At 61.2% G+C, this 57,671-nt stretch carries 47 protein-coding genes, 2 tRNA genes and 5 pseudogenes (1 of these 54 running past the window's edge); 19 read left to right on the top strand and 35 right to left on the bottom strand.

All coding sequences use genetic code 11. From position 1 onward, the window contains the following. From AB6809_RS32360 to AB6809_RS32350, 3 genes are all read left to right on the top strand, one after another. Positions 1 to 15: the 3' end of a quinone-dependent dihydroorotate dehydrogenase gene (locus AB6809_RS32360; RefSeq protein ID WP_371028056.1), read on the top strand. The gene continues 1,008 nt to the left of window position 1, outside the view; the window shows 15 of its 1,023 coding nt (coding positions 1,009–1,023); its start codon lies beyond the left edge, outside the window; it ends in the stop codon at positions 13 to 15. 167 nt (positions 16 to 182) lie between these two features. After that, a complete protein-coding gene (locus tag AB6809_RS32355) occupies positions 183 to 977 on the top strand; it encodes a cystine ABC transporter substrate-binding protein (protein ID WP_107707662.1) in 795 nt (264 codons plus the stop codon). 125 nt (positions 978 to 1,102) lie between these two features. Beyond that, on the top strand, positions 1,103 to 1,762 hold the full coding sequence (locus AB6809_RS32350; protein ID WP_006048772.1) for an amino acid ABC transporter permease: 660 nt from the start codon (positions 1,103 to 1,105) through the stop codon (positions 1,760 to 1,762). Positions 1,763 to 1,859: 97 nt separating this feature from the next. On the opposite strand, the gene AB6809_RS32345 is transcribed toward AB6809_RS32350, so the two are convergent. The 4 genes from AB6809_RS32345 to AB6809_RS32330 form a co-directional block, all read right to left on the bottom strand. Then, positions 1,860 to 2,918: a Gfo/Idh/MocA family protein gene (locus tag AB6809_RS32345; RefSeq protein WP_371028055.1), complete on the bottom strand. Its 1,059-nt coding sequence runs from the start codon at positions 2,916 to 2,918 to the stop codon at positions 1,860 to 1,862. A gap of 184 nt (positions 2,919 to 3,102) precedes the next feature. Further along, positions 3,103 to 3,831, bottom strand: a complete 729-nt coding sequence (locus tag AB6809_RS32340) for a FadR/GntR family transcriptional regulator (RefSeq protein ID WP_006048770.1) — start codon at positions 3,829 to 3,831, stop codon at positions 3,103 to 3,105. Positions 3,832 to 4,214: 383 nt separating this feature from the next. Then, on the bottom strand, positions 4,215 to 5,084 hold the full coding sequence (locus AB6809_RS32335) for a class I SAM-dependent methyltransferase (RefSeq protein WP_371028054.1): 870 nt from the start codon (positions 5,082 to 5,084) through the stop codon (positions 4,215 to 4,217). Between the two features lie 57 nt (positions 5,085 to 5,141). Continuing rightward, positions 5,142 to 5,675: a GNAT family N-acetyltransferase gene (locus tag AB6809_RS32330; protein ID WP_371028053.1), complete on the bottom strand. Its 534-nt coding sequence runs from the start codon at positions 5,673 to 5,675 to the stop codon at positions 5,142 to 5,144. A gap of 1,544 nt (positions 5,676 to 7,219) precedes the next feature. Here AB6809_RS32330 and AB6809_RS32325 point away from each other — a divergent pair. Genes AB6809_RS32325 through AB6809_RS32315 form a run of 3 tightly spaced genes read left to right on the top strand, consistent with a single transcriptional unit; the run spans position 7,220 to position 10,346 of the window. Continuing rightward, a complete protein-coding gene (locus AB6809_RS32325) occupies positions 7,220 to 7,954 on the top strand; it encodes a Crp/Fnr family transcriptional regulator (protein WP_006048767.1) in 735 nt (244 codons plus the stop codon). Between the two features lie 35 nt (positions 7,955 to 7,989). Next, positions 7,990 to 9,384 carry an undecaprenyl-phosphate glucose phosphotransferase gene (locus AB6809_RS32320; protein WP_029971331.1) on the top strand — a complete coding sequence of 465 codons (1,395 nt, stop codon included), beginning with the start codon at positions 7,990 to 7,992 and terminating at the stop codon, positions 9,382 to 9,384. Positions 9,385 to 9,386: 2 nt separating this feature from the next. Next, positions 9,387 to 10,346 carry a glycosyltransferase family 2 protein gene (locus AB6809_RS32315; protein WP_371028052.1) on the top strand — a complete coding sequence of 320 codons (960 nt, stop codon included), beginning with the start codon at positions 9,387 to 9,389 and terminating at the stop codon, positions 10,344 to 10,346. 84 nt (positions 10,347 to 10,430) lie between these two features. Here AB6809_RS32315 and AB6809_RS32310 read toward each other — a convergent pair whose 3' ends face one another. The 5 genes from AB6809_RS32310 to rnr all read right to left on the bottom strand — a co-directional run bounded on the left by AB6809_RS32310 (position 10,431) and on the right by rnr (position 16,939). Continuing rightward, entirely contained in the window at positions 10,431 to 10,853 is a 423-nt protein-coding gene (locus AB6809_RS32310) for a type II toxin-antitoxin system HigA family antitoxin (RefSeq protein ID WP_006048764.1), read from the bottom strand. A 300-nt stretch (positions 10,854 to 11,153) separates the two neighbouring features. Continuing rightward, a complete protein-coding gene (locus tag AB6809_RS32305) occupies positions 11,154 to 12,368 on the bottom strand; it encodes a glycosyltransferase family 4 protein (protein ID WP_371028051.1) in 1,215 nt (404 codons plus the stop codon). A 317-nt stretch (positions 12,369 to 12,685) separates the two neighbouring features. Continuing rightward, positions 12,686 to 13,381 carry a ribose-5-phosphate isomerase RpiA gene (gene rpiA, locus AB6809_RS32300; protein ID WP_371028050.1) on the bottom strand — a complete coding sequence of 232 codons (696 nt, stop codon included), beginning with the start codon at positions 13,379 to 13,381 and terminating at the stop codon, positions 12,686 to 12,688. Positions 13,382 to 13,445: 64 nt separating this feature from the next. After that, positions 13,446 to 14,189 carry a 23S rRNA (guanosine(2251)-2'-O)-methyltransferase RlmB gene (gene rlmB, locus AB6809_RS32295; protein WP_006048761.1) on the bottom strand — a complete coding sequence of 248 codons (744 nt, stop codon included), beginning with the start codon at positions 14,187 to 14,189 and terminating at the stop codon, positions 13,446 to 13,448. Between the two features lie 266 nt (positions 14,190 to 14,455). Beyond that, on the bottom strand, positions 14,456 to 16,939 hold the full coding sequence (gene rnr, locus AB6809_RS32290) for a ribonuclease R (protein WP_371028049.1): 2,484 nt from the start codon (positions 16,937 to 16,939) through the stop codon (positions 14,456 to 14,458). Positions 16,940 to 17,256: 317 nt separating this feature from the next. On the opposite strand from rnr, the gene AB6809_RS32285 reads away from it, so the two are divergent. The 3 genes from AB6809_RS32285 (at position 17,257) to AB6809_RS32275 (ending at position 18,968) form a co-directional block, all read left to right on the top strand. Next, positions 17,257 to 17,343, top strand: a tRNA-Leu gene (locus AB6809_RS32285). Positions 17,344 to 17,495: 152 nt separating this feature from the next. Next, positions 17,496 to 17,582, top strand: a tRNA-Leu gene (locus AB6809_RS32280). Between the two features lie 153 nt (positions 17,583 to 17,735). Then, complete coding sequence (locus AB6809_RS32275; protein WP_371028048.1) at positions 17,736 to 18,968, top strand: tyrosine-type recombinase/integrase; 1,233 nt, start codon at positions 17,736 to 17,738, stop codon at positions 18,966 to 18,968. A 443-nt stretch (positions 18,969 to 19,411) separates the two neighbouring features. On the opposite strand, the gene AB6809_RS32270 is transcribed toward AB6809_RS32275, so the two are convergent. From AB6809_RS32270 to AB6809_RS32230, 9 genes are all read right to left on the bottom strand, one after another. After that, entirely contained in the window at positions 19,412 to 22,618 is a 3,207-nt protein-coding gene (locus AB6809_RS32270) for a DEAD/DEAH box helicase (protein WP_371028047.1), read from the bottom strand. Between the two features lie 477 nt (positions 22,619 to 23,095). After that, complete coding sequence (locus tag AB6809_RS32265) at positions 23,096 to 23,296, bottom strand: hypothetical protein (protein WP_029971326.1); 201 nt, start codon at positions 23,294 to 23,296, stop codon at positions 23,096 to 23,098. Positions 23,297 to 23,445: 149 nt separating this feature from the next. Further along, positions 23,446 to 23,802: an immunity 8 family protein gene (locus tag AB6809_RS32260; protein ID WP_006048757.1), complete on the bottom strand. Its 357-nt coding sequence runs from the start codon at positions 23,800 to 23,802 to the stop codon at positions 23,446 to 23,448. Further along, on the bottom strand, positions 23,799 to 25,946 hold the full coding sequence (locus AB6809_RS32255) for a DUF637 domain-containing protein (protein WP_371028046.1): 2,148 nt from the start codon (positions 25,944 to 25,946) through the stop codon (positions 23,799 to 23,801). Before AB6809_RS32255 ends, AB6809_RS32260 begins: the two co-directional genes overlap by 4 nt. Positions 25,947 to 25,950: 4 nt before the next feature. Further along, positions 25,951 to 26,721 (bottom strand): hypothetical protein, encoded by a 771-nt coding sequence (locus tag AB6809_RS32250; protein ID WP_371028045.1) that lies wholly within the window; start codon positions 26,719 to 26,721, stop codon positions 25,951 to 25,953. Between the two features lie 292 nt (positions 26,722 to 27,013). Then, the gene (locus AB6809_RS32245) at positions 27,014 to 28,003 is read right to left on the bottom strand and encodes a nitrilase-related carbon-nitrogen hydrolase (protein ID WP_371028044.1); all 990 of its coding nucleotides are present in this window, start codon (positions 28,001 to 28,003) and stop codon (positions 27,014 to 27,016) included. A gap of 67 nt (positions 28,004 to 28,070) precedes the next feature. After that, positions 28,071 to 28,382: a multidrug efflux SMR transporter gene (locus tag AB6809_RS32240; RefSeq protein ID WP_006048754.1), complete on the bottom strand. Its 312-nt coding sequence runs from the start codon at positions 28,380 to 28,382 to the stop codon at positions 28,071 to 28,073. Between the two features lie 30 nt (positions 28,383 to 28,412). Next, a complete protein-coding gene (locus AB6809_RS32235) occupies positions 28,413 to 28,871 on the bottom strand; it encodes a carboxymuconolactone decarboxylase family protein (protein WP_371028043.1) in 459 nt (152 codons plus the stop codon). 117 nt (positions 28,872 to 28,988) lie between these two features. Continuing rightward, the gene (locus AB6809_RS32230; RefSeq protein ID WP_371028042.1) at positions 28,989 to 30,410 is read right to left on the bottom strand and encodes a PLP-dependent aminotransferase family protein; all 1,422 of its coding nucleotides are present in this window, start codon (positions 30,408 to 30,410) and stop codon (positions 28,989 to 28,991) included. 270 nt (positions 30,411 to 30,680) lie between these two features. Here AB6809_RS32230 and AB6809_RS32225 point away from each other — a divergent pair, with 270 nt between their 5' ends. From AB6809_RS32225 to AB6809_RS32215, 3 genes are all read left to right on the top strand, one after another. Next, a complete protein-coding gene (locus AB6809_RS32225; RefSeq protein ID WP_371028041.1) occupies positions 30,681 to 31,319 on the top strand; it encodes an FMN-dependent NADH-azoreductase in 639 nt (212 codons plus the stop codon). Further along, positions 31,297 to 31,929 (top strand): TIGR00730 family Rossman fold protein, encoded by a 633-nt coding sequence (locus AB6809_RS32220; RefSeq protein WP_371028040.1) that lies wholly within the window; start codon positions 31,297 to 31,299, stop codon positions 31,927 to 31,929. The genes AB6809_RS32225 and AB6809_RS32220 overlap by 23 nt, the downstream gene beginning before the upstream one ends. A 773-nt stretch (positions 31,930 to 32,702) precedes the next feature. After that, entirely contained in the window at positions 32,703 to 33,428 is a 726-nt protein-coding gene (locus AB6809_RS32215; RefSeq protein ID WP_371028039.1) for a hypothetical protein, read from the top strand. An 840-nt stretch (positions 33,429 to 34,268) separates the two neighbouring features. Here the strand turns inward: AB6809_RS32215 and AB6809_RS32210 are convergent. Then, positions 34,269 to 35,003: a GntR family transcriptional regulator gene (locus AB6809_RS32210; protein ID WP_006048748.1), complete on the bottom strand. Its 735-nt coding sequence runs from the start codon at positions 35,001 to 35,003 to the stop codon at positions 34,269 to 34,271. Between the two features lie 153 nt (positions 35,004 to 35,156). On the opposite strand from AB6809_RS32210, the gene pcaB reads away from it, so the two are divergent. The 3 genes from pcaB (at position 35,157) to AB6809_RS32195 (ending at position 39,449) form a co-directional block, all read left to right on the top strand. After that, positions 35,157 to 36,527, top strand: coding sequence for a 3-carboxy-cis,cis-muconate cycloisomerase (pcaB, locus tag AB6809_RS32205; protein WP_006048747.1), 1,371 nt, complete (start codon positions 35,157 to 35,159; stop codon positions 36,525 to 36,527). A gap of 27 nt (positions 36,528 to 36,554) precedes the next feature. Continuing rightward, positions 36,555 to 37,967, top strand: a complete 1,413-nt coding sequence (locus AB6809_RS32200) for a cation:dicarboxylate symporter family transporter (RefSeq protein WP_006048746.1) — start codon at positions 36,555 to 36,557, stop codon at positions 37,965 to 37,967. A gap of 75 nt (positions 37,968 to 38,042) precedes the next feature. Further along, a complete protein-coding gene (locus tag AB6809_RS32195; RefSeq protein ID WP_371028038.1) occupies positions 38,043 to 39,449 on the top strand; it encodes a class II fumarate hydratase in 1,407 nt (468 codons plus the stop codon). A 259-nt stretch (positions 39,450 to 39,708) separates the two neighbouring features. Here the strand turns inward: AB6809_RS32195 and AB6809_RS32190 are convergent. Both AB6809_RS32190 and AB6809_RS32185 read right to left on the bottom strand, forming a co-directional pair. Next, a pseudogene (locus tag AB6809_RS32190) lies at positions 39,709 to 40,353 on the bottom strand (hypothetical protein). A gap of 426 nt (positions 40,354 to 40,779) precedes the next feature. After that, complete coding sequence (locus AB6809_RS32185) at positions 40,780 to 41,052, bottom strand: hypothetical protein (protein ID WP_157140610.1); 273 nt, start codon at positions 41,050 to 41,052, stop codon at positions 40,780 to 40,782. 87 nt (positions 41,053 to 41,139) lie between these two features. Here AB6809_RS32185 and AB6809_RS32180 point away from each other — a divergent pair. Next, a pseudogene (locus tag AB6809_RS32180) lies at positions 41,140 to 42,247 on the top strand (cytosine permease); the annotation flags it as partial. Here the strand turns inward: AB6809_RS32180 and AB6809_RS32175 are convergent. After that, positions 42,232 to 42,384: pseudogene (locus AB6809_RS32175) on the bottom strand (carbonic anhydrase); the annotation flags it as partial. The pseudogenes AB6809_RS32180 and AB6809_RS32175 sit on opposite strands and share 16 nt — an antisense overlap. A 334-nt stretch (positions 42,385 to 42,718) precedes the next feature. Here AB6809_RS32175 and AB6809_RS32170 point away from each other — a divergent pair. Continuing rightward, entirely contained in the window at positions 42,719 to 43,636 is a 918-nt protein-coding gene (locus AB6809_RS32170; protein ID WP_371028037.1) for a LysR family transcriptional regulator, read from the top strand. On the opposite strand, the gene AB6809_RS32165 is transcribed toward AB6809_RS32170, so the two are convergent. The 11 genes from AB6809_RS32165 to AB6809_RS32115 form a co-directional block, all read right to left on the bottom strand. Then, a complete protein-coding gene (locus tag AB6809_RS32165; protein ID WP_371028036.1) occupies positions 43,627 to 44,550 on the bottom strand; it encodes an SMP-30/gluconolactonase/LRE family protein in 924 nt (307 codons plus the stop codon). The two genes, AB6809_RS32170 and AB6809_RS32165, sit on opposite strands and share 10 nt — an antisense overlap. Before the next feature lie 21 nt (positions 44,551 to 44,571). Then, entirely contained in the window at positions 44,572 to 45,603 is a 1,032-nt protein-coding gene (locus tag AB6809_RS32160; protein WP_081653066.1) for an ABC transporter substrate-binding protein, read from the bottom strand. Between the two features lie 54 nt (positions 45,604 to 45,657). Then, complete coding sequence (locus AB6809_RS32155) at positions 45,658 to 46,500, bottom strand: fumarylacetoacetate hydrolase family protein (RefSeq protein ID WP_006048735.1); 843 nt, start codon at positions 46,498 to 46,500, stop codon at positions 45,658 to 45,660. A 13-nt stretch (positions 46,501 to 46,513) separates the two neighbouring features. Next, positions 46,514 to 47,269: an SDR family NAD(P)-dependent oxidoreductase gene (locus tag AB6809_RS32150; RefSeq protein WP_006048734.1), complete on the bottom strand. Its 756-nt coding sequence runs from the start codon at positions 47,267 to 47,269 to the stop codon at positions 46,514 to 46,516. A gap of 39 nt (positions 47,270 to 47,308) precedes the next feature. Then, positions 47,309 to 48,115: an ABC transporter permease gene (locus tag AB6809_RS32145; RefSeq protein ID WP_006048733.1), complete on the bottom strand. Its 807-nt coding sequence runs from the start codon at positions 48,113 to 48,115 to the stop codon at positions 47,309 to 47,311. Further along, positions 48,096 to 48,950 carry an ABC transporter ATP-binding protein gene (locus AB6809_RS32140; protein WP_044020806.1) on the bottom strand — a complete coding sequence of 285 codons (855 nt, stop codon included), beginning with the start codon at positions 48,948 to 48,950 and terminating at the stop codon, positions 48,096 to 48,098. The genes AB6809_RS32145 and AB6809_RS32140 overlap by 20 nt, the downstream gene beginning before the upstream one ends. Next, on the bottom strand, positions 48,947 to 49,972 hold the full coding sequence (locus AB6809_RS32135; RefSeq protein ID WP_029970880.1) for an ABC transporter substrate-binding protein: 1,026 nt from the start codon (positions 49,970 to 49,972) through the stop codon (positions 48,947 to 48,949). The genes AB6809_RS32140 and AB6809_RS32135 overlap by 4 nt, the downstream gene beginning before the upstream one ends. 116 nt (positions 49,973 to 50,088) lie before the next feature. Next, positions 50,089 to 51,159 carry a 3-isopropylmalate dehydrogenase gene (leuB, locus tag AB6809_RS32130; RefSeq protein WP_371028035.1) on the bottom strand — a complete coding sequence of 357 codons (1,071 nt, stop codon included), beginning with the start codon at positions 51,157 to 51,159 and terminating at the stop codon, positions 50,089 to 50,091. 32 nt (positions 51,160 to 51,191) lie between these two features. Further along, complete coding sequence (gene leuD / locus AB6809_RS32125; protein WP_371028034.1) at positions 51,192 to 51,788, bottom strand: 3-isopropylmalate dehydratase small subunit; 597 nt, start codon at positions 51,786 to 51,788, stop codon at positions 51,192 to 51,194. 2 nt (positions 51,789 to 51,790) lie between these two features. Then, entirely contained in the window at positions 51,791 to 53,221 is a 1,431-nt protein-coding gene (gene leuC / locus AB6809_RS32120; RefSeq protein WP_371028066.1) for a 3-isopropylmalate dehydratase large subunit, read from the bottom strand. 267 nt (positions 53,222 to 53,488) lie between these two features. Then, entirely contained in the window at positions 53,489 to 53,716 is a 228-nt protein-coding gene (locus tag AB6809_RS32115) for an FCD domain-containing protein (protein ID WP_371028033.1), read from the bottom strand. Between the two features lie 29 nt (positions 53,717 to 53,745). On the opposite strand from AB6809_RS32115, the pseudogene AB6809_RS32110 reads away from it, so the two are divergent. After that, positions 53,746 to 54,472 (top strand): annotated as a pseudogene (locus AB6809_RS32110) (transposase); the annotation flags it as partial. Between the two features lie 47 nt (positions 54,473 to 54,519). On the opposite strand, the gene AB6809_RS32105 reads toward AB6809_RS32110, so the two are convergent. Further along, a complete protein-coding gene (locus AB6809_RS32105) occupies positions 54,520 to 55,842 on the bottom strand; it encodes an IS5 family transposase (RefSeq protein WP_371028032.1) in 1,323 nt (440 codons plus the stop codon). A gap of 123 nt (positions 55,843 to 55,965) precedes the next feature. On the opposite strand from AB6809_RS32105, the pseudogene AB6809_RS32100 reads away from it, so the two are divergent. Next, positions 55,966 to 56,609 (top strand): annotated as a pseudogene (locus AB6809_RS32100) (transposase); the annotation flags it as partial. A gap of 337 nt (positions 56,610 to 56,946) precedes the next feature. Here the strand turns inward: AB6809_RS32100 and AB6809_RS32095 are convergent. After that, positions 56,947 to 57,462, bottom strand: coding sequence for an LOG family protein (locus AB6809_RS32095; protein ID WP_371028065.1), 516 nt, complete (start codon positions 57,460 to 57,462; stop codon positions 56,947 to 56,949). Positions 57,463 to 57,671: the final 209 nt, after the last annotated feature.

The following is a 57,671-nucleotide window of genomic DNA, read 5'->3' as shown; positions in this document are numbered from 1 at the left end:
CAGGCGTTGCGCTAGGTATGCGGTCAGCGTGCGCGCTCTCACGCCGCGTTCATGGTCATGCTCACGCTCATGCACACGCCCGCCTCGTAATACAGACATGAGCAATGGGTATTTAGCGCCGGGCACTCTGCTTTGTTAAGCTCTCGTCCGCTATAACGCCATACGAACAAAAAAGGACCACGATGCAACTTCGCTTGTTGAAAAAACTTTTCGTCGCCGCGATGATCGGCGCTTCGTTCACCGCGATCCCGGCCCATGCCGACGATCTGCTGGATCAGGTCAAGCAGCGCGGCACGCTGCGCGTCGGCCTCGAAGGCACCTTCCCTCCGTTCAATTCCAAAGCGCCGTCGGGCGAACTGGTCGGCTATGACGTCGACATCGCGAAGGCTGTCGCGTCGAAGCTCGGCGTGAAGCCGGAGTTCGTCACGACCGAATGGAGCGGCATCATTGCGGGCCTGCAGGCCGGCAAGTTCGACGTGATCGTCAATCAGGTTGGCATTACGGACGCACGCAAGCAGTCGCTCGACTTTTCGCCCGCGTACACGTACTCGGCCGCGCAACTGATTCAGCGTAAGGACGACACGCGCCAGTTCAAGTCGCTCGACGACCTGAAGGGCAAGAAGCTCGGCGTCGGCCTCGGCACCAACTACATGGACATGGCGAAGTCGGTGCCGGGCATCGACGTGAAGACGTATCCGGGCGCGCCCGAATATCTGCGCGATCTCGCGGCCGGCCGTCTCGACGCGGCGCTCAACGACCGCCTGATGCTCGCGTATCTGCTGAAGAACTCGCAGTTGCCGCTGCGCACCGGCGCGAACGTCGGCGCGGGCAACCCGTCGGGCATTCCGTTCAAGAAGAACAACCCGAAGTTCGCCAAGGCAATCGACGACGCGATGACGCAGCTCGAAACCGACGGCACGTTCGCGAAGATCTCCGACAAGTGGTTCGGCATCGACGTGAGCAAGCCGATCAAATAAGCGGCTGAAATAAGCGGCTCGCGATGAAACGAAGGGCGGCATGCTCGGTATGCCGCCCTTCGCACTTGTGCGGCACGCGCTCCCATTGACGATATGCGCCTTGCGCGCCAACCCGAGCACTGCTCATGTCCACCACTTCCCTGCTCGTCGAATCGCTTCCTGCGCTCGCGCAGGGCGCCGTCCTGACGGTCAAGTTCGCCGTTCTGTCGATGTTCTTCGGCCTGATCGCCGGCGCCGTGCTCGCGCTGATGGGCGTGAGCCACAGCCGCACGCTGAACCGGCTCGCGCGCGTCTATGTGAGCGTGATGCGCGGCACGCCGCTGCTCGTGCAGATCTTCGTGATTTACTACGGCTTGCCGAGCTTCAATATTTCGCTCGATCCGACGCCGGCCGGCGTGATCGCATTGTCGGCGAACGTGGCCGCGTATCTGTCGGAGAGCATGCGCGGCGCGATCCTCGGCATTCATCAGGGACAATGGCTCGCCGCGTACAGCCTCGGACTCTCGCGGCGCCAGACGCTGCGTTACGTGATCGCGCCGCAGGCGTTGCGCATCGCCGTGCCGAGCCTGTCGAACAGCCTCATCAGCCTGATCAAGGACACCTCGCTCGTGTCGGTGATCACCGTCACGGAACTGCTGCGCAGCGCGCAGGAAGTCATCGCGTCGACGTATCAGCCCTTGCCGCTTTATCTCGCCGCAGCGGCTGTTTACTGGGTGTTGTGTCAGATACTGGAACTGCTGCAGCGCTGGTATGAGCGGCGTCTTGCGTTGCCTTCGCGGCATTGAGCGCGGCACGCGATGAACGCGTGGTCGGCTACGCTTTCATTGCGAGCCGGGTGAAACGCGATGCGTGTAAGTCGTGAGTCGTGACTCGCGGCGCCCTTCACTCTCCCGCAAACTTCAGCCCTAGCGCCGCGCGCGCCGCGTCGGCCATCTCGATCATCTGCAACGATTTACTGTGCGGCATCAGCGGACTTTCAAGCTGTCCCGCGCGAATCAGGTCGCAGAAATGGGCGGTCTCGTAGTTGAGGCCCCCGCCTTCGAACGGCTCGTCGATCTCGACCACGCGACCGTCGGTGTAGCGGATCGTCGCGCGCGACGGGTTCCACCACGGCTCGTGAATCGTCACGTGCCCGCCCTTCGCCATCAGCAGCGCGTCGCCCTTGCCGTGCAGATCGAGCCCGCAAAACAGTTGCGCGATGCCGCGCTCGTGCCGGCTATTCAGGCTCGCAAACGTATCGACGCCGGTCGAGCCGAGCCGGCCCAGCGTTTGCACTTCCAGCGGCGCGCCGAGCCAGTCGACGGCAAGAAAGATTTCGTAGATGCCGATGTCGAGCAGCGCGCCGCCCGCGTGCTCGAACGACAGCGACGGATGATCGTCGGGCACGCCCGGCACCGAGCAGCCGGCCCGCACAAGTCCCATGTCGCCGATCGGATCGTCCTTTAGATGCGCGCGCAACTTTCTGTAGAGCGGATAAAACGGCGGCTTCATCGCTTCCATGAAGAGCCGTTGCGCGCCGCGCGCGGCGTCGACCACACGCTCGAGTTGCGGCCTGTTGATCGTCGCTGGCTTTTCGCACAGCACATGCACGCCCGCTTGCAGCGCGGCGACGGCGTAGTCGGCGTGGCTGTCCTGAACCGTGGCGATGTAGAGCGCGTCGATGCCGCTCGCTAGCAACGCGTCGAAGCTCGCGCAAGCCTCGCCGCCGAACTCGTCGGCGAAAGTCTGAGCGGGCTCGGGCCGCCGTGACCACAGCGCGGCGAGACGCGCGTGCGGCACATAGGCGAGGCCTTGAGCGAACCGGCGCGCGATACGGCCGGTGCCGACGATGCCCCAACGGATCTCGCGGTCCGAAGCAGTGGTTTGGGTTGCGGGTGAGTTGGCGTTCGTCACGATCGGCTGGCATCCATGCGGATAAAGAGAGCCGCTATTGTCGCGCATGCGGCCCCGCACGTGTGCCGTCGCCGGCGAACGCCCTGCCTGTTTGTCTCTATCGAAGAACTAACGGCGACCGAACCATGAGCGAACACTCGCGCGCCGCTGCGCGAACGCGCGCAGCAGCAGCGCGCAACCGATGCGCCGCCCCGTGTTGCCCTGCGTCTTGCCCTGCGTCTTGCCCAGCGTGTCAGCCGCGTGAGGGCGGCACCGGCGGCGCGCCGGCGAAGGTGCCGGCGATTTCCTCGGTCGTGTGATCGATCATCGCCATCGCAGCGAGTTCGGCCTCTTTCGGGTCGCGCCGTTCGATCGCCTCGACCACGCGCCGATGCGAGTTCACTGCCGTTTCCCACGCGCCTTCGCGAGCGGTGACGATGGGATTACCGGTCGACAGCGCGCCGCGAATAATCGCCGCCATCTGCTTGAAGAACTGATTGCCGCTCGCGACGACGATGCGCGTATGGAACAGCTCGTCGGCTTCCTGATAACCGGGTTCGCCCGGACGGATCACCTTGAACGCCTCGAACGCGTCGCGCACCCCCGCGATGTCGGCCGCGCTGCCGCGCGACGCGGCCTGCGCCGAAGCACGCGGTTCGATCAGAATACGAAACTCGATGACGTCGCGCAGGAACACCGGATCGGGCTTCGCGCGAAAACGCCAGTTCACGACGTCCTCGTCGATCATGCGCCAGTCGCTCATCGGCCGGATGCGCGTGCCGATCTTCGGGCGCACGTCGAGCATGTCACGCGCGAGCAGCATCGAGAGCGCCTCGCGCATCACCGTGCGGCTAACGTCGAACTCTTTCGACAGCACGTCCTGCGGCGGCAGTATCGCGCCGTATTTCTCCTCGACGATCCCTGTGACGAGCCCATCCATGACCTTGCTCACCAGCGATCGATCCTTGTTTGCCTGTTCCATGACCCTCTCCCCGAAGCGGTGTTCGCCCCCGCGTAGCCTGTTGATAAACCGCCCTTTTGTGTGTTTTATCGTCGCGTGGTTACTCATCCACGATACGTTGCTAGCTTCACAACGGTTACGCCAGTTGGGACACTTCCTGACAGGGTTATCCCTCTGAAGAATTGTTTCTTCTGTGTAACGCGATCGGCCCCGAAGGACCATAAGCTTGCGTCTCAAGCATGCCTTTCACGCCGACTTTGCATCGTGCGAAGACGCACGTAGGACGGCAAATTGTCTGAACGGAGGCGGCGTGCAATCGATCATGGGTTGCCGCAAGCGGCGGAGCTGGTGCCTGTGTGGTTGCTGGTGCGACTGCCGTGAGTCTTCAGTACGCTCGCCGCTCTTCAATTCGACACACGTGAGCATGCATGGCCTCGCTCGTCATCAAGGCGATGCGCCGCAAGCGGCTTGTGCGCGATGAAGTGGAACCAGCACGCGCCGCTGTTCTCGACACCGTCGGAAATACGGTTGCCCGCGCAACTATCGAACACCGCATCGCATTGCAAGCCAATCTGTGCAAGTTGCCGGCGCTGTTCGGCAAGCGTCGTGTAGACGATCACAATGCCGAAGTTGTGAGCCGCCGCTGTCTTGACCGCGTAGCCGCCATAGTCGCGATTCAGCTTGACGTTGTGTATATAGTTGAGCGTGCCGAGCTGGAAGCGGCGCATCGAGCGCAGCGTACGCCAGCCGAGCGTCAGCGGATTGAGCGTGAAACGCGGCAGCAGATGCCAGATGCCCTCGCGGTAACCGGGGCCGCCGCGATTGTGCGACGAGAACAGCACATAGCCGCCTGGCCGCACCACGCGATACATTTCCTGAAGGATCTTCACGCGATCGTTGTAGTCGACGCAGTCGATACCGTTCCAGCTAAATGCAGCGAGCCCGTAATGATCGGACGGCAGTTCGGACATATCGCGTGCATCCATATTCCGCAAATCGCAGCCGGGATAGCGCGATCGCGCTGTCTCCAGCAGGTTCGGCGCGTAGTCGACGCCGGTGTATTCGTTCGAGATACTAAGCATCAGTGCAACGGTGCGCCCGGTGCCGATGCCGATATCGAGCAACGGCGTGCCCGAACAACGCGGCGCGAGCCATCTGAAGGCGGCCTCTTCGCCCGCGTCGGAGAAGCTCTTGTCGGTCGCGAAAACGCGGGCCGCGTCGCGCGAATTCCAAGCGAGGCGATTGATGCGGTCCAGCTCCGATTGACTATTCACGACACGTCTCCAGTGCGATGCAAGAGCGCGGCGACAGCGCGATCAGCAGCGGCTTCCTCACAGCATCTCAAACGTGTTGACGAGCGCGGCACGATCGCGCTCGCGGCGCCGCAATGCGGTGAGCGGTTGCGAGGCGCGCACCTGCCGCGTGAGACCGATGAACGGCACGCCATGCTCGAGATACGGACCTTCCGTCTTGCGAAAGCCGAACTGCTCGTAGAACTCGCGCAAACTGAGCGGCGCGCTCACGCGTGCGGCGTGTCCCGGCCAACGCTCGGCAATGGCCTGCAATACGCGCTCCATTAGCATTTCCGCGGTGCCGTCGCCGCGCCGCAGCGGACTCGTCAGCACCTTGTCGATCATGATGTCGGGATCTTCCGCATCGCCGGGCTGCACACGGGCGTACGCAAGAATCGGCATCGGCCGCGCCATGTCTTCGACGGCGAACACATGCAGCGAAGTTTGGTCGCGTCCATCGGCATCGAGGCACACATGCGATTGCTCGACGACGAACACTGCGCTGCGCGCCCGCAAGATCAGGTACAGCTCGCGTGCAGAAAGCTGCTCGAATTCCAGCGTTTTCCAGTTCATCACGTTCCCCAGCTGATTCTTTAATGTTCGGTGCGGCGAGCGCACCGGTTGCCCTCGCGGGCCTCGCACGGTCGGCGGGCCGGTTTTGACGCCTACACGGTACGGCCGCCATACGGCTGTTTCCGTTCGCCATCGCACTCACGCTGGAGGTTGCCGAATCTTCATACGAGGCACCGATAACGCGGCGCGAACGGAGACGCTGCACGTCGGATAGTGACGGCCTTAAAGTTGCTGAGTGATGCGCGCCACGCGATCAAGAACGTGGACATCGCAAGCAAAATAGACGGCGACAACGGCGTTGTTTCGCTGACGCTACATTTCGCTGATTCGCACGGTGCCGCGACAACGGCGCATAGACATGGCCGCGAGGCTCGCTCGGCTCTCGCGAAATCGGAGTCGAACGCGGCGCGCAAGGCACCGGATTTCGCGCTGCGTATCAACCACGTGCCGGTGTTCTGCCACGGCACCTGTCGGACGAATGCCGATCCCGTCAGCCTGAGAAGCAGCGAAGTGCAACCACAACACGCCTTCGAGCCGGCCCGCGACGCACGCATGAACATGCTGCGCGCGAGCAGGACAATGGCGTACGAATCGGACACGTTCTATGCGCTAGCCGACGAGCACGGCCGTGCTCATCTGGCCACACGTCGCATTGGCGAATTTCGACTATGCGAATGACGCGGCCCGGGCGCCCACTACAGACGTCTGGCCATTTTCAACTAATAAGGGCATCACTCATCACCACGGCGTGGCGCCCTGCCCGACGCGATCCCACTTTCGCACCCACATCGCAAAGCGCGGGCCGTTGCGTGCGCATCCATCATTCAGCTTTAAAGCGGATGCAACACTTGCGGCACGGGCCGCCGAACTCCGCGCGCCCGATGCCGCATCCGCCACTTCTACGGATAGCCGTACCATCTACCCGCCATTTGCCCGCGATGTCTTCGCGAAGCGCGTAAAACCTCGCGCTGCGCGAACCCATTGGTCGGGCTGCGCCCATCACTGTCGTTTTTTTTGCGACTCCTGACAGCCATAAATGATGAACCGTGCGGCAACCGACGCAAGCGGTTGAACACATCTGAATCAATTCCGGCACATCGCGGACACCGCGTCAAAAGGCGCTCACAAAGCGCGGAACAACCCTGGCGCTCCAACCGCAAAACCGCCGCCATGCGCAGCGAACTCAATTAGATCAAGCACTTGGCCCGTATAAAAAGACCATCGCGCGCAGGCTCGACGCAAACGTCGGATGTACAGAATTGAAACAAAAAGGCGCGCACAGGGGGTTTATTTCGCCCGCCCGTTGTCGCTGCGCCGCACCAGTCACGCTTTCCCCTATGGTTGGCACAGTCCTCGCTAATACAAGGACGCAACACCGCGGCGCCGTGAGGACGACCACAACGGCGGCGGCGCACCAACCAATACGGGGCCGACTCTGTTCACCCTGCGCTGACTGCAATGCAGAGCGCGCGTTATCAAAGGGTGCAGGAATCGGATCAAAAACAGGAAGACGCGAGACCCGCGGCTTCACGCGAGGACCGATCATGTTGACACTTCAATCAGATCTGCACGGAAACCATTTGCTTGGCGCATTGCCGTCTCACGAATGGCAAGCGCTGGCTCCGCACCTCGAACTGGTTCATCTTCGCACGGAACAGTTGCTCTGCGATTCCGGCCAACGCATTCATCACGTGTACTTCCCGACGACCGCGATCATTTCGATGCTGTCGACGATGGAAGACGGCAGCTCCGTCGAAATCGCCGCGGTCGGACGCGAAGGCATGACCGGCGTGCCCGTGCTCACGGGCGGCGAAACCATGCCGAACCGCGTGCAGGTGCAATGTGCGGGCTTCGCGTATCGCATGAGCGCGCAGGCCCTCAAGCAGCAATTCGCCCGCTCCGACTTCCTGCGCCGTCTGATGCTGCTCTACATGCACGCGCTTCTCACGCAAGTCGCGCAGACCGCGGCATGCAACCGCCATCACGCACTGAACAAGCAGTTGTGTCGGTGGCTGCTGATCGAAGTCGACCGTGTTGCGTCGAACGATCTGACGGTTACGCAGCAATTGATCGCCGACATGCTCGGCGTGCGCCGCGAGGGCATCACCGAGGCAGCCGGCAAGCTGCACGACGAAGGCCTGATTCACCACAGCCGCGGACACATCAAGGTGCTCGACCGCAAGGGGCTCGAAGCGCGCGCGTGCGAATGCTACGGCCTCGTCAAGCGCGAATTCGATCGCCTGCTGCCGCGCCTGCGCCAGGCCGAAACCGTCGAATAACACGCGGCGCGATTGCCGTCCTCGCAGAGTCGATAATGTTCAGGAATACTGCGCGATGCCTCGACGCATTCCTCGTGATTGCGGGAGGCCTGCTCGCCCACTGGATGCGCTTTGCCACGCTCGCCGCTTTGCCGGACACCGAACGCCTGCTGATCGCCTTCAACTGCGTGCTGGTGCTGTTGATGTTTCCCGGCTTCGGCGTGTATGAAACATGGCGCGGCAAGCCGTTGACGGCGATGCTCGCACGCGTGGCCGCGGCGTGGCTCGCGGTCGTCGCGGCGGCGTTGCTGCTCGCCTTCACGCTGCATCGCATGGATGCGGTGTCGCGGCTGTGGTTCGTCTACTCGACGCTGATCTCGGGCGCGTTGATCGTCGCGACGAAGTGTGCGGTGCATGTGGCGTTGCGCAGCGTTCGCCGGCGCGGCATGAATTTCCGCACGGTCGCGATTGTCGGCGCACCTGGCTTTGCGCGCACGCTGCTCGCGCATCTCGAGCATGCGCCGCAAGCGGGCTTCAAGCCGGTCTGCGTGTTCGACACGAGCGTGGACAGCAGCGTTGAACGGGCAGCGTATGGCGCGCGGCTCAATCGCCTGCCGGTGCTGACCGACCTGACTGCATTCGCCGCCAAAGTGCGCGACGAGCGCGTGAACGAAGTCTGGCTCGCGCTGCCGCTCTCGGAAGAACGCACGATCTATCGCTTTCAGCGCATGTTCAGGCATGACTTCGTGAACCTTCGTTTTATTCCTGACGTACGCAGCCTCTCGCTTTTCAACCACTCGCTCGTCGATGTGGTCGGTTTGCCCACGCTCAGTCTCGGCGCGCCGTCGCTCTCGCCGCCGCAGATGTGGCCGAAGCTGATCTTCGACCGGCTCTTCGCCGCAGGTGCGCTCGTCGCGCTCGCGCCGGTGTTCATCGTGCTCGCGACGGCGATCAAGCTCACGTCGCCGGGGCCCGTGTTCTTTCGCCAGACGCGCAAGGGCGCCGACGGCGAGCCGTTCTCGATCTACAAATTCCGTTCGATGACCGTGCATCATGAAGCGCAGGGTCAGGTCACGCAGGCCACGCGTCACGACGCGCGCGTGACGAAGCTGGGCGCGTTCATGCGCCGCACGAGCCTCGACGAGCTGCCGCAGTTTCTCAATGTGCTGCTCGGACAGATGTCGGTGGTCGGCCCGCGTCCGCATGCGCTCGAACACGACGATCTCTACAAGGACCAGGTGTACGGCTACATGCACCGCTACCGCATCAAACCCGGCATCACCGGATGGGCTCAGGTGAACGGCTATCGCGGCGCGACCGCCAAGGTCGAGAAGATGGAAGCGCGCGTGAAGTTCGACCTCTTCTATATCCACAACTGGTCCTTCTGGTTCGACATGAAGATCGTCTTCATCACGATTTTCAAGGGCTTTATCAGCCGCAACGCGTTCTGATCATGCCGCTACGGACGCCGCTCCTGAAAGTCTCCGTGATCGTGCCGACGTATCGGCGCACCGCCGATCTCGCGCGGTGCCTCGCGGCACTCGACGCACAGGAGCGCCGCGCCGACGAGGTAATCGTGGTCGCGCGTCACGACGATCACGCGACGCTCGACTGGCTGCGTACACGCGAAACCACGCGGCCCGATCCGCGCCGCTGCGTCGTGCTCGTGCATAAGCCGGGCGTCGTGGCCGCTTACAACCTCGGCATCGACAGCGCATGCGGCGACGTGCTCTGCTTCACCGACGACGACAACGCTCCGCATCCTGACTGGGTCGCGCGAATCGCCCGCGCATTTGGGGGCGATGCATGCCTCGGCGGTCTCGGCGGCCGCGACATCGTGCATGAACGCAACGGTATTTCGCAGGGGCGGAAACCGTGCGTCGGCATCGTGCGATGGTATGGCCGCACGATCGGCAACCATCACATCGGTCATGGCGAGGCACGTGAGGTGCACGTACTCAACGGAGTGAACATGGCGTTTCGCCGCGAGGCGATCGGCGCGCTGCGTTTCGACGCGCGGCTGCTCGGCAGCGGCGCGCAGGTTCATTGCGAAATGGCCTTCAGCCTCGACGTGCGCCGGCGCGGCTGGACGCTCGTCTACGATCCTGCGCTGCTCGTCGAGCACTTTCCCGCTCAACGCCGCGACGAGGACCCGCGCTTCGTCTTCAACGATACGGCGTTCTATAACGCGTCGTTCAATCTTCGACTCATCATGTGCGAACACCTGACGCCGCCAGGCCGATGGGCGTTCGTCGTTTACTCGACGCTGATCGGCGATCGCGCGGACCCGGGGTTCCTGCGCGCGTTGTCGTTGTCGTTGGCGTTCGAGCGCGGCGGAATGGCGCTTGCGTTTCGTAAATGGCGAGTGGGCTTACGCGCAATGCGCGGAGCGTGGCAGGAAGCGGCGCGCTAACGCCCGCAAGCCGAAGTAATTTGCGTTGCAATAGATAGCCGGTCAAGGGCTGCGCCGCATGAAGGCGCAGCCTTTTTTACGCCACTACAAAAACGCGCTGACGTCCGTCTGAAAGCGCTGCGCCAGCGCCTTCGCGACCTTCTTGCTGATCGCCCGGCGGCCCGCGAGGATATCGCTCACCACCGTCGGCGATGCGATGCCCATCAGATCTTTTTGCCGCAGCCCGTGCGTTTCGAGCAAATGCCGCAACACCTCGCGCGGCTCCGCTTTGGGCAGCGTCACGTTCTGCGCCTTCCAGCTCCGAACCAGGTCCGACACGATCGCGTGAAGATCGGTGAGCGGCTCGTTCTCCTTGCCGTTCAGATGATCGGCAAGGGCACTGGAGAGTTCGACCATCGTCTGATAGTCTTGTTCGTTGCGAATGGGAGTAATGGGCAATTGGGCCTGTAGCGCGGCCCAGCTTCGAGCGATGTCGGGAAAAGAGCCCGGAAGGCGATCGGCATTCATGAGTGTAGAGTCTTCCTCGTCCAAAGGTCGCGCATCGCATGCGTCATCGCGTGACGTACGGATTAACGACTGCCTGTTTTAGTAAATCGCAGCGACGATCCGTGATTGTTTGCGTTACCACGGCGGTTACGATTCGTCGCCTGCGTCGAATATCGCGTATTGAGGCGGCTTATGATCCACGCTGCCGCCTGCCCCCGATAGCCGCTCCGGTGGCATCGCCCGAACGGCTTGTTGATGGTGCTGCCCTGCTGAAACACGAGAGGATCGCCGAGCCGCGAAGCCGGCGAACGCCTCGGCTAATCATCCGCAACTGCTCTGCGCCGCCGGCTCGACCGGCCATCCGGCCGGTTCGGCGAGGCGCTCAGCGTCGATCCGCTGCACGGTTGCGGACTCGCCGCGTAAATGCTCGGAAGCGATCGTGCGCGTGACCTCGGCCATGAACGCGCGACGAAACACGGCCGTCGAAAATCGCTCGGCGTTCGCGCGGCACGCGGCCGGCGTGATCTGTTCATGCTGCCGCTCGAACCGGTCGATTGCGTCGAGCATCGACGCGACAGTTTGTGATCCGAAATAAATGCCGGTGGGATGCGCGTCGCCGACGGGCACCACGGTCTCGAGCGACCCGCCCTTGCCGAATGCGATCACCGGCGTGCCGCACGCCTGCGCTTCGAGCGTGACGATGCCGAAGTCCTCTTCGGCGGCGAATACGAAAGCTCGCGCACGCTGCAAGTAGCTCTTCAGCACGCCGATCGGCTGATAGCCGAGTATCGTCACATTCGGCCCGGCCTTCGCGCGAATCGCAGCCATCTCCGGTCCATCGCCGATCACGATCAGCTTGCGATGCGGCGTGGCGCTGAACGCCTCGACAATCAGATCGATGCGCTTGTATGGCACCATTCGCGAGGCCGTCAGATAGAAGTCTTCTTTATGCGTGCACAGTTCGAATTCGTCGACATTGACCGGAGGCGGAATCACGGCGGCGTCGCGCCGATAGGTTTTCATCATGCGCCGCGCGACGAATTGCGAATTCGCGATCAGGCGGTCGACGCCATTCGCCGAATGCGAATCCCAGCCGCGCAGATAATGCAGCAGCGCACGCATGAGCCAGGACTTCGGCCCGCGCGTCAAACCGGCTTCGCGCAGATACTCATGCTGTTGGTCCCACGCCTGACGCATCGGCGAATGCACGTAACTAATGTGCGTTTGATCGGGGCCGACGAGCACGCCTTTTGCGACCGTATGCGAACTCGTGATGATCAGATCGTAGTCCGCGAGATCGAACTGCTGCACCGCGAGCGGCATCAACGGCAGATAGGCGTCATAGCGGCGGCGCGCGAACGGCAGGCGTTGAATGAAGGAAGTGGTGACGGGTTTGCCGTGCAACAGTCGACGGTCTTCGAGAAAATCCACGAGGCTGAAAAGATCCGCGTCGGGAAAGCATTCGATAATCTGCTCGAGTACCTTCTCCGCGCCGCCAGGTGCGACCAGCCAGTCGTGCACGATCGCAACTCTCATGATCTCCCTATCCTCGTTAACGCCTCCTGGGCATAGCGACGAGTGTAGGTGGCGCGTGCTTTACTGTGCGTGCGCGTGACCACATTCGACGCACGACAGCACGGGAATAATTCATTCGCCGCCATTCGCTTCTTGCGAATGCACCGAGCAAATTAATTCGCTTTCCTATGCGCCACGCGTTCGATGTTTCGCTCGACACGGCAATGCAGCGGCCTGCCGGCGAGCTAATGCCCGGACGGGCCGCTGAAGCGTGATTTGAGTGAGCGGAAAAGGAAGGGCCGCAGGTGCCCGCGCGATGCGGGCGTCTGGGTTATTGCTCAGACCTTGCGGTACGCGATGGTCTGTACGCCGGTGTCCGTGCCGAGCAGGCACAGATTCGCGCCACGGCCCGCGAAAAGGCCCACTGTCACGACGCCCGGCCACGCGTTGATATGCGTCTCGAGCGTGCGCGGATCGCTAATGCGCAGACCTTTGACGTCGATGATTTCGTTGCCGTTATCGGTGATGAACGGCGTGCCCTCTTTCGTCACACGCACGACCGGCACACCGCCGAGCGCGGTCACACGGCGGCCGATCGCGGTGCGCGCCATCGGCACGACTTCGATCGGCAGCGGGAAGTTGCCGAGCGTGTCGACGAGCTTGCTGGCGTCCGCGATACAGACGAATACGTCCGACACCGACGCGACGATTTTCTCGCGCGTAAGCGCACCGCCGCCGCCCTTGATCATTGCGCCGCTGTGATCGATCTCGTCGGCGCCGTCGACATAAACCGGCAACGAGTCGATCTCGTTCAGATCGAGCACCTTGAAGCCGTGCGATTGCAGGCGCGCGGTGGTGGCGAGCGAGCTCGACACCGCGCCGCGATAGCGCGCCTTGTTGGCGGCCAGCGCGTCGATGAAACAGTTCGCGGTGGAGCCGGTGCCGACGCCGATCACCGAACCTTCCGGCACGTTCGCGTGGACATAATCGGCGGCGGCCTGACCGACCAGTTGCTTGAGTTCGTCTTGAGTCATGAGAATGCGGGCGAGCTGTAAAAGACGCTAGTTTACCGGAGTAAGCACTGGAAACCGGGCGAACTTACTTCTTCACCGCCCGCTGCCTGACGGCCTCGAACAGGCACACGCCGGAAGCTACGGAGACGTTCAGGCTCTCGACCGTGCCCGCCATCGGAATCTGCATGACGATGTCGCAGGTGTCGTGCGTGAGGCGGCGCATGCCCTCGCCTTCGGCGCCCATCACGATCGCAACGGGGCCGTCGAGCTCCGTCTCGTAGAGGCTCTTCTTGGCCTCGCCCGCCGTGCCGACGATCCACACGCCGGCCTCCTTCAGTTCACGCAGCGCGCGCGCGAGGTTCGTCACGGTGATGTACGGCACCGTGTCGGCCGCGCCGCTCGCGACTTTCGCGGCGGTCGCGTTCAGGCCGACCGCGCGGTCGCGCGGCGCGATCACCGCGTGGGCGCCGGCGGCATCGGCGACGCGCAGGCAGGCGCCGAGATTGTGCGGATCGGTCACGCCGTCGAGCACCAGAAGCAGCGGCGAGCCGTTGATGCCGTCGAGCAGTTCCGCGAGATTCTGCGCGAGCGGCATGTCGCCCGCGCGCGCCACCACGCCCTGGTGACGCTCGGTGTGCGCGAGCCCCCACAGACGCGTTTCGTCGGCGGCGATCAGGCGCACGCCCGCTTCCTTCGCCGTGTGCAGAAACTCCGTCATGCGGCGGTCCTTGCGCGTGGCGTCGTAATAAACATCTTCGACGGTGGACGCGTCGTGCCGGATGCGCGCGGTGACTGCATGAAAACCGTATAGAACCTTGTGACGTGCCATGACTGATACAACCTTTGATTGAGCGCAGCGGAGAAGCCGCGCTGCTGTGATGAATACGTGTGCCTGTCCGCGATCGGGCCGGCGCGTTAACTCATTAACTGCCTGATGAAGCGTGCCGAGGCAGTATGAAGCGCCGATCAAGCGCCGATCAAACTCGAACCAAGCGCGGACTAAACGCGGGCCAAGCGCGGACCAAACGAACACCGCGCGCAACCGGCACGTCTTCACGTACCCGCTGCGCGCGGTTCGAGCGCCGACGCGCGGCGTTAGCGCTTCTTGCGGGCGGTCTGCCTGGCCGACGCGCCGCCCTGCTTCTTCGCGGCGCCGCGCGCTTCCTTGACGGCCGCGCTTTGCACCGGCGCGGCCCGCTTGCGGCGCGCGCCCGGCGCTGCCGCGCCGCCTTCGGGCGACGACAACTCGCGCACGCGCGGGCCGCCGTTGTCCGCGGACGACTTGTCTGCCGACACGCTGCGAGCCGGATGCGGCTTGATCGGCGTATCGCGCACGAGGCGGAAGTCGATCTTGCGCGCGTCCAGATCGACGCGGCTCACCTGCACGCGCACGCGATCCGAGAGCCGGTAGCGAATGCCCGTGCGTTCGCCGCGCAGTTCGTTCTTGATTTCGTCGTACTGGAAGTAGTCCGAGCCCAGTTCGGTGACGTGCACGAGGCCTTCGATAAAGAGCGAATCGAGCTGCACGAAGATGCCGAACGACGTGACGCCGTTGACCATGCCGCCGTACTCTTCGCCGAGCTTGTCGCGCATGAAGTAGCACTTGAGCCAGGCTTCGACGTCGCGCGATGCTTCGTCGGCGCGGCGCTCGTTAGCCGAGCAATGCAGGCCGAGCTCTTCCCAGATCGCGACGTTGGTGCCGCGCGTGCGGCCGGTTTTTTCGTCGTCGGCCTGCTGCATGGCGCGAGCGCGCGGCGACAGCGCTGTGTTCAACACCACGCCTGCCGGCGGCTCCGGCTGATACTTGCGGCCTTGCAGAATCGCGTAGATGGCGCGGTGCGTGAGCAGGTCGGGATAACGGCGGATCGGACTCGTGAAGTGCGCATACGCCTCATACGCGAGACCGAAGTGGCCGATGTTGTCCGGGCTATAAACCGCCTGCTGCATCGAGCGCAGCAGCATGGTTTGCAGCATCTGCGCGTCGGGCCGGTCGCGGATTTGCGCCATCAGCGCGGCGTAGTCGCTGGCGTGCGGCTTGTCGTTGCCGCCGAGCGTGAGACCCATGCCGCGCAGGAAGGTGCGCAGATTCTCGAGCTTCTCCGCGGTCGGGCCGGCATGCACGCGGAACAGGCCCGGATGCTTGTTGCGCTTCAGCAGGTCGGCAGCGCACACGTTCGCGGCCAGCATGCATTCCTCGATCAGCTTGTGCGCCTCGTTGCGGGTGCGCGGCACGATCTGCTCAATCTTGCCCTGCGCGTTGCAGACGATGTACGTCTCGGTCGTATCGAAGTCGATCGCGCCGCGCTTCTGCCGCGCGGCGAACAGCGCCTTGTACACGCCGTAGAGGTTCTGCAATTGCGGCAGCAGCGCGGCGCGGCGCGCGGCTTCCGGACCCTTGGTGTTTTTCAGCACCGCCGCGACTTCCGTGTACGTCAGACGCGCGGCCGAATGCATCACACCAGGATAGAACTGATACGCCTTCACTTCGCCGCGCGCGGTGACGATCATGTCGCACACGAGCACGCAACGGTCGACGTTCGGATTCAGCGAGCACAAACCGTTCGACAGTTTCTCCGGCAGCATCGGAATCACGCGGCGCGGAAAATAGACCGACGTGCTGCGCTCGATCGCGTCGGCGTCGATCGCGCTCTTCGGATGCACGTAATGCGACACGTCGGCAATCGCGACGATCAGACGGAAGCCGTCGCCGCGGCCGACCTTGATCGGCTCGCAGTACACGGCGTCGTCGAAATCGCGCGCGTCTTCGCCGTCGATCGTGACGAGCGGCACGTCGCGCAGATCGATGCGATGACGCACGTCCGTGGGACGAACCTCGTCAGGAAGCTTCGCGGCTTCGGCAAGCGCGTCGGGGCTGAACTCGTGCGGCACGCCGTATTTGCGCACCGCGATTTCGATTTCCATGCCGGGGTCATCGATATCGCCCAGCACTTCCGCGACGCGGCCAAGCGGCTGCGAATGACGGCTCGGAAAATCGGTCAGCTCGACCACCACCACCTGGCCGACCTTGGCCTTCTTGGTGTTCTGCGTGATGAGGATGTCGTGGCCGATGCGCTTGTCTTCGGGCGCGACGATCAGCGCGCCGTTCTCGTTCAGCAGACGCCCGATCACGCGCTTGTTCGCGCGGTCCGTGACCTCGACGATGTGCCCTTCCGGCCGGCCGCGCCGGTCATAGCCGACGATGCGTGCAAGCACGCGGTCGTTGTGCATGACCTTCTGCATTTCGGCGGTGGGCAGGAACAGATCGTCCTGGCCGTCGTCGCGAATCAGGAAGCCGTAACCGTCGCGATGACCCTGAACGCGGCCTGCGACGAAGTTCGACGGATGAGTCAGCTGATAGAGATTGCGCTGATCGAGCCGGATCTGGCCGTCGCGCTCCATGGCGCCGAGGCGCTTGAAAAATCCTTCGCGCTCCTGGCGCTTGATGGACAGGGCTTCGGCGATCTCGTTGGCGGCGAGCGGCGTTTCGCTCGTACGCAGGACGCCGAGGATTTCCTCGCGGCTCGGAATCGGATACGGAAATTTGCTCAAGGGCTTGTCGATGATTTTTTCTCGTTGCATGGACGTCGGTCGGCGATCTGGCTCGGCTTAAGAAGCGTTTGCGTGGCGCCTGAATGGCACTTGCTGCTGCACTAAAAGACTCTCTCGGGTCCGGCTTGTTCAAGGCTGAGTCCGACGGGCTTGTGTACCGTGCCAACGAACTACTGCGAGGCATTCTAACACCCGTCTCGCACGCCACGCGGGCCGTCAATAGTCGCCAGGAAGCGTCGCCGGCAAGCCCGCGCGGGCTCGTTTGCGGCGTCTTTAAGCAGCTTTTGAGAAACGCTTGACAGCCTCGATGCTGTCGCTATAATGTCGGTCTTTGCTGTTCATCACCTGCCCAGGTGGCGAAATTGGTAGACGCACTAGGTTCAGGTCCTAGCGGTGGCAACACTGTGGAGGTTCGAGTCCTCTCTTGGGCACCAGGATTCAAAATTGAAGCCGCCTCGGTTCATCGGGCGGCTTCAATTTTTATGTAGAGCGGTAATGTTGTTTGTTTCGGTTCAAGGCGTGGGTTGGCGGCGGGGATTGACACGCTGCATCATCCCGCTAAAATAGCGGTCTAGCTTCAAGACGTGCCCAGGTGGCGGAATTGGTAGACGCACTAGGTTCAGGTCCTAGCGGTGGCAACACCGTGGAGGTTCGAGTCCTCTCCTGGGCACCAACAGCTGTTCCGGCGCAAGCCGAAGAAGTCCGAGAAACCCCGTAAGATCAACGTCTTACGGGGTTTTTTGTTCTCTACAGATCTCTTGCGTTCCACTGACATCGACAATTTTTGCGTATACTGTTGCGTATACCAGATTCGGGGGGCAAACCCATGCCCAGACGCGTCGAACCGAAGTCAGAGTTAGTGTTCCGTGCCGCCAAAGCGCGCGCCCGTTCCTACCTTCTCGCGGATGGAAACGGACTCGCCCTGAGGATCCAGCCGAACGGCGCCAAGACCTGGCTGTTCCGCTATCGACGACCGAGCACAGGCAAGGAGAACTTCCACAGCCTCGGCCCCTACCCCGATGTCACGCTCACTGATGCGCGACGGTCGGCCACTACCGCACGCAATCTCGTACGCGAAGGCATCGATCCGGTTGCATATCGTCAGGCCGAGTCCATCGCCCGCAAACGCGTGGCCGAAGGCGCCTTCCATCTGGTGGCCCAGCGCTGGCTCGACTTCAAACGGAAGGAATGGGCGGGCGAAACCTATCGGAAGGCCGAGTTTGTCGTGCGCGAATACCTGACTCCCGCACTCCGCAACAAGCCCATTTCGACACTTGCCACGCCAGAAGTCAAGCCCGTACTTGAAGCGATTGCAGCTCATGCGCCTAACCTCGCGACCAAGGCACGGCAGTATGTCGGTGGCATCGTGACGTACGCTGTCCAGAACGGGTTGCGCGAAGATGGCGCCGCCTTGACACTGCGCGGCGTTGTGCCTCGCCACAGGAAAGGCCACATACCAGCGATCACCAAGCCTGCGGACATCGCTCCACTCGTCCTTGCTATCGATGCCTACAAGTCGCCTATTACGCGCGCCGCCCTCAAGCTCACCATGCTGACCGGCCTTCGCCCAGGTGTGGTTGCCGCGGTGCCGTGGGAAGAGGTGAACCTCAAGACTGCTGAATGGCATGTTGCAGCCGAGCGGATGAAAATGCGGCACGATCACATCGTGCCATTGCCGAAGCAGGCCATCGCCGTCCTGAACGAGTTGCAGTCACTTACCGGTAAGGGGCACTATGTCTTCCCGTCCCCCGCCCGTCAAAAGACCCCTCATTTACATCGAGATGCATTGAGCAAAGCACTGCGAGAGATGGGCTTTCAAGGAAAACACGCGACGCACGGTTTCCGGGGCATGCTTCGCACGGTCGGGCGAGAACGACTTGGTATGGATATCGATGTACTAGAAGCGCAACTGGCACACGCCAAGCGTGGCGATGTACAAAAGGCCTACGATAGAACAACGTTTGACGACGATCGTCGCAGGGTCATGCAGGAGTGGGCCGACTATCTTGATCGGCTAAGCATGCCAACGACGGCAGCCGGATCAAGCAAGCGAACCTGAGCACCATACCCACTCGATTGTCAATCGGTGATCGGGGCCCTTGTGTAGACGGGGTTTCCGTCCGCTGCGATGGCGACGATACCGCCAGTGATACCGAGAAATCCTATCGGCAGTTGTTGGCTTTGAACAGACTGCATCGGAGTCTTCGAAGTGCGCTTCCGTTAAAACATCGCGAATATCGGGCATCCGAATATGACTTCTGCGGGGATGCCGTCATCGATACTGTCAGGCTCGTTCCAGAGCAGTCCAGGCGGAGCCTGCAGACGCCATGACCTAAACTCCGGGAGCGCCCTCATGCCAAGCAGTATGCAACAGGTGCTGCTACCCTCGTGGGAAGAATACAGGAGCCCGCTCAACACGCTTCCGGGGCAGAAAGAAGCCCCCGCCCCCGGGTTGATTGCAAACTGTTCGTCCCTGTTCCGCTGGATGACACCGGCCATCGTCTACCCCGCATAAATGTTCCCACTAGCCGGGAGGGGCACGCCAACCTGCCTGTGTGCATCAACAAGCATGGCAAGTGCCGTATCAAAATATTGGCGGGATCCCCAAAGATCACGATCGCCAATGATGTACAGGTAGCTTTTCGCGCGCGTAACCGCCACGTTGAGCAGGTTCGGAGCCGCTGCGGCCCAATCTATCGCTCCAGTCTGCTCCGCGTCACAACCCAGCACGAAGAAAACCACTTCGCCTTCCTTGCCCTGGAACGTGTGAACCGTACCAACCCGCTTCTTTACCCATTCACCTAGCTTGTCCGGCGTACGCCTTCCCGTTCCTGACAGCGCGGCACGCCACGCGTCATGATCACCCAGAAGTGCAATCAATCCCTGCTTGACCTGCCTGAACGGCGTGATGACGAAGGCGTCGGGTAGTTGCGGCCGCTCCGCATCCGTCAGATCCGGTGCTTCGATGTACAGTCTGACTAGCGCGTCGAATACGCACTGTCCCTGCGCAACGATGTACTTCGTTCCATCGCGGCTATCGCCGGCTACGTGCCACCATGCGCTATGACCGAGCACACTATGTACGGATGGCTTACCCTTCTTCGCGTGCTTCATTCGTCCATCATAGGCAATCGCGTTGGCGATCTCGAACATCGGGGTTGCGCAGCGCCGGTGCATGACGAGTGGAATACCAATGAACTGGTCGCGCTCGAGCGGATGTCGCACACCGTATGGATAGCATCGGTCGGCGAGCGTCTGGACGGAGTGTGCGTCCACCGCATAGCGTGGACGCCGTTCCTGCAGCCAGTACTCGCCAAGGCGCATCAACAGGCGGGTTGACTGCGTGACGACCGGTTCGATCTGAAGAGGATCTCCCACCACCACCACGCGCCGCGCGCGCATGATCGCGCCAACGGCCGCCTGCGGCACCGCCTGCCCAGCTTCATCGACAATCAGCCAGCCCAGATCCTCCGGCCCGATCCCGGCAAACTGCCTTCGGAAAGACGCGAAGGTACTCGACACCACCGGCACCAGCATGAAGAACCATTGCCAGAGGACCTTGCGCGCCTCGCCAACTGGAGGTCTCGAAAGCATCTTCGACAGCGCGAATACCAGGTCATTTGTCTGCGCCTCGTGAAAGAACGCCTCGTGCAACGCCATGGCCGTAGAAAAGAGCTCGTTGCGTAGACCGTTCAGCTTGTCGCTCTGCCAGAAAGCTCGGGCCTGACTAGCCTCCTCTGCAAGCTCAGTGCCCTGCCATACGGTCACACCCGTCTGCTCAAGCAATGACCTCACGGTCCGCAGCCTGTCGCACACAACGCCAAGAGAGAACGCAGCTTCCGCCGTCTCACACCATCGTCGATACAGATCGGGGCGGAACCATCTGGATAACCAACGGATAAAGGACGGCTCAAGACGTCGCTCAACCAGTTCCGTCTCCTTGTCCAACTCGCGCTTCAACCGGTCCAGGCGATCCAGCGTCGCGTCACCCGTATCCGGATGACGCAGATCGGGACAACGCTGTGTCACGTTCGCCCACTTTGCTCCCAGTTCGTTCAACGCCGCATCGAGCGCTTCGAGGCGTCCATGCTCCGCCTGCCAAGCCGCATGTGCCACTTTGAAACGCTCCTGCATCGCGCGAAACCCCGGGCGTGTGCCACGCGTTTTGTCACGGTACCGCCAGTAGGTCATCGCGCCTACTGCGTCCCAGCTCTTGAAATCGACCGCGCCTTTCGACAGAAACCGGTCCGGCCGATCGTCCGGTTTTGCGGCACGGTTTGAAAACACATCGCCAACCCGGGTGCGGTTGGCCTGCTTGCCTAGCGCAGCCGAAACCAGCCCCCACACGGGCTCTTTGGGCGCCTGCCATGCCTTCGTCGCATGGCTGCCTGCATAGCGGGTTGCGACAGGCTTGAAGTAGCCCAACGTATCGAGTTGCGCGGAATCGAGGTGCCGACTCTGCGGCAGTTCGAGCGAAAGATTCTCCACCGCGCCGTTGTTGCTCGAGGCCACTACAATCTCAAAGCCCGTCAGCATAGGCGACAGGACAGGTAGCGTATGAGATTTGCCATCTGCAAAGACTGCTCCGATGGTCGCGCCGGATAAGCCTGCCGTGACGCCATCGAGCGACGCCAGCACCTTCGCCCGCTCGACCACGAGATGGGCAATGAGATCCCGCAGCAGTGTGGTCTTTCCGGTGCCCGGCGGTCCGTTCACCGCGACGATTTCGCCCTCACCCAAGGCCTTCATCCGGTTCAGTGCATATTGCTGCATTAGCGCCTGAAAATGGCCAACGGGCGATGGCCAACGCCCGACGATTCCATTGCGAGGCCGCAGCGTCTCGAGAATGGCCCTCTGGCCATCGGACGCATCCAGATCGAACTTCGATGCATCCTGCAGGGAGAGATAAGTCTTCAGCGCGCGCGGGACACGCGGTCCGTTGAGCTCGCGCTGCGCCTGCATCAGGTCATGGACGTAGAAGCTGTTCAGGATCGGTAGATCCCGTTCCTCATCCTCTTCCTGCTGCTCCTTGGCCGATGCATCGGTGGCTTGCACAGCGGTGATGCTCTCATCCTTAGGTCGGGTCTGCACTTCTGCCGGTTGCGCTCTAACTGGCGATATGACCATCCAGGCGAGGCCATCGCTTAGCGGAGTGTAGGCCGCCCATTCATGGAGCCGACGTACCATCGCGACCAATTGCTTCGCGTCGAACGGTTGATCTCCCGCGACAAGCGCCGTCAGATCCTCCCTCAAAGCAATCAGGCTCGCTTCGAACGCATCCGCACACAAATCTTCAAGCGCCCCGCTTTGCAGGCGGCCCAAAGCCCACGGCAAAGCCGATACACTCAGGCTATCAGCATTGACCCGTCCGCTTTGTCCTAGCTTTACTTTCGCGAAGCACGTCAAACCCTCGGGGGCCATTTCGTCATCGCGAATCTGGTCGATCACAGAACGCGCTTTCGACCTCGCCGCGACAGCGTGCTCGACGACGGACGTGGCTTGCGCCACATCAAACGGAATCACGTAAAGCGCGCCTGACTGCCCGGAGACCTCGTCCCAGCCACGAATCAACCCGGTAGTCGTCGTCCGGATACATACCGTTTTCCGGTTCGATTCTCTCGCTTCCTCAAGTTGGTCATCGAGGCTGTAGCTGTTGAAAAATTCGACGCTGTGCCAGTAATCAAGGATTCGCGATGCTTTTTGAGTCAACTGGCACACGCCAAGCGTGGCGATGTGCGAAAGGCCTACGATAGAACAACTTTTGACGATGATCGTCGCCGGGTCATGCAGGAGTGGGCCGACTATATCGATCGGTTAAGCATGCCAACGACAGAAGCAGGATCAAGCACGCAGCGCTGAAGACCACACCCACTTCATTGTCAATCTATCGGCTGCAACCTTATCTGGACAAGGATGCAGCTAGCTCATAAATCGACGATACCGCCAACGATACCGAAAAATACCACCGGCACTTTCCGCCGCTCCGCGGACCGCAGCGGAGGCTCAGTTCCAACTCTGTTAAATCCATCTCGAAGACGAGGCAGTTCGAGAACATTGGTGTCGGCAGTACCGTCATCGATACCGTCTAGCATTCTCCAACGCGGTCTGACCAAAGCCGCCCAGTGCCAAGGGCCTCACTCACAGAGCCTGATCCTTGGGAAATCTCCTGCTGCCCGGTCTGCTGAGTTATGCGACAACCGAATAGTGATTTGGCAACGCACGAAACATGACCCGGCACAACAACTCTTCCTTCGTGGACGTACCGTAGGCCTCATCGACGAGTTGATGCGACAGTCTGAGCCGGACTGCGCTGTTCGGGCCATCATCATCGCGGTTACCTCCACGCAGAATCCACGCGACGAACTCGAGCAAGTTCTTCTGTCGCACCCCGGGCTCTCCTTTTTAGCACCGTAAGATAAATACTGGACCGACGACGAATTGCGCAAATCGGGCAACAGCATCACGACGCTCCACGACGCCGCAAACGACAAACCCGGCCGAAGCCGGGTCTGGTCATCAAGACCGAAGCTGATAGTTCAAGGTTGATAGTCTTCAAATTCCCAGCCGCCGAATCGACTCAGCTTCAACGCCAAGCCATGCCAATCGTCCGCAGTGCAACTTTCCACATATCGGCTTATGGCCGACTCGATCTCAGCTAAGTCGTACTCAAACACGATCAGCATATGGCGTCCCCACACGGCCTTACGATCCGAGTACTTGGCTTTAATCCAGTCTGGGGTGCAGACCATGGTCTGAAACAGGTCGGCACCCTTTTCGTTTTCCGGGCCAATTTGCAGCTCGACCAAGAAACCAAAGCAGGCTTCGTCTTCGGGCCAGTAGGTCCGTAGCTCAACATCGGGGGAAGAAATGCCCTTTAGCTTGGCTCGCATCATGGCCCCGTGATGTTCAAATGACCATTATTCTGCCACGCTCCGCTTGGCACACTCCGCGACTGGAAATTAGCTTGCACTCCGGTCGTAGCGTAGGAGCTATTGGGCTTCGGTGAAGGTGGACGATACTGCCGCGGGCCGTCCGCGCTGATCAGCGTACTTCCGTCTGTCTGGGACACCCGATAACCCGGACCAACCCAGTCTTGCCCAAGGACGTTGGCATCTGCGGTCGACGCTTCGCCTAATGCAAAATTGCCTTTGCCAGTAGCCGCATCACGCAACATACCAATCTGTTCTCCCGCCGTCAGACCGCCACTGTTTGTGGCGCTATTTACACCTCCTTTCGTGTTGTCATTGTTCCCACTTTTGGTTGAATCGCCGCTGGTCCCACTATCGCTCCCAGGACCGGTAGAAAAGATGGCTCCAATGCTGGGCAAGGAAAACGACGTAGGTACCGGCACGATTACAAACGTACAGTCACCGTATGGTACGCAGACCGGAATAGGTGTTCCGGCCAGGGTAAAGCCGCTGGCGTGTTGTCCCTGCGAGCCACCGCTTAGGTCGTCATCGTTGGTGCCTGGGTGATCTGGCAACTGCGGCAGGTTGTTCCCGGAATCGTCCTTTGAACTGCCCGTTGCACTCGCGACATAGCCGATTGCAGCGATCTTCGCCGGCGCGGGCAACATTGCGCTACAAAAAGAACTCTGCAGACAAGCCTTGAGGATGTCAGCGGTATGTTTCTCGGAGTTGTTAGTCGCTTCGTTTTCGGCCCAAGTTGCTCCGGCTTGCGCGTCGCCGCCTGCAAGGCCGGCGGCGACGCCACCCGTCAAGACGGACAGAGCGGTCACGACGGCGGCCTGGCCCTCAGTAAGCGGTGCCCCGGTCGGATCCATCGCGATGATTGCAAGCGGCGACAACATCGCACTTGTGGCCGCTCCAATAGCTCCGCCCGTGCAGCCGGTGCCACTTAGCGAACTGGCAGCGCACCCCAGCACCGCATGTCCCAGTACGTTTTCGATCGAAAGAGGGGCTGTGCCATCGCCGATGGCATACGCGCCCGATGCCGCCGTTTCCTGAAGCAGCGCGTTCTGGAATGCGCCAAGCAGGCTGCCTCCCTCAATCGCTGTACCTACGCCAGCCGAAATCCCGGCCTCGGCCAGCATTGCCAGAGCTCGGGTTTCCAAGGTAGAGGCGGTTGATGCAGTCGCCTGATTCACAGTGGTGCCAATCGACGGATTAACACCGGCGAGGCTGGCAAGGGAGCTAGTCGGACCCTCGACAGTTAAGGGTGCCGTCGTGAAATCGAATCCGGTGTCCGAATTGTAAGTAATGCCATTCGTCAGCCCCGCCGTGATACCAGCAACGCCAGCCGCTTCAAATGCGCTGCCCCAATCCAGACTTCCGGTCATCGTCAGTCTGGAGGCGATGCTCGACGTGAGCCCGGCAAAAGCCGCCGACAGCGCTATGTTGCCCAGCCCTGCTGTCGTCGCTACTGTCGCCGCCGAGGTCGCCGTTGCAGTGGTTGCCGCCGTGCCTGCTGCAGACGTGCTACCGGCCGTCGTGCCCAGCGTCGCGCCTATCGCCTCGCTCGCAGCCCCCGCGGTTATGATCGAAACGACAACGGCAAAAGCCAGACCGACAATCTCCGCGGCCCCAAAGCCACCCATCGCGGTAAAGCTCGTGTCGAGATGGTCGCTAACCGTCGTCTGGGTGAAGTTCGTGCCGAGTTGTTGCGCCAGGTTGGCGATGAACTGCTGCGTGCCGGCCTGGTCCGCAGTGCCATCGCTTCCGAGCAACTGCAACGCACCGCCGATCTGCTCGAGCTTCTGCACGTTCAGATTCATACTTGCCGCGCTCATGAAGCCGCCCGGCTGAACCTCGGTGCCGCTCGTTTTTTTATATCCCGTTGCGGCAATGTACTGCCAGATATCCCCTACATTGACCTCATTCGCCTGATTGGTCAGCGTGCCGGTATTGACCGTCCACCTGTTCGACGCGCCGATGGCGCCGGTGTTGAGAATGCTTCCCTGCCCATCCTGGTTGAAATCGAGTGTGACGTTCTGGCCGGTGATGTTGCCGCCTGCCGACATCGCACTCCAGTTCGGCGGAAAGTAGACTTGCGGCATGAGCGCGGTGACAGTCGGCAAGCAACTACACCCGTCGATATGCAACTCGGATCGGGCACAGACTGCTGGACATACCACAACATCGGCTCGGACAGCGCAGAGATCTCGTCTGGGACAACGCATCGCCAAGCTGCAGATTGTTCTGTTCTGCGTAGTTGATTGCGTTCTGATGCAGGATGGCCTTTTCCTGTCCGGTGACCGACATACCGGTCTTGCTGTCGTAAGAAAGGCCGTTCACAAAACTGGCCTGGCCGGTCTGCTGTAGCGCCGCCTGTTGCAGTGTCAGGTCTTCCGCCTGTGGACTGTAGTAGAACAGCGTCGAGGATGGCTGCAAGCTAGCCAGCAGATTGTCCAGCAACGTTTGTGGGCCCAGGGCACCGAGCATCGAACCAGCCAGCGATCCCGAAAGATACGACGCCTTACCCGTCACGGGCGTGGGCAAGGCTCCGCCTACCGAGCGCGGCGTCGACAGATTCAGCCCGGGAAGATTCACGAGGCTTTCCGTGCCGAGTTGACGAAGATCGGCGTGCCCGTCGCTGTGTCCGGTGCGCCGGTCGTTCCTCACGTTACGGAGTTCAAGACGCGGCCCGCCGCGGCACGAATCATGTTTGGTGCACTGTCCGGCAGCGACCACATCAAGGGAACGGTGACGGTCGCTGGAGCCACGTTTGAGGTGGCCGACACAGGCGTCACCATGATGGGCGGCCTGGGTGTCGTCGCGAGAAACGTGGGCAAGCAAACGGCAGATGACGTAGGACAACTCGCCGGTGTGGCCACCCGATAGCAGGCGGAACATTCGCGCGCGGTCAGCGCGTCCGCAGACCGCGCATAACCGTTGAAGACGCGATGAGAAGGAAGCCATCACCGGACATGAGCGATGCGCAAACCGAATCTTTCGGGCGATGCGACGATGCTTCAACGCGCGCTCGGTCCGGCGAACGTCCCGACAGCACTCATGAGGCCGCAGTCGACCCATACGAGACAATCGCACCGACGTTCCGATACGTCCGCTATTGAAGAAGCAGCGGACGTCCAATGTGTTGCGCCGGGCTTGAACTGCACGTGTCGAGTCGATCCTAACAGGCACGTTAGCGATCAATCTCAGTAATGCCTGTATGCTCGGTGCGGATACTCTCACTCTCGGCATGCTTGCCACGTTCGTGCATATGGGCGGTCGGCGTGCGATCGATCAATAAGCTAAGCAACTCAGGCCGGCTGTAGTGACCGCGAGAATCCATCTTCCGCTTCCGCTCGATTATCGAAGAGAAATCCAGGTTTGCGATCACTTCGCCTTCACCCGAGCGCAGCGGCTCTGCAAGCAGACCTCCGTCCGGCCCGACAATTGCGCTAAAACAGCCGCCGGAAATCGGACCGATAGGGCAATCTGTATCCTTCATGAGCTGGGCCTGTTGCTCCGCATCGAGCCAGGCGGTCGCATTGACCACAAAACAACCCGATTCGAGCGCGTGCTGACGGATATTGATTTCCATCTGCTCGGCGAACGTTGCGCCCCCAAACGATCCGGGGTACATCGCCGAATGAATCTGCTCTCCTTCGACCATCAACGCGTAGCGCGCGAGAGGCAGATAGTGCTCCCAGCATGCCAGTTGCCCAATGCGACCGACTGCGCTGTCCACGGCTACCAGTCCTGATCCGTCTCCTTGTCCCCAGACAATCCGTTCGTGGTAGGTCGGCGTCAATTTGCGCCGACGCTGGAGCAGCGTGCCGTCGGCATCGAACAGGAGTTGGGTGTTGTACACCGTGCCGCCATCGCGCTCGTTGATTCCGATCGAAACGACCATGCCCGCCTGACGACACGCGTCGCCGAGCATCTCGGTCACCGTCGAGGGGACAGTGACGGACTCTTCGATGAGACGCACGTGTTCGGCACCGAGCCTGAAGGGAGCCTGGACGAACGAAAAATAGGGATAGTAGGGAACGATAGCTTCGGGGAAGGTCGCGTACTGGACGCCCTTGCTGCCAAGCTCCAGAATCTTGCGCACGACCTTCTCAACCGTGCCGGTCCGGCTGTATAGGACGGGACTGATCTGTACTGCCGCTGCTTTTACAAGCGTCATGAGACATCTGCCTTAAGAGTTGATCCGGTTTCAGTCAGGTCGGCGGTCGCGGCTCCATCGAACGGGTTCATGCAAACTTGAGTCCGATCACGCCACTGAGAATCAGCAGAATGAAGAACACCCGCAACGGTGCGGCCGAATCTCCGAGCAAAGCGATACCAAGAATTGCCGTACCCGCCGCCCCGATTCCGGTCCACACGGCGTAGCCGGTCCCGACCGGGACCGTACGAAGCGCCACGGAGAGCAGAACGACGCTCGACAGCCCCGTCGCAACCGTAAGCAGCCCGGGCGTAAGTCGCGTGAAGCCGACTGAAGCCTTCATCGCAAAGGCAAACGCAATCTCAAGCAAGCCCGCCAGGCCAAGTAGTAGCCATGCCATCAGTGAAAACTCCGTACGAGATGTGCGATGTCAGGCTTTGGTGCTAGCCGCGGCCGGAACGGTGCGGAAGGCGATCCCCAGCCGATTGAAGGCGTTCATCAGGCCGATCGCATAGGTGAGATCGGCAAGTTCCTTATCATCGAATTCCGCTGCCGCCGCTTGATACGCGGCATCGGGAATGTGCGTTTCGGCCACACGCGTGACCGTTTCCGCCCAGGCGATTGCTGCTTTCTCGCGCGTGTTGAACAGCGTACCGGCGTCGTGCCAGACTGGCAGAAGGGTGAGCTTCTCGTCCGATACTCCGAGCTTCCTCAGATCTCGTGTGTGCATATCGATGCAGAAGGCGCATCCATTGATCTGCGAGACGCGCAGATACACGAGGTTGATCAGGTCCGTTGCAAGGCCGCATTTCTGCAGTATCGAATGCACTTCGCCGAACGCCCGATACGCTTGCGGCGATGCCTTGGTGTAGTTGATGCGTTGAATCATGAAATACCTCTCTGATTGATCGTTAGGGAGGCCTCATCTTGTCGCATCTTGGTTCAGTCCAAAAGGACCATAAACTTGCATTTGAGCTGTGCCATGACCGCGCAGGAGTTCAATGGATTACATCAGCGACAGGATGCGCTTGCCGAGTCGCGCCGCAGTTGCCTCGCTGTCGACGTTAGTAAAGCCGATGAGCAGTGCCGATCCCGCTTTCCGTCCCTCGCCCCACTCCGAAAGTGCTTCCGCGTAGAGGCCGTTTTCGCTCATACTTGCAACGAGCCGTCGGTCCGACCGACGACCACGCAAACGCAGGATCAGATGCATGCCGCCAGGCTGGGCATCGATGTCTACATAATCGCCCAATTCGCTTTCCAGACCTGCAACCGTCGCATCGCGTCGTTCGGCATAGAGCCTCCGCATTCGCTGGATATGCCGTGCAAAGTGTCCCTCTCTCATGAACGACGTCACAGTCGCCTGAACGAGATGCGACGTGCCTGTGCCAAGCGTATGAACGACCTGCTCGAAGCGTTCGGTGAGTGCGTCGGGGACCAGGAGATATGCGAGTCGAAGGCTCGGCATGAGCACCTTACTGAAAGTGCCTGCATAAAGGACTCTTCCCTTTGCGTCCAGACTTTTCAGCGCGGGCAAAGGCCGGCTGACATAGCGATATTCGCCATCGTAATCATCTTCGATGACCCATCCCTTGTTTTGCGCAGCCCATTCCAGCAAAGCGATGCGGCGGGGCAAAGACAGTGTCACGCATAAAGGGCTTTGATGGGCAGGAGTTACGATCGCCGCCCGCGCGCGCGGTGCGAGTTCAATGCCGCAGGCAACATCTATCCCTTCATTGTCGACAGGAATGGGGACACCCTTCAGACTGAGCATGCCCATCAATTGCCGGGTCGGCGGGTATCCCGGGTTTTCGTACCATACCTGATCGCCTGCGTTCAAAAGCGCGCGAGAGATCAGTTCGATCGAGTGACGATAGCCCGATGTCACGAATACCTGCGTTGGGGCACACATGATTCCGCGCGAAACCTGAAGGTATGCCGCGATTGCCACGCGTAGCTCGCCTAACCCACATACCGGCGGGTGAACCATATCGAACGTTTGCATCGCGCGAATACGGTTTGCGCCGAGCCGCGCCCAGATCTTTCGGGGAAACGCGTCAAGTGCGGGCAAGCCCATCTGCAGAGGCAGGATGGAGTCCGGTCGGAAGCTGGGCGCTTCTAGCGAGGCCGTTAACTTCGGCTGCACTTCGCGTCTCGGAATTCGCGCTCGGAGGCCTGGCGTGACGATAGTTCCCGCCTGCCCTTGCGCGACGACATACCCTTCGGCAGCCAATAGCTCATAGGCGCTATTCACTGTGCCCCGCGCGAGACCGAGATCGGTCATCAGGGCACGCGCGGAAGGTATTCGATCGCCGGGCTTGAGCGTGCCATCGGCGATGACCGCCACAAAACGCTCATAGACCTGGCGATAGAGCGGAATCGTTGAGGTGGGATCGAGTGGCGAAACAATGGATGCTTTCAATTTGACCACGAGCGGTCGCCTCTGCTGAAGAGTTGAACGAACGCCTGCCGACAGGGCTCACGCCGCACGCAGCCATGGCGCTTTGGTCTGCCGCTCCAGTATTGTCCGCTATTCATTTCGATGTCCTCGCGATGGTCTACACGAGAACTCAATTCTTGGCCCTGTTAGTTGATCCATCGCGTCTTTACAGTAGTGCCATGCGAGACGCTTGCCAAGCGATCTAGGCGCATCAGGAAAGCGTCACCGCTGCCTTGAAACCGATCTTCCGAGTACCAATAGATGAACATTTTGCACCTCACATTCAGTTCCCGGGGAGAGTTGTCCGAGAGTCGAAAGCTTTCGAAAAAAATCGTCGACATGCTTATTCGACTGAATCCCAATGCCGAGTTGATTGCACGGGGGCTCGGCGATGGAACACTACCGCACATCGACGCTGAGTATGCGTCCATGCAGCATTCAAACGATGCAGGCCAACCCGGGACGGGGTCGTCTGCGAGGTCCGACCAATTGATCGAGGAGCTTGAGCGAGCAGATGTAATTGTCATAGGAACGCCCATGCACAACCTCAGTGCGCCTTCCTCTCTTAAGGCGTGGATCGACCATGTCGTTCGCGCACGAAGGACGTTCACCATGACGTCCGCGGGCAAGAAGGGAATGCTGCACGATCGACCGGTTTATATCGCAGTTGCGTCTGGCGGACGTTTCTCCGGAGCGAATGCTCATCAGCCAGACTTCCTGACGTCATACTTGAAGACCATTCTGGCGTCGATTGGACTTTGCGACGTCCGTTTCTTCACAATCGAGGGGACGGGAGGACGCGCGGAGTCGGTGGAACTTAGCCGACGCATTGCCAATCAGGAGCTCAGGCGTCATTTCAACTCTCTCGGACTTAAGCATGCCTGCGAAAACCTTGACTGAGATGCCGGCGCGCGCTATTAACGCCATCGCCGTGTTTTGTGGCTCAAACTTTGGTGCTTCAGAACAATATCTTGAAGATGCGCGCAAGCTCGGCTTGGCGCTCGCATGTGCGGGCATAACGGTAGTGTATGGCGGCACGACCAAAGGCCTGATGGGTGCCGTAGCCGACGCGGCTTTATCGGCGGGAGGGCAGGTGCACGGCGTCGTCACCGAAAGCCTGCATCGGCGCGGGCATTCGCATTCGGGACTGGCTCATTGCGAGGTCGCTGCGACGCTAAGAGCGCGAAAGGCGCGAATGGTCGAGCTTGCCGACGCCTTCATTGCACTCCCCGGAGGTATCGGAACGATCGAGGAAGTCATGGAAGTGTGGACAATGAACCAGTTGCAGGAAATCGACAAACCGTTGGGCTTGTTGAACACAGCGGAGTTCTTCACGCCCTTCATCGCATTCATCGATCATATGATCGAGCAAAGATTCTTGCCCTCAGCACATCGCGACTCCATCGCTATACATTGTGAAGCGAGTGCATTGATCAACTCGTTACATCGGCAGCCGGGTATCAACGTGCCCAAATGGTTGGAGCCCATGAGACCGTCAGGAGCATCATGAAAATTGGACAGCTGCTTACGAGCGTGGAAGAGACACTCGCCGGGCTAGTAAGGGGCGAACTGTAAGACCGCTTCTGGCCGATGCCTCCCCGTTGGTGAACGGCTCGACGCCACTGGTTCAGGTCGAACCGCGGCGCCGGTGACGCGGTCGCGCATTCCCGGACAGCTAACGGAGCGATCCGGTCGCCTACCCCGGCCATACGCGCTCCCCGCCGTACCGGAATTCCAAGGCTAAGCGTAGTGTCTGACCACATTGGTTGACGCATCCAGTACGGAGGCCTAACAGGAAGTGCCTTTGCGTCCCCATGCCGCACGGTGATATCACCTAGATGCCTTGCAAAATGCTTACATATACGCTCTAATAGGAGGGTCGGCACTTGTTGATTACTAGCTGGGCCACTGCCTCGAGGTACAGTCGTGTCTTCCAACCAGCGTTCTCGCCTCTCCTTGTTTTGTACTCCTACGCAATCGAAGGCGCGTACTCACGAGCATTGGAAAACCAATACCTTCAAGCGCACACAGAGCCGCGTCAGCTGCGTGGATAACTCAGCACTTTCTCCTGCCCGGCTCTTCGCATAAAGCAAAACCAATAAAACGAGAGCCGGGCTCACCATCTTTCTATCGACACCGGCGGTACTCTATCGCGAGCTACGTGATGGGCGTCCGCTGGTATGCCGAACGAACTCGAGATCCATCGCGCTGCGTGCGCGCCGCTCCTTTGCCGCGCGACCTGACAGCGGCGGGATGGGATCGTCGTTGAAGGATAGGAAAGCCATGAGAACGCAAACCAAGCGTCTGAATGAGACGCCACCGCTCAGCCCAGAACGCTCCGGCACCGTCAGTCGCCGAACCCAATACCAGGGCTACCGTTTGATGGCCCGGGCAGAACCTGTGAGGAGTGCATTGCACGCCGCCCATCTGGTGATTGAAGCGCCCTGCTACCCGACGCAACGCTGCTTCAACGCGCTGGATTATTTTTACGACCCCGCACTGGCCGTGCAATATGCCATCCGATGGGGACGGATCTGGGTCGAGCACCGGCTCACGAACGTCGCGGTACAGCGTGTGATATCAACGAAGCCAGCAAGCAACGCCGCACTGCTTCTGCACAAGGAACGCATTACCCCGCCGGTAATCATAGACGACCCCCCGGGCGAAAAAACGCTCCGCTTCATAGCCCGAAAACCCGGAAGTTCAACCGCGGCGCTTGCCTACTGGCTTGGCGTGACTGAGCCGTCTAGTGAGGCGAGCCTCACTGAGTTAACCCGGCGCTTCGCGCCCCTGATGCAGGTCGTCTTCCCTGACGATCGACCCGGTGCGTTCGTCAACCGTAGCGCGCTGCTCGCTATACATCAGTTGGGAACGATCGATCGACTTGTTTTCGTGGACGGCTCATCGCTCGACGTATGGAACGACCGCGCTTGCGCGGATATCTGTAACTTGCATTCCAGCCTGACGCACTCATGCTGTCTGTCAACGACCCGTCGATCACGGCTATGACCGGCCGCGCGGCAAGCCACCCTATCGTTGCCTGCTGCGACGCCGAACGACGCCCGAAATGTACGCAGCGGCCGACCGTGTCGTCGACTCGGCGCGCTACTCCTCGACGCCATGGAAGCGACTGCCGTCTTTGCCAAGTCGGCGGTCGCTCGTCATGTTGATGATATCGAGGAGGGATGCTGCGAAGAAGCAAAGAAACCTGACAGCGGCGCTAGCGTGAGTGTCGCCCAACGGCTGACATCTTTCGCGGTGACGTTAGCGGTGCCGTAGCTGCTGGGGAATGGCGTCACCGTCTCTACGACGGCGAACAAAAAGCCTATCTGCGCCAAGCACCGATATCCATGAAGAATGAGTGGCCCGCATCATTTCTGTTGTCATCGCGGCTACGTAGCCGAAAGAGCTCGCTCGGCCAAAGTTCCGCCTCGTTTTCATACGCGAAGGCGGACCTCCGCAGGAGGCGGTGCTGCGGCCGAGATGCACTGCTAAGCATGGCGGGTTTCGGGAAAATAAGCCGTTCGAGTGCGCGCTTTACGGCTCGGGCAGCGTCAGAGTCTTGCCGAATCGGGCCGAACTGCGGTGGGCGCGATGCGACCCTCTCTCGCCGATTGTACCGACAGAGGTTGAACGGCTGGTATCAGATGTGGACAGGTCTTGGAACCACGGTTGTATTGGACAGCCGGGCGATCGCAATTTCCCCGGGATCACCGGCTCCCGAGATCAGCGGGATGCGGCGTTGCATCCGGGGACGCCGTGGATGCCACCCGTCGACATCCGTCGTAGCCAAGTCTCGTCTTGACCAGTGCCGGAACCGCGGCGCATTCGAATCGACTATGAAATGCGTCAGGGATTCGAGCGCTTGAGCCGCATCGCGACTGAAAATCTTTCTGCGGGATGGATGCTGACGGATACCTCGAAGCTCTTGCCCGCCGCGTCCAGATAACGCCGAACGATCTCGAGGGCCGCCGTTCCCGCTTCCACGCGCAGCCGCTTCGCCATCTCATCCGACACCAGCACCGCCTGAATCCCCTGCTGGATCTCCGCGATGCTGTGCCCATAGCGCTCCTCGATCAAGGCGCTGATCAGCCGGTCGGGTTGTTCGCGCGCGATATCCGCCACGTCAGCATAGTCCGGCGCGATGTACACGTCAGTCCATCCGACCGGCGCACGGCTTTTTCCTCCGTCGATGCGCAGGCTCGAAATGCGGAGAAACCGCGCGCCTTCCTGACATTGCAGCGTCCTCGCGAGATCGCGGTCCGCGGCGATCACGTCCGTCGATTGCACCAGCCGCAGATGTTCCGAGCCGAACTGGGCCAGATCGTCGACGGAAGCGAGCGTCGGCCGGAACTCGCTCCTCGGTCGCGCCGACTCGACCCGCGTCCCCGCGTTCTTGCGACGCGAAACCAGACCCAGTTGCTGAAGCTCGTGCAGTGCGGCGCGCACCGTATGACGGCTTGTGCAGTAGTAATCCCTCAACTCCAGCTCGGTCGGAAGGACGCTGCCGACGGGATAGCGCCCCGACGCGATGGCTTCTGTGAGTTCGCGCGCGATGTCCGCGAAGTGAGGTCGGTTGCTCATCTCGTCTATCGAAAATGTCTTGTTTTGTTCGCTAGGGGTAAATCATAGCTTGTCCTGACATGTCCGAACATAATATTCTTGATATGTCCGGACTTATTAAGAGCCTAGCCTCGTGCTGTCCGCCTCTCTCTCTTTCGAATTCTTCAGGTCGTAATGACAAAATCCGCCTTTCCGATGGCCAGCACCGTGGTCGATTCCATCCTGTTTCGTGACGCCTTCGGCACCGCCAAGATGCGCGCGGTGTTCTCCGATCACGCGTTGATCCAGCGCTACATCGATGTCGAAGTGGCGTTAGCGAAAGCGGAAGCGCGCGTCGGCGTGATTCCCGCCGATGCCGCCGAAGTGATTGCGCGTGAATCGACGATCGAGCGCATCGATTTCGATCACATGCGCGAAGAGACCGATATCGTCGGTTATCCGATTCTGCCGCTCGTGCATCAACTAGTCGAAATGTGCGGGGACGCCGGCCGCTACGTGCACTGGGGCGCGACGACGCAGGACATCATGGATACGGCAGTCGCGCTGCAAGTGCGCGACGCGCTCGATTCGATCGAGGACGACATCCGCGAACTGCGCGCCATTCTCACGGATCTGGCGAAAAAACATCGCGATACGCCGATGGCCGGCCGCACGCACTTGCAGCAAGCGTTGCCAGTGACTTTCGGCTACAAGGTCGCGATCTGGCTCGCGATGTTCGATCGTCATCAGGAACGCATGGCGCAGATGCGCGAACGCGTGGCCGTCGTCGAATTCGCGGGTGCGGCAGGCACACTGGCATCGCTCGGCGACAAGGGCTTCGAAGTGCAGAAGGCGCTCGCCGAAGAGCTGAAGCTCGGCCTGCCCGCAACGACATGGCACGTCGCGCGCGACGGCTTCGCCGAGGCCGTTAACCTGCTCGCGCTGGTCACCGGCTCGCTCGGCAAGATTGCGCTCGACATCATGATCATGGCATCCACCGAGTTCGCGGAAGTCTACGAGCCGTTCGTGAAGGGACGCGGCGCGAGCAGCACCATGCCGCAGAAGCGCAATCCCATTTCGAGCGAACTGATGTTGGCGGCGGCGAAGGCCGTGCGTCAGCACGCGGGCCTGATGATCGATGCGATGATCCAGGACTTTGAGCGCGCCACCGGCCCGTGGCATGCCGAGTGGATCGCGATTCCCGAAAGCTTCATCCTCACGGCGGGCGCGTTGCACCAGGCGAAGTTCGCGCTCGGCGGCCTCATCGTCGATGAAGCGCGCATGAAGCACAACCTCGGCATCAGCAAGGGCTTGATCGTCGCAGAAGCCGTGATGATGGGCATGGCGCCCCACACCGGACGTCAACAGGCGCATGACATTGTGTACGACGCATGCCGCACCGCGAACGAACATGGCGGCACGCTCGCGGAAGCGCTCGCTGCGCTGCCCGAAGTCACGAAGCACTTCGACCGCGCCGCCATCGACCGCATGACCGATCCCGCGAACTATCTCGGTCTCGCGCCGCAGATGGTGGACCGGGCCATCGCGCTCTCGAGCGAAATCTGAGCATCAAAAACGATGGAGGAGCACGCGATGCATAACCAACACGCATTACATAACGCGCCCGTCCCAGCGAAGAGAACGCTGCCGTGGTACCGCAAGCTCGGCATGCAGGTGCTGCTGGCGCTCGTCATCGGTATTGCGGTGGGATTGTTGTTTCCGAAGTTCGGCGCGCAACTGAAGGTGCTCGGCGACATCTTTCTCGCGCTCATCAAGGCAGGCGTCGCGCCGCTCGTGTTTTTGACGATCGTGCATGGCATCGCTTCGGCGGGCGACGTGAAGAGCGCGGGGCGCGTGGGGTGGCGCTCGATTGTCTACTTCGAAGTCGTTTCGACGATCGCGCTCGCCGTCGGCCTGCTCGCGGGCAATCTGCTGCAGACGGGCAAGGCGATGACGTCCGTCACTGTCGGCGCCGTGCCCGCGAGCGCGGCCAAAGCGGCGCCGCAGGGGTTCACCGAGTTCGTCATGCATATCGTGCCGGACAATTTCATCGGCGCATTCGCAAAGGGAGAGCTGCTGCAAGTCGTCGTCCTCGCGGTGATGGTCGGCATCGGCATTCTCGCGATTCCGGAGCGCCGTCGCGTACGCATCAACGAAGGGCTGGATCTCATTTCAGAAGTTCTCTTCGCGTTCATCAATCTCGTAATGAAGCTCGCGCCGCTCGGCACGCTCGGCGCGATCGCCTTCTCGGTGGGCAGCAACGGCACGGCCGTGCTGATCGCGCTCGCGCAGCTCGTGCTGAGCTTCTATGCGGTGGTCGTGCTGTTCATCATCGTGGTGATGGGCGTGATCGCGAAGCTCGCGCGTTTCAGTCTGTGGCGCTTTCTGCGCTATATCAAGGACGAGATTTTCATCGTGCTCGGTACCGCTTCGTCCGAGAGCGCCCTGCCGCGTCTTCTGATCAAACTCGAACGGCTGGGGTGCGCAAAGCAAACCGTCGGGCTCGTGTTGCCGACCGGCTATGCGTTCAATCTCGACGGCACGTCGATCTTTATGTCGATGGGCGTGATGTTCATCGCGCACGCGTACGGCGTGCCCATCACGCTGGATCATCAGATCGGCATTCTGCTGCTGATGCTGCTGACGTCGAAGGGGGCGGCCACGGTGTCGGGCGGGTCGTTCGTCGTATTTGCGGCGACTGTCACGTCGACCGGCATTCTCCCCGTCGAAGGCCTTGCGTTGATCTTTGGCGTGTACCGCTTCATGTCGATGGCCATCGCCACCTGCAATACGATCGGCAACAGTGTCGCAACGGTCGTGATCGCCAAGTGGTCGCGGAGCTTCGATGCGGCCATCGCGGAGCGTCACCTGTATCCCGAACGCTTTCCTGTCACCGCGCATGCCGACGCGTATCTGGCCGACGGCAATCTTCTGCCCGAAGACATGAACGACGCCAATCCGCATCCGCGCGGCATTCCGCTTAAAGGCGCGCGGAACACGCCCTGATTCGGTGTAACGTCTTCACGGCGCGCGGCGATGTCATGCCGCGCTCGACTCAATCACTCGATGCTTCAACGCGCTATGACCAAACCAACGCGAATCGAACATGATGCGTTCGGTCCCGTCGAGATTCCGTCGGATCGATACTGGGGCGCACAGACGCAGCGTGCCCTCGGTCTTTTTGAAATCGGTGAAGAGCGCTTCCCGGCTGTCCTGCTGCGCGCATTCGGCCTACAGAAGTACGCGGCCGCATGCGCGAACGTGCAGTGCGGCGTGCTCGCACCCGAACTTGCCTCGGCGATCGAGAAGGCCGCGATCGAGCTGCACGAGGGACGATGGGATGACCATTTTCCGCTCACGATCTGGCAGACGGGATCCGGTACGCAGACCAACATGAACGCCAATGAGGTCATCGCGAACCGGGCAAACGAATTGCTCGGACAACCGCTCGGGACCAAGGCGCCGGTGCATCCGAACGATCACGTCAACCGGTCGCAATCGTCGAACGACAGCTTTCCTACGGTCATGCATGTGGCGGCCGCGATCGAGGTGACCGAACGGTTGCGGCCGGCGCTGGGTGAACTTCGTTCAGCACTTGCCGGGCGCGCCGAGGCCTTCGCCGACATCCTGAAAGTCGCCCGCACACATCTGATGGACGCCGTGCCGATGACTATGGGGCAAACATTCGGCACCTTCGCGCACCAAGTTTCGAATGCGCTGGCTCGCGTCGACGATGCCTGGTCCCGGCTCTTGATCCTGCCCCAAGGCGGCACCGCTGCCGGCACGGGCCTCAACGCGCCTAAAGGCTTTGATGGTTTCTTCTGCGCGACGCTCGCGGAGGCCACCGGTTTGCCGTTTGTGCCCAGTCGCCATAAGTTCGAAGGCATGGCGGCACACGACGCGTTGGTGGAGCTATCGGGCGCATTGAACACGATCGCAACATCGCTGTTGAAAATCGCGAATGACATAAGGTTCCTTGCTTCCGGTCCTCGCTGTGGACTCGGCGAATTGCGGATTCCCGATGACGGACTGACATCTTCTATCATGCCAGGCAAACGCAACCCGACGATTGCTGAAGTACTTGTGCAGGCGTGTTTCCAGGTAATCGGTAACCACCAGACGATCACCATAGCCAACGCCTCCGGCAACTTTGAACTGAACGTCGCGAAACCAGTGCTTGTCTACAACCTGTTGCAATCTCTGCGGGTTCTCGCCGATTCCGTCAGCGTTTTTGCAAGACGCTGCGTTTGTGGGATTGATGTGGATCGTGAACAACTCGTGACTAACGTTGAGCGGTCACTGCTGGCAGTCACTGCCCTCAATCCCATACTGGGTTACGATCGAGTTGCACAGATTACGGCGACGGCGTTGCGCGACCATGTGACACCACGCGCAGCCGCGATTGCGCTCGGGTTCCTCGACGGCGATGAATACGACCGGCTAGTTAACACTGCTGTGCTCGCCGCGGGTAACGCTTCAGAGCGGTAAATCTGGACGCCGTACGAACTGGCGGAGTGCAGGAATCAAAGCCGCGAGATCGGTCTGTTACTGCCCTCGGTCCGACACAGCTCGTTCGGTTAAATGGCCGCTCACAGAAGTGAACACGCCCTTCGAATGACGACCCCGCGAGACGGCCGACCGGCCGCAATTGGCCGAACTCGGAAGCCAAATCAAGCGGTCAGGCCTCCGTTCACCTCTGTCAACTTGGGTGTAGCAGTTTCCCCGAGGACAGCGCTCCAGAAGTAGCTCAGTTCTGGACGTTTTCCTCGCAATCTTCCCAGTACCTCAGCAGGTCGTGATTTTGTGGATAGCGTAAGTTGAGCCACGCTGACAGCTTGGTCCAGTCCGGATGGTTCGTACCCGTTTGAGCAGACCAGGTCGACGACCTCTCAAGAATTTGACCGTTCCCGCGATCACGGACAAGCAAGCTGCCTAGTCCGTTTGAACTGTTCGCCTGTGGCTCAACCAGATACCGCGGGAGAATTCTAAGTTCAGCATTCTTGGCCCACCCGTATAAGGCGCGGAGCACGCCGGACGGATCTCGCAACTCGATGGGGCCGCTTTCGGGGCGAACGGCGGTCCATCCTTCAGGAAACTCCGCGACAACCTCGTCCTTACCCTCCCTCACTCACTTCACACGCCATGCCCGCGCGATCGCCTCGCGCATGCGAGACACCGACTCGTAGCCGGCCGGCAACTCGATCGCCACCGGAAGTGTAATGAGGTTGTCTTTCCAGAGTTTGGTTTCGTCGTCGGCGCGCTCGACCGCGTCGAATGCCCCTGCTTCGAAAGGGTTCTCGGGGCGGCTCGATACTCTCACGTTCCCGTCCGGCAGACCCTCGAAAAGGCGCTCAGCATCATGGCGGGTAAGTTTTGTCTTTCCTTTCTTTATTGGCGTCTCTACAGCAAAGTTGTCTCGCAAACGCCTGTGTCCTAACGACCGAAGTCGGGCGACACTTCCTCACGCGCGCTTTTGAAGGTGCGCGTGATCCTATTCTGCGCCATTCGCTTGCTCCCGGCTTGCGCGGCGGTAATCGCACGGCTTGGGCCGCCGTCCCTGCCGCAAACATTGGACGGATCGATCCACGCCAAGGACTAGAGCGCGCTCGCACGAGCAATTATCGACTTCTCGCAAACCCGGTTTCTATGACAGCGTTTATCGAGTGAGAGACGGCACAACCCGGGCAGTTGAACTATTTACGGCCGCCTGCCGCCTATTGAACGGACGATAGCGTACCCCCTGCCGAAGAGGTCGGTCATGCAGCTACGGATGATTTTGCTGCTGTTCGCAGATCGACGGCCCTGAACATCAAAGTCGTCATTCAGCGAATGCGGGTTGTCGACCCGGAAGAGCCTTTGCCATTCTGACTAGCAGGCGTGGGGCAATACAAAATGCACTTGCTCTATCCGGGCGGGTCGTCTGCGAGCGGCGCGCAATTTTATTGATCGGCGCGGTCCCATGGACAACGACGACGAACTTGCGATGATGCTCATTGTGCGTGGGGTCGGAATGTTGGCTTGCGCCGGCAAACATCTCGATCAGGGCTAACTCATTCAGTACTATGCGGCAAAGTACATACAGTTCTTGCATACCGGCTTCATTCAGACGCGGGCGTATCGTCGCCCAGCCGTCTCTGGCGGTTTTTCCTCAGCTCCACAATTTCAAGGGAGACGACAGATGGAATTCCGCAACCCATCCCCCGGCCTGTACAACGAAGATCTGGCGCCCGCCAGGGTGCGCAACTGGGGCGCCTTCAGCATCTTCACCGTCTGGATCCCGGGCGTGCACAGCCTCTGGGCTACTACCTCGCCGCCAGCCTGTTCCTGCTGTGCGGCAGCTTTACCAACTTCCGGCTGGCGATCGGGCTCGGCTCGCTGGTGATCTTCGCTCTGATGAACCTGATCGGCTACGCCGGCGAGAAGACCGGCGTGCCTTACTGGTGCTGGCGCGCGCCTCCTTCGGCGCGCAGGGCGCCAACCTGGCGGCGCCGGTGCGCCCCGTGGTGGCCTGCTTCTGGTACGGCGCGCAGACGGCAGCGTCTTCGGGCGCGATGGTCGCGCTGCTGATCCGCAGCGACAGTCTGATGGCATTCCACAAGGGCGCGCATTACCTCGACCACTCGAGGCTCGAGGTGATCTCCTACGTAATCATGTGGGCGCTGCAGCTGCTCCTCATCCAGAAGGGCATGGAAACCGTGCGCAAATTTCAGGACTGGGCCGGTCCGGCAGTATGGGTCGCGATGCTGATTCTTGCCATCGGCCTGTGCGTCAAGGCCGGCGGCTTCTCGTTTGACCATCGCATGCCGATGAACGTGCTGCTCGAGAAGACCCGGGACGCCAGCGTCAGCGGCGAGCCCGGCTCGTTCTGGGCGCTGATGGCAGTGCGTGCGACCTGGATCACCTACTTCGCAGCGTTGTACCTGAATTTTTGCGACTTCTCGCGCTAGGCGAAGAGCCGCAACGCCGTGAAGAAAGGAAATCTGTGGGGCCTGCCGGTCAACCTGATCGCGTTCTCGCTGGTCGCCGGCGTCACCACCATCGCCGCGTTCAAGGTATACGGCGAAGTGCTGCTGCACCCCGAGCAGATATCGGCCAGCTTCGACAGCTGGATGCTGGTACTCATCGCGGCGCCGACCTTCGCAGTCGCCACGCTGGGCATCAACCTGGTGGCCAATTTCGTCTCGGCGGCGTTCGACATCTCCAACGTGTTCCCCAGGCATATCAGCTTCGGGAAGGGCGGCTACATCGCGGCGATCATCGCGCTGATGCTCTACCCGTTCGCGCCGTCGAGCGCATCAATCGAACCGGTTTCGATGTTGTAGACCCAGCCGTGCAGCGCAAGATGCTCCTGTTCGAGCGCGAGTCTCACAGATGGGCGCGTCTTGATGTTCGCCAGCTGAGCAATCACGTTTTCGCGGACCATCACCACTGCGTCAGGCACGCACATCGAGCCCACGGCAAACCAGCAGCGCTCCATTCAATCAGCACCGAGGAGGCGGCGATGCATGTGCGCTCTCGTTGGTCGCTATTTCGACGTTATCTATTTCCAACCAACGGTCCCTGCGTATGTTGTGAACGTCCTTCCGGCGGGCCCGCCGGAGGCTCCTTCCGGACATACCCTGCCTAGCGGATCTGTTTGCCAGATTAAATTGTTTGAAAGCTCCGTCTGGGATTTTGCACACGTAACCCGTCCCGGGCATACTCTGGCTCAATAGAAAGGCAAGCACTTCGGCGAAAGACCGCCCCCCGGAGACTCGATGCGTCTGGATTTGCAATCGCTGAAACTGTTCGTCGCTGTCTGCGAGCGCGGCAGCATCGCCCGCGCGGCAGAAGCAGAAAACATCGCGCCTTCGGCTCTGAGCAAGCGCATGTCGCATCTGGAAGACGCGCTCAAAACCGCCCTCTTCGTGCGCAGCAACAAAGGGCTCGAATTGACGGCCGCAGCCGCGGCCTTGCTGCAGCATGCGCGCGTGGTTCTGCGCGACATCTACCAGATGGAAAGCGAGTTGCTCGATCATGCCGAAGGAGTACGCGGTCAGATCAGACTGAACGCCAGCCTCTCGACCATCGTCCAGTACATTGCCAACGACATCCGCGACTTTCTTGCACTGCACCCGGGCCTGCGCATCGACCTGCAGGAGAGTCTGAGCCCCGCCGTGGTCCGGGCCGTGGCCGAAAACGCCGCGGATATCGGCGTCTTCGGCGGCACGACCGTGACCACCGGCTTGCAGGTCTTCCCCTACCGCAGCGACCGGCTGGTCGTCATCATGCCGCCCGATCATCCGCTGAGCCGCGCCGACCGGGTCGCATTCCGCGACGTCGCCAGATATCCGCTGGTGGGCCCGCAACCGGGCAGCTATCTGAACTCGCTGGTACTACGCGCGGCAGCCGACCTGGACCACCCGCTCAAACTGTCGATCCGCGTCAACGGCTTCGAACCGGTGCGCAGCATGGTGGAAGCGCGCCTCGGCATCGGCTTGGTGCCTCAGCATCATGCGGAGCGTTACGTCAGTTCGGGACCGTTAGTGGCCGTGCAACTGGACGAACCGTGGGCCGAGCGGCATTGGAAGATCTGCGTGCGCGAAGCCGAGACGCTTCCCGCGCCGGTCCAGCTTTTTCTCAAACACCTGCTCGCGAGCCAGAAGGCGCAGCCGGCGACCGACCGTCAAGAATAGGCGAGCTTCAGCCCGGCCTGCGGCCAGGGCAGTGAGCCGAGGCGCCCCGTGCCCGACAGCGTCACGTAGGCCGTCTTCATGTCGGCGCCGCCGAAACAGATATTGGTCACCATGCCGTCCGGCACCATGACCTGCCGCAGCACCTCGCCGGTCGGCGCAACCACGGTGATACAACCGGTGACCAGCGTGGCCACACAGATATTGCCTTGCACATCCACTGCCAGGCTGTCGAAGCGCTGATAGCCCGGCAAGCCGCATACAAGTCGCCCGCCGTGCGGCGACGGATAAGGGTGCTTGCGCGCCCGGCCCGGTGCGTCGAGGTCGAACGCCCACAGGCGCGCGGTCTCGGTTTCGGCCACATAGACCACGCTGTCGTCCGGCGACAGGCCGACGCCGTTCGCCGTGGTGAGCGGATGGGCCACTTCCACGATCATCGATCCGTCTGCCCGGCCGTAGTAGAGGCCCGCGTGATCGCGGTCGCGCAGCCGGTTCTTGCCGAAGTCGGTGAAATAAAAGCCGCCGTCATGATCGAACACGATGTCGTTGGGGCCGCTCAGCGCAAAGTCCCCGCAACGGTCGTACAGTGTCGTGAGCGTGCCTGTGTTCGGGTCGAAGCGCTCGATCCGGCCGCTGGTGTAGGCGGGGTGTATGCCCGGTCTCGTGCGGTTCAGCCCGGCGACGGTACGGAACAGGAAGCCGCCGTTGTTGCAGACATAGAATGCCCCGTCCGGCCCTAACGCCAATCCGTTGGGCCCCCCGCCCACTTGTGCCAGCACATCGACCGTGCCGTCGGCTGCCACGCGGCTGATGGTCTCACGCTCGATTTCCACCAGCACGATCGCGCCATCCGGCATCGCCACTGGCCCTTCCGGGAATTTCAGGCCTTCGGCCAGGATGCGAATGCCGCTCTCCATCGTCGGTTTCCTTTTTGCAACTCAATGCTTGTCGGCATTTTCGACGAAGCGATTGTCGTAAGTGGCCTTGAGGTCGATCGATGCTTTGCCGATCTCGGGATCGAACGCCGCCAGCACGTCGCGCACCGTGTGAGCGGCGGCGTCCGTCATAAGGCCGTCACGCGAGATGCAGCGCTGCATGTTCGCGTAGGCTCGCGCGAATACATCCTTGTCGGCCAGCGCGTACTGCGGCGGGACGGCTGCGGCGACCTGCTCGGGTGTGGCGTGCGCCATCCAGCGCTCAGCCGCAAGAATTGCATTCGTCACCGCCTGCACGGTATTGGGGTATCGGGTAGCGAAGTCCCTCGTCGTATAGATAGAGGCTTCTGGATAATCGCCGCCGAGCGTGGCGCGCGTACCTGCCGGATCGCGCATGACGGCCAGCGTGAACAGATCGCCACTGTCCTGTAGCACGGTTGCGACCGGGTCGTTGCTCATCAACGCGTCGATCTGGCCGCTGCGCGCGGCGGCAATCGCGCCGGCAGACGAGCCCACCCCGATGATCGACACGTCGCCCGGCTTGAGCCCAGACCTGCTCAACAGATAATTCACGCCCATATGAAAGCTGGAACCGGGCGAACTCACGCCGATGCGCATACCCTTGAGGTCCGCATACGTTCTGACCTTGCCGTGGCTCGCGCGCGTCGCGCCAAATACCCAGCCGGGGCACGATGCCAGGGTCACGAACGATACCAGGTGCTGTCCCTTCGCCGCCATCGTGATGGTGTTGGAATAAGCACCTGCCACGATGTCGGCGCTGCCGCCCAGCATCGCCTGCAACGCTTTCGCTCCGCCGCTGAACACACCGATCTCGACATTGAGTCCGGCCTGCTTGAAATATCCGCGGCTTTGCGCAATCACAAACGGCAGATATGGAAAACCCACGCCCGCCGCCGCCAGGTCAATACTGCTTTTCTCAGGCACCGGCCCGGCAACGGCGGCCACCGGCTGCGCGATCACGAGGGCCGCGCACGTGGCCAGTAGCGGCAAGATCAGACGCCCGAGCGTTCTCACGATGATATGTCTCCTGTCCTTGCTTGCGACTGCGGCCCACTGCATTTCAGAACGTCAGCCCTGCACGACGTCCTGACGCTGGTTGCCGAGGCCTTCGATGCCGAGCGTGACCACATCGCCTGGCTTCAGATAGACGGGCGGCTTCTGCCCCAGTCCGACGCCCGGCGGCGTACCCGTGGAAATGATGTCGCCCGGCTGCAGCGACATGAACCGCGACAGGTAGGCCACCAGATAGCGCACGCCATACACCATCGTGGCGGTGCTCCCGTTCTGGTAACGATGTCCGTTGACCTCGAGCCAGAGCCGCAACGCCTGAGGGTCGGGTATCTCGTCCGCGCTCACCAGCCACGGGCCGGTCGGACCAAACGTATCGGCCGATTTGCCCTTGGTCCACTGCCCCTCGCGTTCGGCCTGGAACGCGCGCTCGGACACGTCGTTGATCACGCAGTAGCCGGCGACGTGGTCCATTGCATCGCGCTCGCTCACATATTTTGCGGTCTTGCCGATGACGACGCCCAGCTCGACCTCCCAATCCGTTTTCAGAGCATCGCGCGGAATCTCGATTGTGTCATTGGGGCCGACAATCGCGCTCGTCGCTTTCATGAAGATGATGGGTTCCGGCGGCACGGTCGCGCCGGTCTCGGCGGCATGGTCGGAGTAATTGAGGCCAATGCAGATGAATTTGCCCGTGCCGCCGACGCATGGTCCGAGGCGGACATTGCCTTCCACCCGCGGCAACGCCGCAAAATCGAGCGCCTTCAGATGAGAGAGGCTATCGGGCAGCAGAACATCGCCGGCAATGTCGGGCACATGGCTCGAGAGATCCCGCAGATTTCCATCGGCATCGAGCCCGCCGGGTTTTTCCTTGCCGGGTGCGCCGTAGCGTAACAGCTTCATAGGTGTGCTCGCTTCAGTAGGTGGCGCGTCCGCCGGACAGGTCGAACACCGCGCCGGTGGTGAACGAATTCTCTTCGCTCGCGAGCCAGGCGATCATCGCGGCCGCTTCGCCGAGTTCGAGAAAACGGCCGCGCGGGATCTTGCCGAGCATGTAGCGGATATGTTCAGGCGACTGCTCCATCGCGCCGGGCGTGCGCGCAACGGCGGGCGTGACGCAATTGACCGCGATGTCGTGACTCGCCAGTTCCTTACCGAGCGATTTGGTCATCGCGATGACGGCAGCCTTGGCCGAACTGTAGGCCGCTGCATTCGGATTGCCCTCCTTGCCTGCCACCGACGCAAGATTGACGATGCGGCCGTAGTTCTGGCCGATCATGCCCGGCACGACCGCACGGCAGCAATGAAAGGTGCCGTTCACGTCGATGTCGATCACCTGCTTCCAGGCGTCCAGCGGGTAGTCGATGAGGGCAGCGTTGGGGCCGACGACGGCCGCGTTATTGATCAGGATGTCGATGCGTCCGGCCGCTTTCAGCGTTCCCGCCACGGCGGCCTGGACGCTCGCATAGTCGGCGATGTCGGCCTGCTCGAAGTGAACATGGTGCTCGCCGAGGCCGGCACGGGCCTGCTCCATGCCGGTAGGGTTGATGTCCCAGATCACGAGCCGCGCGCCGGAGGCGAGCAGCCGGCGGCCGACCTCGAGGCCGATACCTTGCGCGCCGCCGGTCACTACGGCGACGCGGTCCTTCATGTTGATCGCATTAGTCTGCAAGATGATTTCCTCGGAAAACTGTTCGGTTGCGAAACGCGCCTAGGCGCCCGCCGCGACCGTTTGCCCCGCGACGGGCCGCCAGCGCAGCAGATGGTCTTCGATCATCGACACCGCGGTATCGAGAACGAGGGCGAACACGGTCAGCACCAGAATGCCGGCGATAACCGAGTTGATGTCGAACACGCCTTCGGCCAGCAGGATCAGATAACCCACTCCCTTCTCCGAACCCAGGTACTCTCCCACCACGCTGCCCACGAAGGCGATGCCGATCGCGTTGTGCAGGCTGGAAAATACCCAACTGGTCGCGGAAGGCAGGTAGACGTGCCGCATCAGCTGACGCGAACTCGCACCCAGCATGCGGCTGTTGGACAACACGGTTGGGCTCACCTCGCGGACGCCCTGGAACACGTTGAAAAACACGACGAAGAAAACCAGCGTCACGCCGAGCGCCACCTTCGACCAGATGCCGAGGCCGAACCAGAGCGCGAAGATCGGCGCGAAAATCAGTCGCGGCATCGAATTCATGGCCTTGATGAACGGATCGAACACGACTGCAAGGAACGGGTTGAGCGCGAGCCACAGGCCGCATGCCAGCCCGGACGCCGTGCCGATCGCGAACGCCAGCATCGTTTCGAGCAACGTGGTGTACAGATGGCGAAACACCGAGCCCGTCACGAACCATTCGACGATACGGCGAGCGACGCCTAATGGATCGCCGAAGAAGAAAGGCGACAGCCATTTCTGACTGGTGCCGAGCCACCACAGAAACAGAATGCCGAACAGAATCACGAGCCGGGTCAGCAACACGGTGAACCGGTCGGCCGGTTTAAATTCGATTGTGCGCATAGCTTTTCAGAACCTCCCCTCGAAGCACGTCCCAGATCTGGGAGTGCAGTTGCAGGAAACGCTGCGTCATACGGATTTCCGACATCTCGCGCGGACGTTCGAGATCGATGTCGAACTCGGCGATAGGCCGCGTCGCGGGCCCTGCCGACAGGACGATCACGCGGTCCGACAGCGAAATCGCCTCTTCGAGATCGTGAGTCACGAACATCACGGATTTGCGGTCGAACGACCACAACTGAAGCAGTTCGTTCTCCATCAGATGCCGGGTTTGAATGTCCAGCGCGCTGAACGGCTCGTCCATCAAGATGATGCGGGGGTTGAGCGCCAGCGCCTGCGCGAGACTCGCACGTTTGCGCATGCCGCCCGACATCTGGTGCGGATACTTCTTGCCATGGCCGTGCAGACCCACTCGCTCCAGCCAGTCGCGCGCGACGGCCAGCGCCTCTTCGCGCGGCGTGCCATGGAAGATCAAGCCTATCGCGATGTTTTCCTCGGCCGTTTTCCATGGCATCAGCGCGTCGACCTGGAACAGATAGGCGGCCTGCCGGTTCAGGCCGTTGGCGAGCTTCTCGCCGAACACGCTAAGCGTCCCCGACGAGGGACGTGTCAGTCCCGCGGCCACGTTAAGCAGCGTGGATTTGCCGCAGCCCGTCGGTCCGACGATAGAGACGAACTCTCCGTCGCGGATCGTCAGGTTGCCGCCTGAAATGGCGGTGTAGGTCTGCGCGTTCTTGCCGTTGCCGGCAAAGGTGCACGTCACGTTGTCGAAGCAAAGCGCTTCGCGCACTCTTGGCTCGCTGTTCGCGAGGGGGACACTGCAGGTTGCTGTGCTCATGGCTGAATCTCCGCCGCCTTCCTGACGAACCGGTTGTCGTAGGTCGAGGAGAGGTCGATGTGGGCCGAAGCCACTGTCGGGTCAAAAGCTGCCAGCACGTCACGCACGGTCTGGGCGCCCTTGGGGGTGATCTCTCCGTTCTGCGCGATACACCGGCGGCTGTTCGTAAACGCCTCAGCGTAGAGCGCCTTGTTGTCCGTCAGAAACTCTGGCGGCACGTTGTCCGCGACCTGTTGCGGGGTCGCTTTCGCGATCCACTTCTCCGCGCGCACAATCGCATTGGCTACGGCCTGCACGGTCTTCGGGTTCCTGTTGACGAAGTCCTGCGTCGCGAACAGGCTCGACTCGGGATAATCCGAGCCGAACACCTTGACGTTACCGTCGGCCGTGCGCATGTTTTCCAGCGGCTTCAGGCTGCCGTCCTTTGTGAGGACCGTGGCGCTCGGGTCGTTGACGATCAGCGCATCGATCTGGCCGGCCCGCACAGCCGCGACCGCCCCGGCCGCCTGCCCCACGCCGATGATCGACACGTCCGAAGGCTGCAGCCCTGCCTTGTGAAGAATGTAGTTGACCGCCATGTGCGTGCTCGAACCCGGCGCGCTCACGCCGATCCGCATGCCTTTGAGATCTTTCGCCGACTTCACCTCGCCCTCGCGCTTCTTCGACACGCCGAAAATCCATCCCGGACAGATGACCTGCGCCGCCACCATGACCAGATGCTGGCCCTTGGCTGCCATCGTGATAGTGTTCGAATAGGCGCCCGCAACCATGTCGGAACTGCCGCCCAGCAGGGCCTCCAGCGTCTTCGAACCACCGGAGAAAGCGGCGATGGTGACGTCGAGCCCTTCGTCCTTGAAGTAGCCACGCTGCCTCGCGACGAGCATGGGCAGATAGGTGATGCCGACCGAGGCCGCGGCGATGTGCAACTCGGGTTTCTCGGGGACATCCTTGGCCACAGCCGTGACGGAACCACAGACAAGCCCGAACGCTGCGCACAGCGAAATGGCGAGTTTCAGCTTCATGATTGTCTCCTCCCTTTCTGGGATTTTCTGGTGCGGCAAACTGCGGGACGGAACCCGGAGTGCCCGTGCCCGTCATTGCTGCGATGCCGGGCGCAGTCGGCGTGACGCGGCCCGGGCTAGGCCGGCTGCTTGCGCAGCATCTCGACCACCGCATCGCCCATGTCACGCGTGCCGACGCTGCGTGTGCCCTCCTGGTGGATGTCGGCGGTACGGTAGCCCGCGGCCAGCACCGCGCGCACGGCCCGTTCGACGCGGCTCGCGGCGTCTTCCATTTCGAAGCTTTCGCGCAGCATCATCGCAAGCGACAGGATGGCGGCGAGCGGATTGGCCATGTCCTTACCGGCGATGTCCGGAGCCGAACCGTGCACCGGCTCGTACAGACCTTTGCGGCCGGAGCCGAGCGAGGCAGAAGGCAACATGCCGATGGACCCGGTCAGCATGGCCGCCGCATCCGAGAGAATGTCGCCGAACAGGTTGCCGGTGACGATCACATCGAACTGCCTCGGCCGGCGCATCAGCATCATCGCGGCAGCGTCCACGAACAGATGGCTCAATTCGACGTCGGGATAATCGCGGCCGACGCGCGTGACCACCTCGCGCCACACCTGGCTCGCCTCCAGCACGTTGGCCTTGTCCACGGAGCACAGTCTGCGGTGACGGCGGCGTGCGGCCCTGAATGCAGCGTGCGCGACGCGCTCGACCTCGGACTCCGCATAACGCATTGTGTTGAAGCCCACGCGCTCGCCTGCCGGATTGGTCTCGAACCCGCGCGGCTCGCCAAAATAGGCGTCGCCATTCAACTCGCGCACGATGACGAGATCCAGCCCGTCGACCACTTCCGGCCGCAGGGTCGACGCACCGATCAATTCCGGGAACATGTAGGCCGGACGGAAGTTGGCGTAAAGCGTCAGCGCCTGGCGCAACTGCAGCAGTCCGGTCCCCGGACGGCGGTCGCGCGGAATCCCGGCTTCATCGGCCACGCCGACCGCGCCAAACAGGATCGCGTCGGCCTTGCGCGCCAACTCCAGTGTCGGCTCGGGCAGCGGCACGCCGTGCGCCTGAAGGCCGGCCTCGCCGATGGCCGCCTCATGGGTCTCGGCCTGGGGCGCCACGACCCGCAGCACCTTGAGAGCCTGGGCCAGTACTTCCGGACCGATACCATCGCCTGGCATGACTGCAATCTTCATCTGAACATCTCCTTTGTTATCGGGAAAAGCGCTTAACAGGTTTCCGCGCGGTTGCGCTCGAATGCATCGATGCGATCCTGGTGCGACAGGGTGTAGTCGATTTCATCCATGCCGCGCAGCAGGCACTCTTTAGCAAACGGCTCCATGTCGAACGCATGCACCGCGCCGTCAGGCAAGGTCACGGTCTGTGCTGGCAGATCGACGGCTAAGCGACTGCCGGGGCTGGCCGACAAGGTGTCCAGCAGAGGCAGCACCACGGCCTCCGGCAACACGATGGGCAGCAGCCCGTTCTTGAGACAGTTGATGAAGAAGATGTCGCCGAAGCTCGGCGCAATCGCCGCGCGAATGCCGTAGTCGTATAGCGCCCATACCGCATGCTCGCGCGACGATCCACATCCGAAGTTGTGGTTCGCCACGACGATGCGCGAGTCGCGGTAAGCCGCCCGGTTGAGCACGAAGTCGGGCTGTTCAGTGCCATCCGGGCCGAAGCGCAGCGACCGGAACAGAAACTTGCCGAAATCGTCGGAGCGGGGTTTTTGCAGGAAGCGAGCCGGCAGAATCTGGTCGGTATCGCAGTTGATCGCAACGATCGGCGCCGCCACTGCGTCGAGGTAAGTCAGGCTTTCCATGCTCATGCTCCTAGCAGACGGCGCACGTCTGTCAGACGCCCCGTCACCGCAGCCGCAGCCGCCATGGCCGGGCTCATCAGATGGGTGCGCACGCCGGGGCCCTGGCGGCCTATGAAATTGCGGTTCGACGTGGACGCGCAGCGCTGCCCGGGCGCGGCCGTGTCGCCGTTGGTCGCAAGGCACATCGAACAGCCGGGAAAGCGCCATTCGAACCCGGCCTGTATGAACACACGATCGAGCCCTTCCGCTTCGGCCTGCGCGCGAACCTCGTGCGAGCCCGGCACGACCCAGGCCTCGACGCCCGGTGCGATGCGCCGGCCGCGCGCGACTTCGGCGGCGCTGCGCATGTCTTCGATGCGGCCGTTGGTGCACGAGCCGATGAATACCCTGTCGATCGCCACACCTTCGAGCGCCTCGTCCGGCGTCAATCCCATGTAGTCGAGCGCGCGCGACATCGCGGCGCGAAGATCGGGGTCGGCCTCGCGCGCCGGATCGGGCGCGCGACCGTCGATGCCACAGGCGTACTCGGGCGTCGTGCCCCAGGTCACCATGGGCGCGATTGCAGCCACGTCGATATGCACTTCGCGGTGGAACGTCGCACCCGCGTCGGTCGTCAACGTGCGCCAGTGCGTAATTGCCCGGTCCCACTGCTCGCCCATGGGGGCGTATGGCCGCCCCGCCAGATACGCGAAAGTGGTTTCGTCGGGAGCGATCATCCCGGCGCGCGCGCCGGCCTCGATGGTCATGTTGCATAGGGTCAGCCGGCCTTCCATCGACAAAGCCGCGATCGCGGAGCCGGCGTATTCGATCACGTGGCCTGCCGCGCCGGCGACGCCGATCCGTGCAATCACCGCGAGAATCAGATCTTTTGCGCTGACGCCCGAGCCTGGAATGCCGTCGAGCGTGACGCGCATGTTTCTCGATTTGCGCTGCCACAGACATTGCGTGGCGAGCACGTGGGCGACTTCGGTGGCGCCGATACCGAACGCGAGCGCACCGGCTGCGCCGTGCGTCGACGTGTGGCTGTCCGCGCAGACGATGGTCATGCCTGGCAGGCTCAGGCCCTGCTCCGGGCCGACCACATGGACGATGCCGCGCCGCCGGTCTTCCATGCCGAAGAGCGTGATACGCGATTCAGCCGAGTCTCTTTGCAGCGCCTCGATCATCGCGCGCCGCTCGGGATCGTGCACCGCTGCGAGATCGTTTGCCGCGCTGGATACGTAATGATCAGCCGTGCCGAAAATGCGCCCGGGCGAACGCGGCTTGAGCCCTCGCTTACGCAGCAGATCGAACGACTGCGCGGTGACGTCGTGAATGAAATGCCGGTCGATGAACAACAGATCCTGTCCGTCGTCGCGCGACATGACCCGGTGACTGTCCCAGACCTTGTCATAGAGAGTACGCGGGCCGGCAGCGCCCTGGTCGAGTTGCATCGCTTCGTCTCGCTCCATCAATGGGCCGGCCGCGGCAACCGCAGCCATGCGGTTCGCAGTCGATCGGTGTGCAACCATCATGCACGAGGCAAACGGGCTTGTTCGTGGTCTTTTGGAAAGGCACCATCGCCAATCGCGATGCCGAACTCACTTCGCGATGGAGGGAGCCCGGTAAGCGATAGAGTTGCGCACACGCCGGCTCGCGCGCGACGGCTGGTCTCGAATGAGCGTGCCGCGGTCATGCACTGCGCGGGCGGCTCGACGCACTCAGCCCTGCGAGAACTGCTTCCCGACGAACGCGATGTGCGCATGCATGGCCCGGAACGCCGCATCGGGACGACGTGCGCGGATAGCGCGAAAGATCGCTGCGTGCTGCCCGAGCCGCATCAAGGCGAGATCGTTCGCATCGAGCGGAATGTGCGACGCTTCGTACGTGTTGTTGGTGATGTGTTCGCGCAGCAGCGTGATAATGCTGCTGTAGAAGTGACTGAGCATCAGTTGTGCGATGCGATCGTCAGCACTGCATGAAACTCGGCATCCGCTTGCGCCTCCGCCTCGACACCGTGGCTATGCTTGCATCACTGGGCTTCGATGGAGCAATGCCGCCGACCACAGGTCGCCCGTCGTATCATCCGGCAGTGCTGCTGAAGATCTATATCTACGGCTACCTGAACCGGGTTCAATCGAGCCGGCGCCTTGAGCGCGAATGCCAGCGCAATGTCGAGTTGATGTGGCTCACGGGCCGCCTGGCTCCGGACTTCAAGACCATAGCCGACTTTCGTCGTGACAACGGCATCGGCATTCGCAACGTGTGTCGCCGCTTCGTGATGCTGTGCCGTGAGCTGAAGTTGTTCTCGCAAGCGCTGGTCGCCATTGACGGCAGCAAGTTCAAGGCAGTCAATACGCGCGATCGCAACTTCACCGAGGGTAAGGTCGACAAGCGCCAGAAGCAGATCGAGGAGAGCATCCAGCGGTATCTGAACGCGCTGGAGACTGCCGATCGTACGCAACCCGCCGAGCTCGAAGCGAAGACGACCCGATTGCAAGACAAGATCGCGCGCTTACGCGAGCAGATGCGGAACCTCGATCAGATCAAGGAGCAACTCAAGACGCAGTCATGGCCAACTCTCGATGACTGATCCCGACGCGCGCTCGATGGCGACGAGCGGCAAAGGCTCGGGAATGGTGGGCTACAACGTGCAGGTGGCCGTTCACGCCAAACACCATCTCATCGTGGCCCACGAGGTTACAAAGTCGGCCCTGAACAATTCGTTTCTCGTTGCGCCGGCGTCACGCCGTCACGCCGTCACGTCGGTGGCAGTGTTGAGGTTGAGTAAAGCAGCGAGAACGAAGACACAAAGAAGCCGCAGCTTCCTCAGGATCATGCGGAGGTTGTGGCCGGCCCCGCACAGTACCGCGTGCATCGCATCGCCGAGCGCGCCTTTGAGCCAGTTGCGATCAAGTTTTCCGTCTGTCTTCATGTGGCCGATGGCTGGCTCGATTGCGCTGCGCCGCCTGATCATCGCGCGTAGTCCGCGTGTGATGCCCCGCCGCAAGCCCGGGTGGTGGATCTTCACGCCGTCGACGGCGACGCCCTTGTAGCCACGGTCGACGACAGCGACTTCTGGCGTGACGTCGCACAGGATTGCTGCCTGTTCTAGCGCTTCAGCAAGTGTATGACCGTCGTACGGATTGCCAGGCATCGAGCGCATGCCAACTACCAGTCCTTCCTTGTGAGTCGTTGTGATCGACACCTTCACGCCAAATTCGTACGACTTACGCGCCTTGCCTTTGGCCAGGCATTCGACTTCCGGCGCATGCAGCGCGTACAGCTTGTTCTTGTCCTTCGGCTTCTGCGACAGAATCCGCTTCGTCCTGGCGATCAGTTCCTGCAGCGCAGTACGGCTTGAGTCTGCAACCTGAGCGGTCTGCCGCTCAACATCGCGCATGACGCGACCAACGCGCGAACGCAGCGTGCGCAATGCCTTCCTCATGCGTTTGTACTGCTTCGCGTGAGCGTAGCGGCCAATCTGCAATCCAAGACGCGGCGCCTCACGGTTGTAGTTCTGCCGCAGCTTCAGGCCGTGCCGCGCTGCGGCCTTCACCAGATGTTCGCGACACCGCTCGAGCAATCGCGAATCGGTTGGATGGGAAATCGCCTTCTCCATGACCGTCGTGTCGACGATCACCTGCTTCACGCTCGCGGCCTTAATCACGCCAGCACGTTTTGCTGCTTCAATGGTCTCGGCCAGCAACTCTTCAACGCCGGCTTCGCCCAGTCGCTTGCGCCAGCGCGTCAGGCTCGACGGGTCGATCGGCGGCTCCGTCTGCAGATACGTTTCGCCCGTGAACACCTGCCAATACGGGTTCTCCACCCATTGCCAGACGACCTCTTCGTCGGACAGATCGAACGCGTGCTGCAAATACAGCAGCCCCGCAATCAGGCGCGGCGAACTCGCCGGTCGACCTTTGGGCGACACGAAGCTCTCGCTCATCAATGCACCCAGCCGCTCCCAGTTAATCAGGTCAGTCAGGCGCACCAACGGATGCTTCAGATTGATCTGCTCTCGCAGCCGTTGCCGGAAGAAATCTCCCTCCGTCACTGGCGTCTTCGGACCCATCTGCACCTCGTTGAAAAATGCAGGATTCTCGCGTTAATATGCCAGGTTCCTGCAATTCCCACAACCGCATTTCCAGCTCAAATCCCTACACCGCAAGGCTTTGAAGATTGTTCAGGGCCGACTACAAACTCTGGCAGTGACCGGACACAGCTTAGCCCCATGGCAAAAGCTGCGCGCGACGCGATGGGCAAGACAAGGTTGCGGGCAGTCGCCGATCGTGGCTACTACACCGGAACTCAGATTAAGGAGTGCGCGAATGCCGGGATCGCGGTAATGCTGCCGAAACCGACGACATCAATCGCTAAACATCATCGTCGGTTCGATCGGTCAGACTTCGTCTACATTGCCCGGGACGACGAATACAAATGCCCCCTGGTCAGCGTGCAATTTACCGCTTCACTGGAGAGGAACACGGAATGCAACTGCGCCGCTACTGGAGCAGTGCGTGCCAACAATGCCCAATGAAATCCAAATGCACACCGAGTTCTTATCGGCGGATTACCCGCTGGAAACATGAGTCTGTGCTGGAAGGCGTTCAACGTCGATTGGACAAAACGCCAGACGCAATGAAGATACGCAGGCGAACGGTAGAACATGTCTTCGGAACGTTCAAGCACTGGATGGGCTATACGCACTTCCTGACCCGCAGGCTGCCCAATGTAGGTACCGAGATGAGTTTAAACGTACTCGCCTACAATCTCACGCGAGTGCTGAGAATCCTGGGCCTCAAGAAGACAATGAAGGCGATGCGGCTGGTGGGTGCGTAAGGACCCGCAGGTCCCGAAATAAGGCGCTTAGACTCGCCTGGAACGCATCAGAGCGGTTCACCTCCTCGCCGGCGTCGTGATAGCTGCGAGGCAGTCAAACGCGCCGCTGGGGTCGGCGTCACGCGTCGCATGGTAATGCTATCGGGTTTCCACACAACCTGGGTCGATTCAGGCGATTCGCATAAAGCGAGTCGGTGGGGAGTCGATCGGGGCCATCATCGGACTCAGTGAGGCCAAATGCGGACTTGCAGCTCGCCCACTATTAGTCCGGCGAGTGTCTCTTCCACGCTCGTAAGCAGCCGTCCAATTTTCATGATGCTCCTGACGGTCTCATCGGCTACAACCATTTTGGCACGTTGATACACGGCTGCCGATGTAACGAGTCGATCAATCCACTCGCTTCACAATGAATAACGATGGAGTCTCGATGTGCTGAGGGCAAGAATCTTTGCTCGATCATATGATCGATGAATGCGATGAAGGGCGTGAAGAACTCCGCTGTGTTCAACAAGCCCAACGGCTTGTCGATTTCCTGCAACTGGTTCATCGTCCAGACTTCCATCACTTCCTCAATCGTTCCAATACCTCCGGGTAGTGCAATGAAGGCGTCGGCAAGCTCGACCATTCGTGCCTTCCGCGCTCTTAGCGTCGCAGCGACCTCGCAATGAGCCAGTCTCAAATGCGAATGGCCGCGCCGATGCAGGCTTTCGGTGATGACGCCATGCACCTGTCCTCCCTCCCTCAACTCCAGCTCGGTCGGAAGAACGCTGCCGTTACACTGCTTTTCTCGATAGTTAAGCCAGGCCTTCTGTGACTGTTCAAATTCATCCTTGTACTGTGTGGATGTATATATAACTTTTGATAGATTGAATTCAGCTCTCTTTTTGAGCTATCCAGAGCTTGATTCGCGCAGGATAAATCGCCATATACGTTCCCGCCGTCGGCGCATGTCTTGGCAAATGCACTCGGAGATAACACTAAAAGGTGACCTTGCCCCCGAAAAACGAATCCCTTGCTGAGTGTGTAAACTCAAGCAAGGAGAAGAAACGATGACGGTCAAGG

Origin of the sequence: Paraburkholderia sp. RCC_158, from assembly GCF_041355255.1 — a bacterium.
Taxonomy (GTDB): Bacteria; Pseudomonadota; Gammaproteobacteria; order Burkholderiales; family Burkholderiaceae; genus Paraburkholderia; species Paraburkholderia graminis.
The sequence above is the reverse complement of the archived record's forward strand: the minus strand, read 5'-3'. Positions and strand labels throughout refer to the sequence as shown.

Bases quoted from the DNA above. Each gene is read 5' to 3' on its own strand.
- AB6809_RS32310 (WP_006048764.1), bottom strand. From the start codon at position 10,853: ATGAATGCCGATCGCCTTCCGGGCTCTTTTCCCGACATCGCTCGAAGC.
- leuB (WP_371028035.1), bottom strand. From the start codon at position 51,159: ATGAAGATTGCAGTCATGCCAGGCGATGGTATCGGTCCGGAAGTACTG.
- AB6809_RS32320 (WP_029971331.1), top strand. From the start codon at position 7,990: ATGTTCAGGAATACTGCGCGATGCCTCGACGCATTCCTCGTGATTGCG.
- rnr (WP_371028049.1), bottom strand. From the start codon at position 16,939: ATGCAACGAGAAAAAATCATCGACAAGCCCTTGAGCAAATTTCCGTAT.
- AB6809_RS32235 (WP_371028043.1), bottom strand. From the start codon at position 28,871: ATGATTCAACGCATCAACTACACCAAGGCATCGCCGCAAGCGTATCGG.
- AB6809_RS32260 (WP_006048757.1), bottom strand. From the start codon at position 23,802: ATGATGCGAGCCAAGCTAAAGGGCATTTCTTCCCCCGATGTTGAGCTA.
- AB6809_RS32245 (WP_371028044.1), bottom strand. From the start codon at position 28,003: ATGACGCTTGTAAAAGCAGCGGCAGTACAGATCAGTCCCGTCCTATAC.
- AB6809_RS32330 (WP_371028053.1), bottom strand. From the start codon at position 5,675: ATGAACTGGAAAACGCTGGAATTCGAGCAGCTTTCTGCACGCGAGCTG.
- pcaB (WP_006048747.1), top strand. From the start codon at position 35,157: ATGACAAAATCCGCCTTTCCGATGGCCAGCACCGTGGTCGATTCCATC.
- AB6809_RS32210 (WP_006048748.1), bottom strand. From the start codon at position 35,003: ATGAGCAACCGACCTCACTTCGCGGACATCGCGCGCGAACTCACAGAA.
- AB6809_RS32275 (WP_371028048.1), top strand. From the start codon at position 17,736: ATGCCCAGACGCGTCGAACCGAAGTCAGAGTTAGTGTTCCGTGCCGCC.
- AB6809_RS32340 (WP_006048770.1), bottom strand. From the start codon at position 3,831: ATGGAACAGGCAAACAAGGATCGATCGCTGGTGAGCAAGGTCATGGAT.
- AB6809_RS32220 (WP_371028040.1), top strand. From the start codon at position 31,297: ATGCCTGCGAAAACCTTGACTGAGATGCCGGCGCGCGCTATTAACGCC.
- AB6809_RS32215 (WP_371028039.1), top strand. From the start codon at position 32,703: ATGAGAACGCAAACCAAGCGTCTGAATGAGACGCCACCGCTCAGCCCA.
- AB6809_RS32350 (WP_006048772.1), top strand. From the start codon at position 1,103: ATGTCCACCACTTCCCTGCTCGTCGAATCGCTTCCTGCGCTCGCGCAG.
- AB6809_RS32250 (WP_371028045.1), bottom strand. From the start codon at position 26,721: ATGTTCCGCCTGCTATCGGGTGGCCACACCGGCGAGTTGTCCTACGTC.
- AB6809_RS32345 (WP_371028055.1), bottom strand. From the start codon at position 2,918: ATGCGCGACAATAGCGGCTCTCTTTATCCGCATGGATGCCAGCCGATC.
- AB6809_RS32170 (WP_371028037.1), top strand. From the start codon at position 42,719: ATGCGTCTGGATTTGCAATCGCTGAAACTGTTCGTCGCTGTCTGCGAG.
- rlmB (WP_006048761.1), bottom strand. From the start codon at position 14,189: ATGGCACGTCACAAGGTTCTATACGGTTTTCATGCAGTCACCGCGCGC.
- AB6809_RS32225 (WP_371028041.1), top strand. From the start codon at position 30,681: ATGAACATTTTGCACCTCACATTCAGTTCCCGGGGAGAGTTGTCCGAG.
- AB6809_RS32140 (WP_044020806.1), bottom strand. From the start codon at position 48,950: ATGAGCACAGCAACCTGCAGTGTCCCCCTCGCGAACAGCGAGCCAAGA.
- rpiA (WP_371028050.1), bottom strand. From the start codon at position 13,381: ATGACTCAAGACGAACTCAAGCAACTGGTCGGTCAGGCCGCCGCCGAT.
- AB6809_RS32135 (WP_029970880.1), bottom strand. From the start codon at position 49,972: ATGAAGCTGAAACTCGCCATTTCGCTGTGCGCAGCGTTCGGGCTTGTC.
- AB6809_RS32315 (WP_371028052.1), top strand. From the start codon at position 9,387: ATGCCGCTACGGACGCCGCTCCTGAAAGTCTCCGTGATCGTGCCGACG.
- AB6809_RS32185 (WP_157140610.1), bottom strand. From the start codon at position 41,052: ATGCAAGAACTGTATGTACTTTGCCGCATAGTACTGAATGAGTTAGCC.
- leuC (WP_371028066.1), bottom strand. From the start codon at position 53,221: ATGCAACTCGACCAGGGCGCTGCCGGCCCGCGTACTCTCTATGACAAG.
- AB6809_RS32355 (WP_107707662.1), top strand. From the start codon at position 183: ATGCAACTTCGCTTGTTGAAAAAACTTTTCGTCGCCGCGATGATCGGC.
- AB6809_RS32115 (WP_371028033.1), bottom strand. From the start codon at position 53,716: ATGCTCAGTCACTTCTACAGCAGCATTATCACGCTGCTGCGCGAACAC.
- leuD (WP_371028034.1), bottom strand. From the start codon at position 51,788: ATGGAAAGCCTGACTTACCTCGACGCAGTGGCGGCGCCGATCGTTGCG.
- AB6809_RS32105 (WP_371028032.1), bottom strand. From the start codon at position 55,842: ATGGGTCCGAAGACGCCAGTGACGGAGGGAGATTTCTTCCGGCAACGG.
- AB6809_RS32305 (WP_371028051.1), bottom strand. From the start codon at position 12,368: ATGAGAGTTGCGATCGTGCACGACTGGCTGGTCGCACCTGGCGGCGCG.
- AB6809_RS32325 (WP_006048767.1), top strand. From the start codon at position 7,220: ATGTTGACACTTCAATCAGATCTGCACGGAAACCATTTGCTTGGCGCA.
- AB6809_RS32195 (WP_371028038.1), top strand. From the start codon at position 38,043: ATGACCAAACCAACGCGAATCGAACATGATGCGTTCGGTCCCGTCGAG.
- AB6809_RS32200 (WP_006048746.1), top strand. From the start codon at position 36,555: ATGCATAACCAACACGCATTACATAACGCGCCCGTCCCAGCGAAGAGA.
- AB6809_RS32240 (WP_006048754.1), bottom strand. From the start codon at position 28,382: ATGGCATGGCTACTACTTGGCCTGGCGGGCTTGCTTGAGATTGCGTTT.
- AB6809_RS32155 (WP_006048735.1), bottom strand. From the start codon at position 46,500: ATGAAGCTGTTACGCTACGGCGCACCCGGCAAGGAAAAACCCGGCGGG.
- AB6809_RS32165 (WP_371028036.1), bottom strand. From the start codon at position 44,550: ATGGAGAGCGGCATTCGCATCCTGGCCGAAGGCCTGAAATTCCCGGAA.
- AB6809_RS32145 (WP_006048733.1), bottom strand. From the start codon at position 48,115: ATGCGCACAATCGAATTTAAACCGGCCGACCGGTTCACCGTGTTGCTG.